At 56.3% G+C, this 57,671-nt stretch carries 44 protein-coding genes (1 of these 44 running past the window's edge); 24 read left to right on the top strand and 20 right to left on the bottom strand.

Translation table 11 applies throughout. The features are described 5' to 3' along the window. The 3 genes in view from AB3U87_RS16530 to AB3U87_RS16520 are tightly spaced (at most 11 nt apart) and all read left to right on the top strand, a layout consistent with a single transcriptional unit that may run on beyond the window. Nucleotides 1-1,527: the 3' portion of a molybdopterin cofactor-binding domain-containing protein gene (locus tag AB3U87_RS16530; RefSeq protein WP_370734957.1), read on the top strand. Its footprint begins 1,692 nt before the window's first position; the window shows 1,527 of its 3,219 coding nt (coding positions 1,693-3,219); the start codon falls outside the window, past its left edge; its stop codon occupies nucleotides 1,525-1,527. An 11-nt stretch (nucleotides 1,528-1,538) separates the two neighbouring features. After that, complete coding sequence (locus AB3U87_RS16525) at nucleotides 1,539-2,000, top strand: (2Fe-2S)-binding protein (RefSeq protein ID WP_394149784.1); 462 nt, start codon at nucleotides 1,539-1,541, stop codon at nucleotides 1,998-2,000. Nucleotides 2,001-2,007: 7 nt separating this feature from the next. Beyond that, nucleotides 2,008-2,574 (top strand): nucleotidyltransferase family protein, encoded by a 567-nt coding sequence (locus AB3U87_RS16520; RefSeq protein WP_253457428.1) that lies wholly within the window; start codon nucleotides 2,008-2,010, stop codon nucleotides 2,572-2,574. A 3-nt stretch (nucleotides 2,575-2,577) separates the two neighbouring features. Here the strand turns inward: AB3U87_RS16520 and AB3U87_RS16515 are convergent, their stop codons facing one another. Next, complete coding sequence (locus tag AB3U87_RS16515) at nucleotides 2,578-4,362, bottom strand: sigma 54-interacting transcriptional regulator (RefSeq protein ID WP_301730933.1); 1,785 nt, start codon at nucleotides 4,360-4,362, stop codon at nucleotides 2,578-2,580. A 355-nt stretch (nucleotides 4,363-4,717) separates the two neighbouring features. On the opposite strand from AB3U87_RS16515, the gene ygeW reads away from it, so the two are divergent. From ygeW to arcC, 5 genes are read left to right on the top strand one after another with little or no spacing between them, the layout of a single operon-like run. Beyond that, on the top strand, nucleotides 4,718-5,908 hold the full coding sequence (ygeW, locus tag AB3U87_RS16510; RefSeq protein ID WP_394149781.1) for a knotted carbamoyltransferase YgeW: 1,191 nt from the start codon (nucleotides 4,718-4,720) through the stop codon (nucleotides 5,906-5,908). Nucleotides 5,909-5,951: 43 nt separating this feature from the next. After that, the gene (locus AB3U87_RS16505; RefSeq protein ID WP_301251891.1) at nucleotides 5,952-7,148 is read left to right on the top strand and encodes a diaminopropionate ammonia-lyase; all 1,197 of its coding nucleotides are present in this window, start codon (nucleotides 5,952-5,954) and stop codon (nucleotides 7,146-7,148) included. Nucleotides 7,149-7,164: 16 nt separating this feature from the next. Continuing rightward, nucleotides 7,165-8,376 carry a YgeY family selenium metabolism-linked hydrolase gene (locus tag AB3U87_RS16500; protein WP_301730936.1) on the top strand — a complete coding sequence of 404 codons (1,212 nt, stop codon included), beginning with the start codon at nucleotides 7,165-7,167 and terminating at the stop codon, nucleotides 8,374-8,376. A gap of 29 nt (nucleotides 8,377-8,405) precedes the next feature. Then, on the top strand, nucleotides 8,406-9,794 hold the full coding sequence (hydA, locus tag AB3U87_RS16495; protein ID WP_394149779.1) for a dihydropyrimidinase: 1,389 nt from the start codon (nucleotides 8,406-8,408) through the stop codon (nucleotides 9,792-9,794). Further along, on the top strand, nucleotides 9,791-10,723 hold the full coding sequence (gene arcC, locus AB3U87_RS16490; RefSeq protein ID WP_253457411.1) for a carbamate kinase: 933 nt from the start codon (nucleotides 9,791-9,793) through the stop codon (nucleotides 10,721-10,723). Before hydA ends, arcC begins: the two co-directional genes overlap by 4 nt. On the opposite strand, the gene AB3U87_RS16485 is transcribed toward arcC, so the two are convergent. Continuing rightward, nucleotides 10,634-10,987, bottom strand: a complete 354-nt coding sequence (locus tag AB3U87_RS16485) for an XdhC family protein (RefSeq protein ID WP_394149777.1) — start codon at nucleotides 10,985-10,987, stop codon at nucleotides 10,634-10,636. The genes arcC and AB3U87_RS16485 overlap by 90 nt on opposite strands. 337 nt (nucleotides 10,988-11,324) lie before the next feature. Between AB3U87_RS16485 and ygfK the strand changes: the two genes are divergently transcribed. The 5 genes from ygfK (at nucleotide 11,325) to AB3U87_RS16460 (ending at nucleotide 17,915) form a co-directional block, all read left to right on the top strand. Then, the gene (gene ygfK / locus AB3U87_RS16480) at nucleotides 11,325-14,432 is read left to right on the top strand and encodes a putative selenate reductase subunit YgfK (RefSeq protein ID WP_301251894.1); all 3,108 of its coding nucleotides are present in this window, start codon (nucleotides 11,325-11,327) and stop codon (nucleotides 14,430-14,432) included. Nucleotides 14,433-14,434: 2 nt separating this feature from the next. Further along, nucleotides 14,435-15,760 carry a putative aminohydrolase SsnA gene (gene ssnA, locus AB3U87_RS16475; protein ID WP_301251895.1) on the top strand — a complete coding sequence of 442 codons (1,326 nt, stop codon included), beginning with the start codon at nucleotides 14,435-14,437 and terminating at the stop codon, nucleotides 15,758-15,760. A 58-nt stretch (nucleotides 15,761-15,818) separates the two neighbouring features. Beyond that, nucleotides 15,819-15,974 (top strand): hypothetical protein, encoded by a 156-nt coding sequence (locus AB3U87_RS16470; RefSeq protein ID WP_253457399.1) that lies wholly within the window; start codon nucleotides 15,819-15,821, stop codon nucleotides 15,972-15,974. Nucleotides 15,975-16,122: 148 nt separating this feature from the next. Further along, a complete protein-coding gene (locus tag AB3U87_RS16465; protein WP_253457395.1) occupies nucleotides 16,123-17,454 on the top strand; it encodes a nucleobase:cation symporter-2 family protein in 1,332 nt (443 codons plus the stop codon). A 236-nt stretch (nucleotides 17,455-17,690) separates the two neighbouring features. Then, entirely contained in the window at nucleotides 17,691-17,915 is a 225-nt protein-coding gene (locus AB3U87_RS16460) for a hypothetical protein (RefSeq protein ID WP_394149774.1), read from the top strand. Nucleotides 17,916-17,976: 61 nt separating this feature from the next. Here the strand turns inward: AB3U87_RS16460 and iolB are convergent, their stop codons facing one another. Then, nucleotides 17,977-18,798, bottom strand: a complete 822-nt coding sequence (gene iolB, locus AB3U87_RS16455; RefSeq protein WP_253457391.1) for a 5-deoxy-glucuronate isomerase — start codon at nucleotides 18,796-18,798, stop codon at nucleotides 17,977-17,979. A gap of 18 nt (nucleotides 18,799-18,816) precedes the next feature. Continuing rightward, on the bottom strand, nucleotides 18,817-20,322 hold the full coding sequence (locus tag AB3U87_RS16450; protein ID WP_301730941.1) for a CoA-acylating methylmalonate-semialdehyde dehydrogenase: 1,506 nt from the start codon (nucleotides 20,320-20,322) through the stop codon (nucleotides 18,817-18,819). A gap of 545 nt (nucleotides 20,323-20,867) precedes the next feature. On the opposite strand from AB3U87_RS16450, the gene AB3U87_RS16445 reads away from it, so the two are divergent. Next, nucleotides 20,868-21,683 carry a TIM barrel protein gene (locus AB3U87_RS16445; protein ID WP_253457385.1) on the top strand — a complete coding sequence of 272 codons (816 nt, stop codon included), beginning with the start codon at nucleotides 20,868-20,870 and terminating at the stop codon, nucleotides 21,681-21,683. A gap of 306 nt (nucleotides 21,684-21,989) precedes the next feature. Here AB3U87_RS16445 and AB3U87_RS16440 read toward each other — a convergent pair whose 3' ends face one another. Next, nucleotides 21,990-23,186, bottom strand: coding sequence for an MFS transporter (locus AB3U87_RS16440; protein WP_253457382.1), 1,197 nt, complete (start codon nucleotides 23,184-23,186; stop codon nucleotides 21,990-21,992). Between the two features lie 247 nt (nucleotides 23,187-23,433). Here AB3U87_RS16440 and AB3U87_RS16435 point away from each other — a divergent pair, with 247 nt between their 5' ends. Further along, complete coding sequence (locus AB3U87_RS16435; RefSeq protein WP_253457379.1) at nucleotides 23,434-24,495, top strand: AI-2E family transporter; 1,062 nt, start codon at nucleotides 23,434-23,436, stop codon at nucleotides 24,493-24,495. Nucleotides 24,496-24,498: 3 nt separating this feature from the next. Here AB3U87_RS16435 and AB3U87_RS16430 read toward each other — a convergent pair whose 3' ends face one another. Together AB3U87_RS16430 and AB3U87_RS16425 are read right to left on the bottom strand one after the other, a co-directional pair. Continuing rightward, a complete protein-coding gene (locus tag AB3U87_RS16430) occupies nucleotides 24,499-25,443 on the bottom strand; it encodes an ABC transporter substrate-binding protein (protein WP_369896127.1) in 945 nt (314 codons plus the stop codon). 9 nt (nucleotides 25,444-25,452) lie between these two features. Further along, nucleotides 25,453-26,217: a class II aldolase/adducin family protein gene (locus tag AB3U87_RS16425; protein WP_369896126.1), complete on the bottom strand. Its 765-nt coding sequence runs from the start codon at nucleotides 26,215-26,217 to the stop codon at nucleotides 25,453-25,455. A gap of 204 nt (nucleotides 26,218-26,421) precedes the next feature. Between AB3U87_RS16425 and AB3U87_RS16420 the strand changes: the two genes are divergently transcribed. After that, entirely contained in the window at nucleotides 26,422-27,990 is a 1,569-nt protein-coding gene (locus AB3U87_RS16420) for an EAL domain-containing protein (protein WP_394149770.1), read from the top strand. A gap of 58 nt (nucleotides 27,991-28,048) precedes the next feature. On the opposite strand, the gene AB3U87_RS16415 is transcribed toward AB3U87_RS16420, so the two are convergent. Continuing rightward, a complete protein-coding gene (locus AB3U87_RS16415; protein WP_301253340.1) occupies nucleotides 28,049-28,522 on the bottom strand; it encodes a hypothetical protein in 474 nt (157 codons plus the stop codon). A gap of 418 nt (nucleotides 28,523-28,940) precedes the next feature. On the opposite strand from AB3U87_RS16415, the gene proP reads away from it, so the two are divergent. Beyond that, nucleotides 28,941-30,446, top strand: a complete 1,506-nt coding sequence (gene proP, locus AB3U87_RS16410; protein WP_253457366.1) for a glycine betaine/L-proline transporter ProP — start codon at nucleotides 28,941-28,943, stop codon at nucleotides 30,444-30,446. Nucleotides 30,447-30,504: 58 nt separating this feature from the next. On the opposite strand, the gene AB3U87_RS16405 is transcribed toward proP, so the two are convergent. The 3 genes from AB3U87_RS16405 to AB3U87_RS16395 form a co-directional block, all read right to left on the bottom strand. Next, nucleotides 30,505-31,611, bottom strand: a complete 1,107-nt coding sequence (locus tag AB3U87_RS16405) for an ABC transporter substrate-binding protein (protein ID WP_253457363.1) — start codon at nucleotides 31,609-31,611, stop codon at nucleotides 30,505-30,507. A gap of 17 nt (nucleotides 31,612-31,628) precedes the next feature. After that, on the bottom strand, nucleotides 31,629-33,761 hold the full coding sequence (locus AB3U87_RS16400) for a TonB-dependent siderophore receptor (protein WP_394149767.1): 2,133 nt from the start codon (nucleotides 33,759-33,761) through the stop codon (nucleotides 31,629-31,631). Nucleotides 33,762-33,890: 129 nt separating this feature from the next. Further along, entirely contained in the window at nucleotides 33,891-37,376 is a 3,486-nt protein-coding gene (locus AB3U87_RS16395) for an autotransporter outer membrane beta-barrel domain-containing protein (protein WP_394149765.1), read from the bottom strand. A gap of 396 nt (nucleotides 37,377-37,772) precedes the next feature. Here AB3U87_RS16395 and AB3U87_RS16390 point away from each other — a divergent pair, with 396 nt between their 5' ends. Then, nucleotides 37,773-38,027: a hypothetical protein gene (locus AB3U87_RS16390; RefSeq protein WP_301730949.1), complete on the top strand. Its 255-nt coding sequence runs from the start codon at nucleotides 37,773-37,775 to the stop codon at nucleotides 38,025-38,027. 22 nt (nucleotides 38,028-38,049) lie between these two features. On the opposite strand, the gene AB3U87_RS16385 is transcribed toward AB3U87_RS16390, so the two are convergent. After that, on the bottom strand, nucleotides 38,050-39,231 hold the full coding sequence (locus AB3U87_RS16385) for a BaiN/RdsA family NAD(P)/FAD-dependent oxidoreductase (RefSeq protein ID WP_253457354.1): 1,182 nt from the start codon (nucleotides 39,229-39,231) through the stop codon (nucleotides 38,050-38,052). Nucleotides 39,232-39,474: 243 nt separating this feature from the next. Here AB3U87_RS16385 and pitA point away from each other — a divergent pair, with 243 nt between their 5' ends. Beyond that, nucleotides 39,475-40,977 carry an inorganic phosphate transporter PitA gene (gene pitA, locus AB3U87_RS16380; RefSeq protein WP_253457351.1) on the top strand — a complete coding sequence of 501 codons (1,503 nt, stop codon included), beginning with the start codon at nucleotides 39,475-39,477 and terminating at the stop codon, nucleotides 40,975-40,977. A 53-nt stretch (nucleotides 40,978-41,030) separates the two neighbouring features. Here pitA and uspB read toward each other — a convergent pair whose 3' ends face one another. Next, a complete protein-coding gene (uspB, locus tag AB3U87_RS16375; RefSeq protein WP_125289981.1) occupies nucleotides 41,031-41,366 on the bottom strand; it encodes a universal stress protein UspB in 336 nt (111 codons plus the stop codon). A 375-nt stretch (nucleotides 41,367-41,741) separates the two neighbouring features. Between uspB and uspA the strand changes: the two genes are divergently transcribed. Continuing rightward, the gene (gene uspA, locus AB3U87_RS16370; RefSeq protein WP_125289982.1) at nucleotides 41,742-42,179 is read left to right on the top strand and encodes a universal stress protein UspA; all 438 of its coding nucleotides are present in this window, start codon (nucleotides 41,742-41,744) and stop codon (nucleotides 42,177-42,179) included. Between the two features lie 63 nt (nucleotides 42,180-42,242). Here uspA and rsmJ read toward each other — a convergent pair whose 3' ends face one another. Both rsmJ and prlC read right to left on the bottom strand, forming a co-directional pair. Beyond that, complete coding sequence (gene rsmJ, locus AB3U87_RS16365; protein WP_253457348.1) at nucleotides 42,243-43,001, bottom strand: 16S rRNA (guanine(1516)-N(2))-methyltransferase RsmJ; 759 nt, start codon at nucleotides 42,999-43,001, stop codon at nucleotides 42,243-42,245. Beyond that, nucleotides 42,998-45,046 (bottom strand): oligopeptidase A, encoded by a 2,049-nt coding sequence (gene prlC / locus AB3U87_RS16360; RefSeq protein ID WP_301253344.1) that lies wholly within the window; start codon nucleotides 45,044-45,046, stop codon nucleotides 42,998-43,000. Before prlC ends, rsmJ begins: the two co-directional genes overlap by 4 nt. A 181-nt stretch (nucleotides 45,047-45,227) precedes the next feature. Here prlC and AB3U87_RS16355 point away from each other — a divergent pair, with 181 nt between their 5' ends. After that, nucleotides 45,228-46,052, top strand: coding sequence for a CPBP family intramembrane glutamic endopeptidase (locus AB3U87_RS16355; protein ID WP_394149760.1), 825 nt, complete (start codon nucleotides 45,228-45,230; stop codon nucleotides 46,050-46,052). Between the two features lie 91 nt (nucleotides 46,053-46,143). Next, nucleotides 46,144-46,986: a 23S rRNA (adenine(2030)-N(6))-methyltransferase RlmJ gene (locus tag AB3U87_RS16350; RefSeq protein WP_253457340.1), complete on the top strand. Its 843-nt coding sequence runs from the start codon at nucleotides 46,144-46,146 to the stop codon at nucleotides 46,984-46,986. A gap of 38 nt (nucleotides 46,987-47,024) precedes the next feature. Here AB3U87_RS16350 and rnz read toward each other — a convergent pair whose 3' ends face one another. Then, a complete protein-coding gene (gene rnz, locus AB3U87_RS16345) occupies nucleotides 47,025-47,939 on the bottom strand; it encodes a ribonuclease Z (RefSeq protein WP_394149758.1) in 915 nt (304 codons plus the stop codon). Nucleotides 47,940-48,116: 177 nt separating this feature from the next. On the opposite strand from rnz, the gene gorA reads away from it, so the two are divergent. Next, nucleotides 48,117-49,469 (top strand): glutathione-disulfide reductase, encoded by a 1,353-nt coding sequence (gene gorA / locus AB3U87_RS16340; RefSeq protein WP_253457335.1) that lies wholly within the window; start codon nucleotides 48,117-48,119, stop codon nucleotides 49,467-49,469. Nucleotides 49,470-49,511: 42 nt separating this feature from the next. On the opposite strand, the gene AB3U87_RS16335 is transcribed toward gorA, so the two are convergent. Together AB3U87_RS16335 and AB3U87_RS16330 are read right to left on the bottom strand one after the other, a co-directional pair. Further along, nucleotides 49,512-51,602, bottom strand: a complete 2,091-nt coding sequence (locus AB3U87_RS16335) for a hypothetical protein (protein ID WP_394149755.1) — start codon at nucleotides 51,600-51,602, stop codon at nucleotides 49,512-49,514. Nucleotides 51,603-51,896: 294 nt separating this feature from the next. Beyond that, entirely contained in the window at nucleotides 51,897-54,071 is a 2,175-nt protein-coding gene (locus AB3U87_RS16330) for a TonB-dependent siderophore receptor (protein WP_301289648.1), read from the bottom strand. A gap of 298 nt (nucleotides 54,072-54,369) precedes the next feature. Between AB3U87_RS16330 and AB3U87_RS16325 the strand changes: the two genes are divergently transcribed. After that, nucleotides 54,370-55,191 (top strand): alpha/beta fold hydrolase, encoded by an 822-nt coding sequence (locus tag AB3U87_RS16325; protein WP_301253350.1) that lies wholly within the window; start codon nucleotides 54,370-54,372, stop codon nucleotides 55,189-55,191. A 39-nt stretch (nucleotides 55,192-55,230) separates the two neighbouring features. Here the strand turns inward: AB3U87_RS16325 and birA are convergent, their stop codons facing one another. Both birA and murB read right to left on the bottom strand, forming a co-directional pair. Then, nucleotides 55,231-56,196 (bottom strand): bifunctional biotin--[acetyl-CoA-carboxylase] ligase/biotin operon repressor BirA, encoded by a 966-nt coding sequence (gene birA / locus AB3U87_RS16320; RefSeq protein ID WP_253457326.1) that lies wholly within the window; start codon nucleotides 56,194-56,196, stop codon nucleotides 55,231-55,233. Next, nucleotides 56,193-57,230 (bottom strand): UDP-N-acetylmuramate dehydrogenase, encoded by a 1,038-nt coding sequence (gene murB / locus AB3U87_RS16315; RefSeq protein WP_394149752.1) that lies wholly within the window; start codon nucleotides 57,228-57,230, stop codon nucleotides 56,193-56,195. Before murB ends, birA begins: the two co-directional genes overlap by 4 nt. Between the last annotated feature and the right edge of the window lie 441 nt (nucleotides 57,231-57,671).

Below are 57,671 nucleotides of genomic sequence, written 5' to 3'. Positions count from 1 at the left end.
AACGGCACCGTATTTCACCGCCGACAACCCTCTAAGCGACTGCCGTTCCGGCAGGTCGTTGACGTGACCAAAGCTGCCGGTGCCAATCTTTCGGCTTACGGCTGGCACGTCGCGCCGGCTATCCACTGGGACGAAGAAAAAGGAAGCGGCAGCCCCTACTTTACCTGGGTTTACGGCTGTCAGGTCGCCGATATCGCACTGGATACCCGCACCGGAAAAATTACGTTCAACAACGCCACGGCCGTGCATGACGTCGGCAAAGTGATCAACAAAGTCGGCTTTGAAGGGCAGGTCTACGGCGGTCTGGTTCAGGGCATGATCGGCTACGCCATGCTGGAAGAGTTCAATACAGAGCAAGGCGAGGTTAAGTCTGAGAACTTTGATACCTATCTGCTGCCCACGATTAAAGACGTGCCGAATATCGACATCGTCGCGGTAGAAAACCATGACAAGGCTGGCCCCTATGGCGCCAAAGTTATTGGCGAACCCGTGCTGGAGCTTGGCGGCGCGGCGCTAAATAACGCCGTGAGCTTCGCGCTTGGACGTCGCAACTATACGCTGCCGCTGACGCTGGAGCAGGTTCGCCTGGGCTACGCGTTGAAAAAACCGGTCCGCCAGAGCGAGCTGCAGGCTGAATCGGGCGGTAAAAAACAGGTTTTACGGCTGAATACGCTACAAATTTACCGGCCGGACACGTTGGATGACGCGCTACGGGCGCTGGCCGACGGCCAGGCCAGGCCGATTGCAGGCGGAACGGATGTGCTGGTACAGGCGCGGCTTAGTACGGTGCCGCTGCCGCTGGTGGATATTTCAGGTTTGAAGGAACTACAGCGTATCGCCCTCTGCGATGAGGGCGTGACCATTGGGGCTGGCGTTTGCTTTAGTGATTTGACGGCTGACCAGCGGCTTCAGGAGCACTATCCGCTATTAATTACCGCCTGCAACACCATTGGTTCACTACAGCTCCGTAATCGGGCGACGCTGGGTGGCAATATCGTTAATGCCGCGCCCTGCGCAGACTCCGTACCGCCGCTGATTATCTATGACGCTATCGTCGTGCTGCAGAGCCAGCAGGCGCAGCGCCGCATGCCGCTGTCGGACTTTATTACCGCAGGCTATCGTACCCGGCTACAGCCTGGCGAGTTGCTGACCGCGGTGATACTGCCCGCGCCCTATCGCGATCCTGGCCTTGAGCAACGCTATCTACAGCTGGGTCGTCGCAATGCGCTGAACATTACCCGTCAGAGCTTTACCGGCCAGTTTACCTTCAATCATGCGGGGATGCTGGTTCGCTGTCGTCTGGTAGATGGCGCGTTGTTGAGTAAACCTCAACGCTTGATTGCGGTAGAGAAAGTTCTGACCGGACAGGCGTTGACGGTCGCACAGATAGAGGCGGGTGCCAGCGCGCTGGAAGCCCTGCTAATGGCGGCGATAGGCAACCGTTGGTCCGCCGCGTACAAGGTGCCGGTAGCGTTAGATATGCTGCGTCAAATGTTGCAGGAAGCCCGTGAAGCCGGGACAAAATAAGGAGCAAAAAAATGAACAGGATCGGGCTGACAGTAAACGGGGTTCAGGTTGAGAAAACGGTTGAGGATAATCGCCGCCTGCTTGATTTTTTACGGGAAGATTTACAGCTGACCGGCACCAAAGAGGGCTGCTCGGTAGGCGAGTGCGGCGCCTGTACGGTGATCATGGACGGTAAGGCTGTTTGTTCATGCCTGGTGCTGGCGGCGCAGTGCGATGGTGCGACGGTCAGCACTATTGAAGCACTACACCAGGATGAAACCGGTAGAAAACTGCAGCAGGAATTTGTGCGCCACGGCGGCGTGCAGTGTGGCTTTTGCACGCCGGGCGTACTGATGAGCACCAAAGCGCTGCTGGATAAAAACCCTCGCCCGAGCGACCAGCAGATTGCAGAAGCGCTGGAGGGAAATCTTTGCCGCTGTACCGGTTACAAGCCAATTATTAAATCAATTAAGGCGGTGTTGAAGACGGAGTAAAGCCATTATGAAGGAATGTATTATGCTGGCGGCCGGACGCTCATCGCGTATGGGATGTTGGAAAATGCTGCTGCCATGGCAGGATACGACGGTGCTGGACAGTGCCATCCGCAATGCGCTGGCGTTCTGCGACAGAGTTATCCTGGTAACAGGCTATCGTGCTGAAGAGCTTCATCAGCGTTACGCCCATTGGCCTGCCGTGGATGTTTGCCACAACGCCGGTTACCAGGCAGGGATGTTCTCTTCGGTACGCTGCGGTGCCGCCGTGCTTTCCGGCGGGCGCTTTTTCGTTGTACCCGGAGATATGCCCGCGATTGATCCGACCATCTATGCACAGCTGTGGCGGCATCAAAGTCTCTGCTGCCAACTGCCCTGCTACGCGGGCAAAAATGGGCATCCGGTGCTGCTGCCTGCCGGGATGGCGGCGCGAATAACCGCAGCGCCTGAACAAAGTACGCTGCGCAAGCTGATTCAGGAATATGGCTGCATCAGCGTACCGATCGATAGCCCAACCGTTCACTGGGATTTAGACACGCCCGCACAGTATCAGCAACGCCTTAGCAACGCCTGCTGAAGCTCAGGCCTGCAGGCCATATTTTTTTATTTTCCGATACAGCGTCGCTACGCCAATGCCCAGCTCTTCCGCTATCTGCTTCTTATTACGGGTGCGCTGCAGCGCTTCTTCTATCAGACTTTTTTCTACTGATTTCAGCTTTGCCCCTTCCTCTTCCTCTTTTTCGACCGGGCCGCAAACCGTTTTCGGCGGGTACGCCATCAACGGCACAGAACGAATTGTGGTATGGAACAGCGGAGGCAGTAAGGCGCCGTCTATTATCTCCCCTTCAGGAACGATATTGACCAGATACTCCACCAGATTGCTTAACTCGCGCACGTTGCCTGGCCACAGATAGCGTTGTAACAGCTCTATCGCTTCCCGGCTGATACCCGGATAGGCGCAGCCGATGCGCTGCGAGTGATGATTAAGAAAATAGTGCATCAAAAGTTCGATATCCCCTTCGCGATCGCGCAGCGGCGGCACCTCCAGCGGAATAACGTTCAGGCGATAGTAGAGATCCTCCCGGAACTTTCCCTCCTCAATAAATTGCCGCAGGTTTTGATGCGTAGCGGAAATAATTCGAATATCGACAGACACAGGGCGGCTTGCGCCAACGGGCAGCACCTCGCGGTTTTCTATCGCCCGCAGTAAACGAGCCTGCAGGCTCAGCGGCATATCGCCAATTTCATCCAGAAACAGCGTGCCGCCATTGGCTGACTGGATCAGCCCCGCCCGTCCGCCGGGCGCCGCGCCGGTAAAAGCGCCTTTTACATAGCCGAACAGCTCGCTTTCCAGCAGGTTTTCAGGAATGGCCGCACAGTTTATCGCCACAAACGGCCTGTCGTGCCTTTTGCTGAGCCTGTGGATAGCCCGCGCCACCACCTCTTTTCCGGTGCCGCTTTCCCCCAGTATCATCACGCTGGAAGGGCTGGAGGCGATGCGCATAATCAGCCGTTTCAGTTTGTGGATTGCTTTGGATTTTCCTACCAGCCGTTCAATGCCGGGCGGCTCGTTTTCAGTCAGCAAAGAAGCAGCCAGCGCGTCCTGATGAAAAGCCATTAAAAAGAGTTTTTGCTGACCGATATGATGTAGCTGCCCCGTCAACAGCATCTGCTGGTCGCCCATAATCACGCGGTGCTGGGCATGACCGTGAGCCGCTTTCCGCTGACGGCTGAGCGGCTCAATAGCCAGGGATCTTCCCGTTAAACTTTCGTGAGTGGCATCCAGCTGGCTGAGCGCACGATCGTTAACGGCTTTCACTTTACCGTCCCGATCCAGCAGGATCACCCCTTGATCCATACTGCCTAACAGCGTGTGCCAGACGGCATCGCTTTGCGTTTGCCGTGGCTGAGCGCTGGCGAGATTAGCCACCAGCAGTCGGGAAACGTGCCGCATATACTGCACAAACATATCCGCGTTATCGCTGAGTTTTCGGTGCTGCTCATTATTGACGGCAATAAGGCTGATGACGCCCAGACAACGGTGAGGGGCCAGGATAGGTACGCCGATAAAAGCTCGCTCTTTGCAAAACTGTCGGTGCTGACAGGCTTTGCATAGGGGGTTGTACCGCGAGTCGACGACAACCATTTCCTTTTGCGTTTCGATGACGTTTCTGAGCAGATGGTTATTGCTTTCCGGACTATGTCCGAAGCGATAACTGTAAGGGCCGGTGCCGGCAATGCGAATGAGGTGGCGATCGACAACCTCCACTTCCATTTCCAGCACGTTAGCCAGCAGGCTGCTGAAATTCAGAATGGTCGGCTGTATGGCCATCAGACCAGAGGGTAACGATGGAGCTTCATCCATGACGTGCATCCTTTTGTTCACAATCCCTTCTCTCATCCTGGAGAGTCATGTGCTGAATCTCATTTTGAGAGAAACAGCAGGCTTTATCATTTTGAGCGCTGAGAATCCAACGATCGCGTAACACCATACTCCGTCATGCCCTTGGCTGTCATGCCCGTTACCCTGCTCAAGCCCTCTTCATTAACCACATCGTTTTAAAATTGCTACATATCTCGCAAATTCGGTGACAGATCACGTTTTTCTGCCACCGATAGCCGCGTCTCCCACTCCTGGCACAGAAGTTGATTACAGCGGTCAGGCTTCCTGCCATGTCGTTAGCGGCAGGGATAACGTATCGCTATAAGGAATCGCTTAAATGGAAGAGACAGGCGCACTGCTACGGGCCATCGGCCAGAGGAAAACTGGCCTGGCCAGTAAAGATTTTTTGCTTACCTGGGAGCAAACCCGCGAAGAACTTGAGCAAGTGCTGGATATTGCTCAGGTGATGAAAATCATGCGTGAGAAAAACATCGATACCCGGATTTTTAATAGTGGGCTCGGTATTTCGGTTTTCCGCGACAACTCCACCCGTACGCGTTTTTCCTACGCCTCGGCGCTGAATCTGCTGGGGCTGACGCAACAAGATTTGGACGAGGGCAAATCGCAGATCGCGCATGGCGAAACGGTACGTGAAACCGCCAATATGATCTCCTTTTGCGCGGATGCGATCGGCATTCGCGACGACATGTATCTGGGCGCGGGTAACGCCTATATGCGGGAAGTCGGTGCAGCGCTGGATGAGGGCTTTAGCCAGGGCGTTCTGCCCCAGCGACCTGCCCTGGTCAATCTGCAATGCGATATCGATCACCCCACGCAGTCCATGGCGGATTTGGCCTGGCTTAAAGAACATTTCGGCGGGCTGGACCAGTTGAAAGGCAAAAAAATCGCCATGACCTGGGCCTATTCGCCCAGCTACGGCAAACCGCTTTCGGTACCTCAGGGCATTATTGGATTGATGAGCCGTTTTGGTATGGAAGTCACGCTGGCGCATCCCGAGGGCTACGACCTTATCCCCGACGTGCTGGAAGTGGCCCAGCGCAACGCCAAAGCGTCCGGCGGCAGCTTCCGTCAGGTCAGCACGATGGAAGAGGCGTTCCGCGACGCCGATATCGTCTATCCAAAATCCTGGGCGCCCTGGCAAGTGATGCAGCAAAGAACCATGCTGCTGCGCAATCAGGATACCGCCGGACTAAAAGCCCTTGAGCAGCATTGTCTGCAACAAAATGCGCGTCATCAGCAGTGGCACTGTACGGAAGAGATGATGAAGCTGACCCGCGACGGCAGCGCGCTCTATATGCACTGTCTGCCCGCCGACATCACCGACGTTTCCTGCGAGGCGGGCGAGGTCGCCGCCAGCGTTTTTGAGCGCTATCGCATTGCCACCTATAAAGAGGCCAGCTGGAAACCGTGGATCATTGCCAGCATGATCCTGGCCCGAAAATTTGCCGATCCCGCTGCCGTGCTGACCCGCCGCCTCCAGGAAGCGCAGCCAAGGATTAAATGCTGAAAAAACCACGGTTCCCGATCACTTTTTTGAGGAAAGGTCAGCTATGTCCAGCTTCGAGTTAAAAATGGTTATTGAAGACAACGCGGCATATGCGCCTGAACGGTCCGACCTGTTCAACCGCCGCACCGCCAGGGCCGCACGGGCTTTTCACAGCAAGCTGCCGGGCTATCGTCCGACTCCGCTGCTCTCTTTGCCCGCTCTGGCCGCCGCGCTCGGCGTTGAACAAATCCTGGTTAAGGATGAGTCGCAACGCTTTGGTCTGAACGCTTTCAAAATGCTTGGCGGCGCATGGGCTATTGCCCGCCTGCTCTGCAAAGAAACCGGCAGCGATATTAACGAATTTTCCTTTGCCGCCTTTCGTCAGCAGCAGCGCGTACCCATGACGTTTGCCACCACCACAGATGGCAACCACGGGCGCGGCGTTGCCTGGGCGGCGCGCCAGCTGGGACAACATGCCGTTATCTATATGCCTAAAGGCTCCTCGCCCGCCCGCGTCAAACATATTACCGACCTGGGCGCCGAGTGCATCGTTACCCAAATGAACTACGACGACACGGTGCGTCTGACCATGCGCAATGCCGAAAAGCAGGGCTGGAAAGTCGTGCAGGACACCGCCTGGGAAGGCTATCGCGAGGTACCCACCTGGATTATGCAGGGCTACGCCACGCTGGCGGATGAAGCCGTAGAGCAAATGCAGGCGCTGGGCACTTCGCCGACCCACGTTTTTTTGCAGGCGGGCGTGGGAGCAATGGCTGCTGGCGTGCTCGGCTATTTGTGCGACGTATACGAGGCCGCCAGCCTGCATGCCGTGGTCGTAGAGCCGGACAAAGCCGACTGTCTCTTTCGTTCCGCCAAACGGGGCGAAATGGTCAACGTGGGCGGCGAGATGAATACCATTATGGCCGGGCTGGCCTGCGGCGAGCCCAATCCGCTTGGCTGGCCGCTATTGCGCGGCTGCGCCCGGCAGTTTATCTCCTGCGAAGATCGCGTCGCCGCTTTGGGGATGCGCGTGCTGGGTAATCCGCTGGGCGACGATCCACGCATTATATCCGGCGAATCGGGCGCGGTCAGCGCAGGCGTGCTGGCTGCCGTTCTGCATCATCCTCAGTCGCAGGCGCTAAAAGAAAAACTCAGGCTTACCCCGGCTTCGCGCGTGCTGCTGCTCAGCACCGAAGGCGACACCGATCCTCAGCACTACCGGGAAGTGGTGTGGGAAGGAAAAGACGGCATTACCGCTTAATTAACAGGAGTTAACCATGAAATCCGTTCCGTTCGACGATATTCTTGCTCTGGCAAATAAATACCAGCCGGAAATGACGCGTTTTCTGCGTGAGATGATCGCCATTCCCAGCGAAAGCTGCGATGAAAAGCTTGTGGTCGCGCGCATACGTCAGGAGATGGAAAAAGTAGGGTTCGATAAAATCGAGATCGATCCCATGGGAAATATTTTGGGCTATATCGGCCACGGCCCACGCCTGCTGGCGATGGACGCCCATATCGACACGGTGGGCATCGGCAATCGCAAAAACTGGCGTTTCGATCCTTACGAAGGCATGGAGGATAACGAGCTGATCGGCGGGCGTGGATCCTCGGATCAGGAAGGCGGCATGGCGGCAATGGTTTACGCAGCAAAGATCATCAAGGATCTCCGGCTGGAAGACGACTACACGCTGCTGATTACCGGAACGGTTCAGGAAGAGGACTGTGACGGCCTTTGTTGGCAATATCTTATTGAGCAGATGAATATCCGGCCCGAATTTGTCATCAGTACGGAGCCTACCGACTGTCAAATCTATCGCGGACACCGTGGCCGCATGGAAATACGGGTAGAGGTACAGGGCGTCAGCTGCCACGGCTCTGCGCCGGAACGCGGCGATAACGCGATTTTCAAAATGGCGCCCATCCTGACCGAGCTGCAGGCGCTGTCCGGCAAGCTGGGCAATGACGAATTCCTGGGTAAAGGCACGTTGACCGTTTCGGAAATCTTTTTCACCTCGCCCAGCCGCTGTGCCGTCGCAGACAGCTGCGCCATTTCCATCGATCGTCGTCTCACCTGGGGCGAAACATGGGAAAACGCGCTGGAGGAGATCCGCGCTCTGCCTGCCGTTAAGTCGGCTAAGGCAGAAGTCTCGCTTTATACCTACGAGCGCCCTTCCTGGACGGGGCTGGTCTACCCAACCGACTGCTACTTTCCTACCTGGAAAGTGGAGCCTGACCACATCACCGTCAAAACGCTTAGCGCGGCCTATCGGGGCCTGTTTAAACGCGAGCCGGTGGTGGATAAGTGGACCTTTTCCACCAACGGCGTTTCCATTATGGGCCGTCATGGCATTCCCGTTATCGGCTTTGGGCCAGGTAAAGAGCCAGAAGCCCACGCGCCGAATGAAAAAACCTGGAAAGCGCATCTGGTCACCTGCGCCGCACTCTATGCCGCCACGCCTTTGACCTGGCTACAGCAGCAGGCCTGACGGCAACCGGCGTCGACAGGAGGACGGGGATGAAAACGTTACTGAAGGGAGGCACCCTGGTAGATGACGCCGGGGAATACCGTCAGGATCTGCTGATCATGCAGGGGAAAATCGTTCGTCGCGCGCCGCAAATCGAGGCGGACGAAACCATGAACATTATCGACGCTCGTGAGCTACTGGTAATGCCGGGCGGTGTGGATGTGCATACCCATTTTAATATCGACGTCGGCATCGCGCAGAGCTGCGACGACTTTTTTGCCGGTACGCGCGCCGCAGCCTGCGGCGGTACCACCACTATTGTCGATCATATGGGCTTTGGCCCGCCAGGCTGCACGCTGCACCACCAGCTGGAGAAATATCATCGCGACGCGGTCGAGGCAGTTATCGATTACAGTTTTCACGGCGTGATCCAGCATGTGACGCCTCAAATTCTGGAGGAGATCGTGCCGATGGCGCAGCATGAGGGGATCAGCAGCTTCAAATTTTATCTGACCTACGATTATATGCTGCATGATGAAGATGTCCTGAACGTGCTGCAGCGCCTTAACGAAGCGGGTGCGCTGGCCACGGTGCACCCGGAGAACGATGCGGCCATACGCTGGCGGCGACAACAGTTTAAGCAACAGGGGAAAACGGCGCCCGTCTGGCACGCTCACAGCCGTCCGCTGGCCTGCGAAGCGGAGGCGATCGCGCGCGCTATCAACCTGGCCAGGCTGGCGGACAATGCGCCTTTATATATCGTTCATCTCTCCAACGGCCTCGGGCTGGATTATGTCCGTATGGCGCGCGCCAGCGGCCAGCCGGTATGGGCAGAAACCTGCCCCCAGTATCTGCTGCTGGACATCAACCGCTACCTGCGGCCTGACGGGCTGAAATACATCCTCAGCCCGCCGCTGCGGCCATGCAGCGAGCGGGATAAATTATGGGTTGGTATCGCCAACGGCGCGATTGATACCCTGGCTACCGACCACTGCAATTTTCCTTACCGGCAACGCCAACAGATGGCGGCCAACGATTTTACCCGCTGCCCCAACGGCCTGCCGGGCGTAGAGAATCGCCTGGCCCTGCTTTTTTCCGAAGGCGTGATGAAAGGGCGTATCAGCCGTTCACGCTTTGTTTCGCTAACCAGCACGATGCCCGCAAAACTGTTTGGTCTGTGGCCGGAAAAAGGCAGCCTACAGCCCGGCGCGGATGCCGATCTGGTGCTTTTCGATCCCCGACGTCAGCAGATTATCCACCATGCCGATCTGCATGATAACGGCGACTATACGCCCTATGAAGGCTTCTGCTGTCAGGGCTGGCCGGTTATGACCCTTTCACGTGGAACAGTGGTCTGTCGGGAAGGCCGCTTTACCGGTCAGGCAGGACACGGCCGCTTTATTTCTCGCAAGCCATTTGTAACAGGGAGTCACCTATGAAAAAGAGGATAGTACTGGCGCTGGGCGGCAACGCGCTTGGCGCGGGGCTGATGGAGCAGATGCAGGCCGTGCAGAATACGGCGGAAACCATTGTGGCGTTGATAGCCGAAGGCCACGAGCTGGTGATCACCCACGGCAACGGCCCACAGGTAGGGATGATCCATCAGGCCTTTGAAGCGGCGGCCCACACGGCGGCGCATTCTCCGGTATTGCCGATGTCGGTATGTGTGGCGCTTAGTCAGGGATATATCGGTTACGATCTGCAAAACGCGCTGCGGGAAGCGCTGCTTAATCAGAACATGGATAAAAACGTGGTATCGCTGATCACGCAGGTGCGCGTGGACGCGCGCGATCCCGCTTTCACTCATCCCGACAAGCCGATCGGCTCTTTTCTGTCAGAAGAGGAGGCGCGCAAGCTGAAATCAACAGGGATGCTGCTGATGGAGGATGCCGGGCGCGGCTGGCGACGAGTGGTTGCCTCGCCCAAACCGTTGGAGATCGTCGAAGCGCGCGCGGTAAAAACCCTGCTGGAAGCCGGTCAGATTGTGATTACCGCTGGCGGCGGCGGCATCCCGGTGGTCGCCCAGGGAAATCATCTACAGGGCGCAAATGCCGTTATTGATAAGGATCTTGCCAGCGCGGTGCTGGCTCAGGATATCGATGCGGATATGCTGATTATTCTGACCGCGGTCGAAAAAGTTGCTATCGATTTCCGTAAGCCGACGGAGCGCTGGCTGGACACGCTGACGCCGCAGGAAGCTTTGCACCATATTACTGATAATCAGTTCGCGCCAGGCTCGATGCTGCCGAAAGTCGAAGCGGCCGTCGCGTTTGCCGAATCAAAGCCTGGCCGTCAGGCCCTGATTACGCTGCTTTCTAAAGCCAGAGAAGGGATTGTTGGCCAGACCGGCACGCTTATTCAACAGTAGCGGCAGAGCGCGCATCGGCGGCTGTTTCAGGCCTGCCCTGCCGCCGATGCGTCGGATCGGCGCGGCCACAATGCTTACCGCTATCTCTTCCGGCGCCAGATGTTCAATCATTCCCCCTCCAATCGTCCCGTCCGTTTTGCCCTGTTCTCGCACCAGCATGATGGCTACGTGACGCGGTGCAGAGCCGCGACTCTCGACGACATGTAATAGCGCAAAAGCGCGGTTTTCCTTCCCCAGACGGCTGGCTATAGCAGACAGGCTCACCTCCTTCTCCTGAATGTGGATCTTTTAGTCTGCTCCGCTGTGCCGCTTTTTTCAGCGCGACGGGCAACCGGCCAGGGCAAGCCTTCTCATAATGAGAGCTTACGTTCTTATATTGCGAAGATTTCCCCATGTCGCGCCAGGCCTGGCCATTCTGGATGCTACTCATTCTCACTACCTGCTTTTCTACGGGCAGGCAGACGATGATTTTGCGAATAGTGTCACGAAACCTGCATGAAAAGACATCGCTAAACGCCTCTGGCTCACTTGTTGCTACGCACTGACAAAACTGCATTTGTTTACACGAGCGGCATCGCTCAGCAGCATTAAGGAGCTACTTATGGGTGACATCATGCGTCCCATCCCTTTCGATGAACTTTTGATGCGAACCTGCGCGGAATATCAAGAGAATCGTTCGATTTTCGGCATCCCGGAAACGGAATTTTATCAACGGGATCCGCGTCGCCAAATCGCTTTGTTTGGCGAAAGCTGCGACACGCCTGTCGGCCCGGCCGCCGGGCCGCATACGCAGCTGGCGCAAAATATCATCGTGTCCTGGCTGACCGGCGGCAGTTTTATCGAGTTGAAAACCGTGCAGATCCTGGACAGGCTGGAGCTTGAAAAACCCTGTATTGATGCCAGCGACGAAGCTTTTAACACCGAGTGGTCCACCGAATTTACGCTGAAGAAGGCCTGGGACGAATACCTGAAGGCCTGGTTTATCCTGCACCTGCTGGAAACGATTTATACGCCACGGCGCGACGGCGCAAAACGCTCTTTTATTTTTAATATGAGCGTCGGCTACGACCTGCAGGGCATAAAGCAGCCCGCTATGCAGACCTTTATCAATGAGATGCTGGACGCCGCTCAGAATGAGAAATTCGCGCTTTATCAACAAAAGCTGCAGCGCTTTATTACTCAGGGCGACTGGCAGCTGCTGCAAAAAGCCCAGCCCGCCGATTTACAGGCGTTGCCCGCACGCATTTCCAGCCGCATGGTCAACAGCGTGACGCTTTCCACCATGCATGGCTGCCCGCCTGACGAAATCGAGTCTATTTGTCGCTATATGCTGACAGAGAAGCAGCTGCACACCTTTGTTAAGCTGAATCCCACGCTGCTGGGATATCAGCGCGTGCGTCAGATCCTCGATAACAATGGTTTTGACTATATCGAGTTGAACGAGGCGTCTTTCAGCCACGATCTGCCGCTTGGGCAAGCATTGGGAATGCTTGAAAGATTAATGGCGCTGGGGCGGGAAAAACAGCGGACTTTCGGTGTAAAACTGACCAATACGCTGGGCGCCCGTAACCATAAGCATCGCCTGCCGGGCGAAGAGATGTATATGTCGGGGCGCGCCCTCTATCCGCTATCGATTAACGTTGCGGCGCTGCTTTCAACCCATTTCGCCGGCAGGCTGCCCATCTCCTATTCGGGCGGTGCCAGCCAGTACAATATCGCCGATATTTTCGCGACTGGCATCCAACCGATCACCCTTGCTACCGACCTGCTCAAGCCCGGCGGCTATCTGCGGCTGAAGACCTGCGCGCAAATCCTGGAAAACAGTCAGGGCTGGGAACGCCAGTGCATCGATGTTGCCGGGCTGCAAAAGCTGGCTGATGATGCCCTGTCCGCCCAATGGGCGCAAAAGTCATGGAAATCTCGCGAGCAGATAGACGTAGGCGGCCCGCTGCCGCTGACGGATTGCTATGTCGCGCCCTGCGTCACCGCCTGCGCTATTCATCAGGATATTCCGGAATACCTGCGGCTGGCGGGAGAAGGCCGTTATGTCGAGGCACTGGATCTTATCTATCAACGCAATGCGCTACCGGCCATTACGGGCCATATTTGCGACCATCAGTGTCAGAACAACTGCACCCGACTGGATTACGACAATGCGCTGAATATTCGGCGTATCAAAAAAATTGTGCTGGAAAAAGGCTGGGAGACCTATCGTCAACGCTGGCACAAACCGGCAGGCTCGGGCGATAAACACCCCGTTGCGATCCTGGGTGCCGGCCCGGCAGGGCTTGCCGCCGCCTTTTTTCTGGCGCGGGCGGGCCATCCGGTTACGCTGTTTGAGCGGGAAGCCACGCCAGGCGGCATCGTGCAGCATATCGTGCCGCGTTTTCGCATTCCGGCGCACCTGATTGAGCAGGACATTCAGTTTATTGCCGACCACGGCGTGAGGTTCGTTTTCAACTGTGACCCTCATCTGACGCTTGAGCAGCTTCGTCAGCAGGGCTTCCGCTGGATCTGCATAGGTATTGGCGCGAGAAAAAGCAACGCGCTGTCGCTGGCAGGCGGCAATCCGCACGTGTTCGACGCCTTTGGCTTTTTGCAGCAATTTAACCAGCAGCGAGTCGATCCGGCTATTCAGGGCGATGTGGCGGTAGTCGGCGCGGGCAATACGGCAATGGACTGCGCCAGGGCCGCGCTGAAGGTGCCAGCCGTGCGATCGGTAACGCTGCTTTATCGTCGGGAAGAGCGGGATATGCCCGCCTGGCCGGAAGAGATAGCGGAAGCCAGGCAGGATGGCGTGCAGTTTATGACGTTGGTGAATCCGGAAACTTTTACGCCTGACGGAGGCCTGACGCTGCGAGTGATGCAGCCCGGCGAGCCTGACTCACAGGGGCGCCGTCGTCCGTTAGCCACATCACAAACGCTGAACCAACGCTTTGACGCCCTGATAGCCGCTACCGGAGAAAAACCGGACGGCGAAATACTCCGGCAAATCGGCCTGCCGCTCTCCGCTTCCGGGCAGGTTGACGTTGACCCGCATACGCTGGAAACCAGCCTGCCGAACGTTTTTTTAATCGGCGACGTACAGAGCGGCCCCGCTTCGGTCGTGGCCGCAATTGGCGACGCCCGTAAAGCGACCCGCACTATCCTCCAGCGGGAAAATATCCACTGCGACGACGAGCACAAGCGCTGGCTGAACAGCAATCCCCTCACCATTTATCAGCGACGCGGCATTGTTGCCGTACGGCAGATTGATGCAGACGACCAGGAAGCTTTTGCCAGGCAGGAAGCGGCCCGATGCCTGGAATGCAACTACGTCTGTGCGCGCTGCGTTGATGTCTGTCCAAACCGTGCCAACGTCGCGCTTGCCGTGCCGGGTTTCAGCAGTCGTCAACAGATCCTGCATCTGGATGCGCTTTGCAACGAATGCGGCAACTGCGCACAGTTCTGCCCGTGGCGGGGCAAACCTTATCAGGACAAGATTACCCTGTTCAGTCGTCAGGATGATTTTGACAACAGCAGCAACCCCGGATTTTTGTTGGATAAGCAGAGCGTGCGGCTACGCCTGAACAACCGTGTCTGGCAGCTAAACGTTGACGACCGGGGCGAAATCACGGAAGCGCTGCCTGAAGACTTAAAGACAATGGCCCGCATCATCAGCTACACGCGTCAGCAGCATTCTTATCTGCTGAGCAGAGTGGAGGAATAACCATGCTGCTGCTAAAAAACTGCACCCTAATAAATTTCAATCCCGCCCGGGTTGTCGAAAACGGTGATATCGCCATCGATGGCGAAAAAATTATTGCCGTCGGCGGCGATTTGTCGGCGGATTATCCTCATGCGCAATGCAAATATCTGCACGGCAAACTGGTTATGCCAGGGCTGGTCTGTGCGCATAATCATTTTTACTCCGGCCTCTCGCGGGGGATCATGGCGCCGATAGCGCCCTGCCCGGACTTTATCTCTACGTTAAAAAACCTCTGGTGGCGGCTGGATCGCGCACTGGATGAAGAGTCGCTCTATTACAGCGGCCTGATCTGTTCGCTGGAGGCCATCCGCCACGGCTGCACTGCGGTTATCGATCATCATGCTTCGCCAAATCTTATCAAAGGATCGCTGGCGATCCTGCGGCGCGGCTTTATTGAAGCCGGACTGCGCGGCATGACCTGTTTTGAAACCACGGATCGCAACGGCGGCCTGAAGGAGCTGGAAGCAGGCATCGCGGAAAATATCGATTTTGCCCGGCTGATTGACGCCCGGCGAAACGATAGCCTGGAAGAGCGCCTGGTGGAATGCCATATCGGCGCGCACGCTCCCTTCACCGTGCCGGACAGCGGCCTGACGATGCTGGCCGAAGCGAAGCAGGAAACGGGGCGCGGCCTGCATATCCACGTAGCGGAAGATCGTTACGATGTTTCACACAGTCACGACAGATACGGCATGGATCCTATTGCCCGCCTTGATAAATTCGGCCTGCTGGATGAGAAAACGCTTATCGCCCATGGACTCTGGCTCTCGGCCGATGAGATTGCGTTGCTGAACCAGCGTAGCGCCTGCCTGGCGCACAATGCGCGATCCAACATGAACAATCATGTCGGCTACAACCATCATCTGGCTGATTACCAGCTGGCGGCGCTTGGCACCGACGGTATCGGTGCCGACATGTTTGAGGAGCTGAAATTCGCTTATTTCAAACACCGGGACGCGGGCGGCCCGCTCTGGCCTGACAGCTTTTTGCGCATGTTGCATAACGGCAATATTTTGCTGGAGCGTAATTTTGCCCAACCTTTTGGTCAGCTGGCGGCGGGCTATACCGCCGATTTGACCATCTGCGACTACGTTTCACCGACGCCGTTGCAGGCGGAAAATCTCGCCGGGCATCTGGCTTTTGGACTTAACAGCGCGGCGGTGCACAGCGTCATTATCGCCGGCCGGCTGGTCTATGAAGATCGTCAGTTCCCCTCCGACATTGCACCGCTCTATGCGCGGGCGCGCAAAGCCGCAGCCAGGCTGTGGCAAAACATGGCAAAGCTGTAGATCTGTACGCCTTCGAATCGTAGCCGGGTGCGTTCCCGGCCGTAAGGGAGATACATTAATGAACGCTTCTGTCGCTCGTCCTGAACCGCTTCCGGTTTCTGCGCCGCCTGTCGATCGGGTATTGCCCGCCGGACACCCGACCCTCTTTGGCCTGGAGCATGTGCTGGTATGCCGTGCCGCTGGCCATCGGCACGGCGTCTGGCATAGCCGGTAAACGGATTATCGTGCCGTCCGGCTGCGCTTTGGTGGTCTGTCGCTTTGCCACCTCGCTGCCGCCGCAGCATTTCTTCCGCAGGCAGTGTGAAATCGCGGCCTGCAAGGCAGACAGTAACGGGGCTACTCCCCGATAAAGGACAACTGTTATGAGCATCGATCGCGTCAGGCCAGAAGATACACTTTATCCGGTAGGCAAATCCTTTGTCTGGGGATTGCAGCACGTATTGACGATGTATGGCGGCATTATCGCGCCGCCGCTGATTATCGGCTCGGCAGCGGGGCTGCATGCTGCCGAACTGGGCATGCTGGTCACGGCTGCGCTGTTTGTCAGCGGCTGTGCCACCTTATTGCAGGCGCTGGGCGTGCCCTTCTTTGGCTCCCGTTTGCCGCTGGTACAGGGCGTCTCTTTTGCGGGCGTGGCGACCATGATGGCGCTGGTGGCGGGAGACGGTGGCTTACCGGTAGTGTTTGGCGCAGTAATAGCCTCGTCGCTGATTGGCCTGCTGATTGCGCCGCTGTTTGCTCATGTCATCCGCTTCTTCCCTCCCGTCGTTACCGGGACGGTGATTACGGTCATCGGTCTGTCGCTGATGCCGGTTGCCGCCCGCTGGGCGATGGGTGGCGATGCCGACGCGCCGGAATGGGGATCGCCAGGCAATATCGGGCTGGCCGCGCTGACCTTAGGTCTGGTGCTGCTTTTTCATCGCGTGGGTAATGCCGCGATGAAAAGACTGGCCGTTCTGGCGGCAATAGTTCTGGGCACGCTGTTTGCCTTTGTCAGCGGCAAAGCGCATTTTACTGATGTCCTGCACGGCGAGATGATAGCGCTACCGGGTATCCTCAGCTTTGGGCTGCCGGTTTTTAACGTAGCGGCCATTCTGTCCATGACGCTTATCGTGCTGGTTCTGCTGACGGAAACCACTGCCGGACTGATCGCTATTGGCGAGATTATCGACACGGAGGTCGACGGCAAACGTATCGCCAGCGGTCTGCGGGCGGATATGTTAGCCAGCGCGCTCGCGCCGCTGTTTAACTCCTTTCCACAAAGCGCATTTGCACAGAACATTGGTCTTGTTGCCATTACCGGCATCAAAAGCCGCTATGTAGTGGCGGCGGGCGGCATTATCCTGGTGCTGCTTGGCTGTCTGCCCGTGCTGGGTCGGATAGTCGCAGCCGTTCCGGCTCCGGTACTGGGCGGTGCGGGCGTGGTACTGTTTGGTACCGTGGGGGCATCCGGTATTCGTACGCTGGCAAAAGTCGATTATAAAGACACGATGAATTTGGTAGTGGTAGCAACGGCTATTGCGTTTGGCATGATCCCCATTGTGATGCCCACGTTTTACGATTGCTTCCCGGATTGGATCAGAACGATTTTCCACTCCGGCATTAGCGCCGCCTGCGTGGTTGCCGTGCTGCTGAATATTGTGTTTAACACCATCAAAGGAACGCCAGACGTGCAGGAAAGTCAGTCCGGCTGAAAAATTCGTACAGCTAAAACCGGGTAGCAATTAACCTGAGGCCGCTATTTCTGGCATCTTATCCAGAGAGCAGCCAGCTGCAGAGGCTGGCTTCAGGAAAGAATAAATATTAGCCCCTGCGTATCGCCATGCTGTCAAAGTTGTGACGCAGTATTTTGATACCGATAGCCTGTGCCGACATATTTATATTCATTATCCCTGACCGACACGGCTCAAACACGACCAGGAGCGACTGAGTGCGTGACCCGTACCGGCAAGCCATATCGTTTAGCGGAAAAACGGTCAAAACGGTCAAAACGGTCAAAACGGTCAAAACGGTCAAAACAGTCAGGATGGCCAGAACAGTCAGAAAGGTCAGAATGGTCAGAAAGGTCAGAAAGGTCAGAAAGGTCAGAAAGGTCAGAAAGGTCAGAAAGGTCAGGCTTGATGATTACGCCAGCAAGCACAACAGGAAAAGGTAAAATAGCCGGAAGCCACGGTGAAAAGATAAAACGGGTGGCGAGCGGCCACCCGAAAGGGTTCTTAACCTTCTTTACGCGGGTAATCTTCGCTGTTTACCCAGGCATGATCTTTTTCCCAGCTGAATTTCCACAGGCGAACCGGCCCGGCCATTACGTTCAGGTAATAATTGTCGTAACCGGCGATAGTCGCCACCGGATGGTAGCCTCGCGGCACCATTACCACATCGTGGTTATAGGCCGCCATGCACTCATCCAGCGAGCGGTCGTCGGTATAGACTCGCTGCATCGCAAAGCCCTGTTCCGGATTAAAACGGTGGTAATAGGTTTCCTCCAGATAGGTTTCGGTTTCTGAATCCTCCCTGTCGTGCTTATGGCTGGGATAAGAACTGGTATCGCCCTCGTCGGTATAAACCTCGACCACCAGCAGGCTGTCAGCGGGCTGGTCATCCGGCAGAATATTATGCACCAGCCGTTTATTGCGCCCTTTGCCGCGCCTCTCCACGCCCACGTCACCAGGCGCAATCAGGCGTGCCGGCAGGTTACCCTTGCCAGGCGCGCGACAGACCGCCAGTTCCAGATCGGAATCGGCCCGAACCTCTACCCGATCGTTATGCGGCACGTAAACGGAGTAAGGCGGCGTGCGTTCAAAAGGCGACATGCGTCTGCCGATATCCGGAAACTCTGCGTCGCGGGTTTTTACCGACGCCAGCCCGGCCACCAGCACCAGGCACAGCTCCTGACTGCCGCTTTCCAGCTGCAGGGTCTGGCCCTTTTTCAGCTGCCAGGCCTCGAAGCCGACATAGCGCCAGTTTGCGCTTTCCGGCGTAATCTGCTGGATACGTCCCTGCGCATCCGGACGTTGTGCTTTGGACAGCAATGACATGGTGCTCCTCCTTATGCGTTAGCCCAGCGTTGGCATACTAAATTCAGAAACGGTCTTTTGTCCGCTCGGCCAACGAACGGTCGCGGTTTTCATTCGGGTGTAGAAACGCACGCCGTCCGGCCCATGAACGTTCAGCGCACCAAACACGGAACGCTTCCAGCCGCCGAAGCTGTGGAATGCCATCGGTACGGGAACCGGTACGTTAACGCCTACCATGCCCGCCTGCACCTCGCGTACAAAGTCGCGACCTGTATGACCGTTACTGGTAAAGATCGCGCTGCCGTTGCCGAACTCATGGCTGTTAACCAGTTTTAGCGCCGTCTCGTAATCCGGCGCGCGCATGATGCTCAGCACCGGGCCAAAAATCTCTTCGCGCCAGATAACCATATCGGCAGTGACGTTATCAAAAAGCGTTCCGCCTACGTAGTAACCTTCCGCATGGCCCGGCACCTGGAAATTACGCCCATCGACAACCAGTTTCGCGCCTTCCTCTACCCCTTTGTCGATATAACCCAGCACTTTTTTCTGGTGTGCGGCGGAAACTACCGGCCCCATTTCGTTTTCTTCACTGCCTTTCTGCATGCCAGGCCCGACGCGCAGAGCTTTGACCAGCGGCGTCAGCGCGGCAATCAGCTTATCGGCCGTATCATCGCCCACCGCGACCACTACCGGCAGCGCCATGCAGCGTTCGCCCGCAGAACCAAAGGCACCGCCCATAATGGCATTGACCGTGGCGTCTAAATCCGCGTCCGGCATGACAATCGCATGGTTTTTGGCCGCGCCGAAGGCCTGCACGCGCTTGCCATGTGCGCTTGCGGTTTTATAAATATGTTCCGCCACGCCCGAAGAGCCAACAAAGCTGACGGCCTGAACACGCGGATCGGTATAAAGCTGTTCAGCATCTTCATTGGAACAGTGGATAACGTTAAAGACGCCATCCGGCAGGCCGGCTTCCGTCAGCAGTTCAGCCATACGCACGGAGGCGGAGGGATCCAGCGCCGGCGGCTTAAGCACAAAGGTGTTGCCGCAGGCCAGCGCGATAGGGAACATCCACAGCGGCACCATCGCCGGGAAGTTGAAAGGCGTAATGCCGGCGACGACGCCCAGCGGCTGCATCAGCGAATAGCTGTCCACGCCTGTCGCGACGTCCGCCGAATTTTCGCCTTTGATCAAATGAGGAATACCGCAGGCAAACTCCACGACTTCCATACCGCGCGTCAGTTCTCCCAGCGCGTCTGACCAGACTTTACCGTGCTCGCTAACGATTAGCGCAGCCAGCTCGTCGCGATGCTGCTCCATCAGGGCCTTGAAATTAAACAGGACGCGGGCGCGGCGCAGCGGCGATGTGCGGGACCAGCCTTCAAAGGCGTTGTGCGCGACTTCGATGGCGTGAGCGACCTCTTGTGCCGTGCTTTGCGTCACCTCACGCACCGGTTTGCCGGTCGCCGGATCGTAAACCGGAATTGTTTCGTTACTGGCGCTCAAAGACGTTTTTCCGCCGATAAAGTTTCCTGTAATAGTCATGTTCTGGCCTCTTAAATGGTGGTATTCCCTGTGGGCGGTTGCCTTTTAGCGGACGGCCCAACCGGACAACTCCCGAATGCGTGCAAAGACACTATTATATTGGAATAAATTTTTCAAATATTCCACTTTAGAAAATCTGTTTTTAGCGGCATAGATCGCATTTTTCTTTTTGCGCTGCCAGCTGATTTTATGCTGCGTCAGCGCGGAGCGTTAAAATAAAGAATCCAGTTCTGATGGGGGCCAGGAGCTTTAATAGAGGCTTTTTTCCTCGCGCATTCATTTGATTTCACTTGCTCCGGAAGGAGCGGGATTTCATGTATAAAGCCTGCTCAAAACGAAATTTTGCGAGGAAGATCTAAAAATTTAAGTTTCATCATTCCCCACTAATGAAATAAATGTTCTTCTGTTACACAACGTTCGACAGGTCGCGGTACAGGCTGAAAGTTCAGGTTATCGGGGCTGGTCTGATTGCTGATGGTGCAGGCCAGGCAAAGCCCTTGCCAACAGTCCGACATTTATCTCTTTTACTTTGCAGGAGCTGCAAGATGGCGATTGATCCAACCCGTATCTGTATTAACCGTAAAATTGCTCCCGGCCTTGGCATTGAGCAATTTTTCAAACTGGTTCACGGGCTCGGTCTGAATAAGGTTGAGCTGCGCAACGATATGTCCAGCGGCAAGGTGACGGACAATCTGAGCCACGAAGAGGTGCGCGAGCTGGCGCAGCGATACGGTCTGGAAATTGTTACCATCAACGCTGTCTATCCTTTCAACCAGGTGGACGAAGCCCTGCTGGCAAAAACGGAAGCGCTGCTGAAGGACGCCAGGGGCGTAGGCGCAAAAGCGCTGGTGCTCTGTCCGTTAAATGACGGTACGCCAATTTCTGCGGAAGAAACTATCAGCGCGCTGAAAAAACTGGCGCCGCTGTTTGAGCAATATGGCATTGAAGGCCTGGTTGAGCCTCTCGGCTTTCCGATCAGTTCATTGCGTTCCGCCGTCCACGCCCAGGCGCTAATCCGCGATGCCAACGTGCCTTTCCGCCTGTTAGTGGATACCTTCCACCATCATCTGTACGAAAAGGCGGAAGCGGAATTTGAAAGCGGGATCGATATCGACAATATTGGCCTGGTCCACCTTTCGGGCGTCGAGGATACAAGGCCAACGGCGGAACTGACCGACGAAGAACGCATTATGCTGAGTGAAGGTGACCTGCTGAGAAGCGTGGCTCAGGTACAGCGCCTGGAACGCATGGGGTATCGGGGCGTGTACGCGCTGGAACCTTTTTCTTCTGTTATGGAAAACTGGCGCGCTGCGGATATTGAGCGGGAAATCCGTCAAAGCATTCAGCTGTTGCAGGCATAAAATTTTTTAGCGCGCGGCCCGGTGCTGTGGCTGCGCTCTGCCCCTGATTCCCTCTCTTTTATCTGTGTCGTATCTTGCGGTCTGATGGCCGCCCTTTTTTAGCGCTTTTGCGGTATCAACAGCTTTCCCACGCAGCACGCGGCGTCGACAGCTTTCCGCGTGACGAGCGTTATCAACAACCTTCCCGCGCAACATGCATCATCGACAGCCACTCAACGCCGCGCCCTGGCGCCTGATCAAAAAGTCTTTTGCATAATATTTACAATGTTCAACCGTATCTGGCGCCCTGCGCAACGGAAATGCTGCTCAGGCGCTTTCCGCTGTTGCATGACGGGCCTTCAACGTCAGCAACATCGCCAGACAGACCAGCAGCGCGCTAACCAGATAAATAACCGGGACGCCGGCATAGCTCATTACCAGCCCGGCCAGCGGCCCGGTGATGCCCAGCGCAAGATCCATAAAGGCCGTATAGGTTGCCAACGCGCTGCCCTGATTCTGCGCGGGCACGGCCTTCACCGCCACCACGCCAATCGCCGGGAAAACCAGCGAGAAGCCGGCACCGGTCAGCAGCGCGCCCAGCTTTGCCATCCACGGATCCGCCGCACCCCAGACCAGAAATAAACCGACGGCTTCTACAGCAAAGCAGACCGCCGCCACCATCAGTCCACCGTGCCGGTTAATGGCGTTGGGAAACAGCAGGCGCGTACCGACAAAAGCGCCGCTGAACAGCGTCAGCGCCCAGGCCGCGCCGTCCCAGCCTTTGTCCTGGTAGAAGAGCGTAATAAAGGTAGCGATCACGCCAAAGCCGGCGGATCCCATCGCCAAAAGGGTACCGAAGCGCCAGATCTTGCCCAGCACGGCGCGAAAAGGCAGCGGTCTGCCCTTGCTGCTTTTGACGGCAGGTCGTGGCAGCGCCATCAGCACCGCCAGCAGCGCGATAGCCGTTACCACGCCGGCCAGCAACAGCAGGCCGCCCCAGCGATAAATGCCCACGCCCAGCGGCGCGCCAATCGCCATCGCGCCATAGGTGAAAATGCCGTTCCAGGAAATTACGCGTCCTATATGAAGCGATCCCACTACGCCGACGCCCCAAAGCGTGGAGCCGGTTCCGGCAAAACTTTGCCCTATGCCAAGCACGATCCGGCCAAAGCAAAGCAAAAGCAGGCTAACCATCGGGAGCGTTGCGGTTAACGCGGCAAGCGCATAGCACAGCCCGCTGATCAGACAGCCGCAAAGCCCAGCCACCACGACTCTTTTCGGGCCCAGCAGGTCGGCAAAGCGCCCCGCGTGCGGACGACTGACCAGCGTGGCGAAATATTGCAGGCTTACCACTAATCCAGCCCAAAATGCGCTGTAGCCCATCACATCGTGGACATAGCCAGGCAGCACTGCCAGCGGCAGGCCAATAGTCAGATAAGCGGCGAAATTGAAAATCACAACGGAAATGATGCGCAGATTCAGACGTAAAGCGCCCGGAGCCTCCGGGGCGGGTTGTTCAGGCATAGCGAAGAATATCCTGTCCGAAATGACATGAATAATAACTATAACCTGATTTCCCGGCCCGCAGGCGGCCAGTGCATAAATTATGCGGCACGCTATTTTTAACACGGCCTGCAGCCAGACCAGCTATTGCTGACGTATCCTGCTCTGCGTTGAACAAAATATCCCGGTTCTGAGACCTTTCCTGAAATCAGAAGCCTGCCGGAAAACAGTCGCTACACTTAATCACAAAAAGCCTGAAGGAGAAGGAATGAACGCACCACAGCAGGAGAAGATGGGGCAGAATATGCTGCTAAAAATGGCGACGCTGGTCGTGGTTTTAGCCGGCATCAAGGCGGCATCGGCTATCCTGGTTCCCTTTTTACTGGCCCTGTTTCTGGCCATTATTTTAAACCCGCTGGTTACCATCCTGATGCGGCGCGGCGTCCGGCGCGGTATGGCTATCAGCCTGGTGATCGCGGCGGTGCTGGTTGCATTCGGGCTGCTGGTGGCGATGATTGCCGGTTCGGCGGATGAGTTCTCTACCGTTTATCCGCAGCTTCAGCAGCAAATGACGCAAAGGCTGGCGCAGCTTCAACATATTGCCGCGCCTTTTCATATTAATCTTTCTACCAACAGCCTGGCGGCGCGGCTCGATCCCAACGCCATTATGGGCATGGCGACGCTGATCCTCAGCCAGTTTTCCGGCGCGCTGACCAACCTGGTGCTGCTGATTATGACAGTGGTGTTTATGCTGTTTGAAGTGCATCACCTGCCCTACAAGCTGCGTTTCGCGCTGATCAATCCTAAAATTCGCATCGCCGGGCTGCATAAAGCGCTGAAAGGCGTTACCCATTACCTGGCGCTGAAAACGCTGATTAGCCTGATTACCGGGTTTTCCGTCTGGCTGGTGCTGATGCTGCTGGATGTGCAGTTCGCGCTAATGTGGGGCGTAGTGGCGTTCGTTTTAAACTATATTCCCAATATCGGCCCTATTATTGCCGGTATTCCGCCCACGCTACAGGCGCTGCTGCTAAACGGCGTGTATGAAGCGGCATTGGTCGCAGCGCTTTTCAGCGCGATCCATATGGTGTTTGGCAATATGCTGGAGCCGCGCGTGATGGGAAAAGGGCTGGGGCTTTCCAGCCTGGTTGTGTTCCTGTCGCTGATTTTCTGGGGCTGGCTGCTGGGGCCGGTAGGAATGCTGCTCTCCGTACCGCTCACCAGCGTGTGTAAAATCCTGATGGAAACCACGCCGGGCGGCAGCAAACTGGCGATCCTGCTGGGCAACGGCAGACCGCCGAGGACGGCAAAACCCAAACTGCAAAAATAGTCGTCAGCGCGCGTCAAAGACGCTGGTATCGGTTATTGCCCGCACCTCAACCTTGTTGGGCAAGATAGCCAGCGAGGAGAAGAGATCGGCAACCTGCTGAACTTTAGCGATATCCTCTGCCGTAACCGGCCGTATGCCATGAGAAATACGGCCGGTAATGCCTTTCGACACTTCCGGCGGCAGACGAGTCAGCGACGAATAAACCTTATTATACTCAACCGGATGCGCTATCCCCCAGGCGCGAGCCTGCGCCAGCCGGCGCGCGAAATCGGCGATAGCCAACCGCTTTTGCGGATCTTTTAGCGAGCTGCCGGTAGCGGTGACAAACGAGAGCGAGGTGGTCAACCCTTTGCTGTCGCGCAGCAGCCGCGCGCCGTGCTGTTCAGCAATGCCCAGATAGGGATCGAAAGTGGCCCAGGCGGCAATTTGGCCGGAATTAAAGGCGGCGCTGGCGTCGGTCGGCAGAACAAAGCGTACGGAAACCGCCGTTTGCGGCACTCCGGCCTCTTCCAGCGCTTCATAGAGCAAATGCTGCGAGATGCTGCCGCGCGCGGAGGAGACCACCACCGTTTTTCCGGCCAGATCCCTCACGCTGTGCAGCGGTGAATCAGCGGGTACTATCAGCCCATTGCTCGCGCTGTCGCCCACGTTGGTGGCGATAATTTTCAGATCGACGCCGCCCGAGGCCGCCATCAGCACCGGCAGGTCGCCCGCGTAAGAGGTATCCACTGCGCCAGCCCGCTGGGCTTCAAACAGCGGCGCGGCGCCCTGAAAGTTGGCCCAGCGGTAGTCATAAGGCGCGTCTTTCATTACGCCGGAAGCCTCCACCAGCGACCGTAGATTCCGCGCCTGGTCGCCCAGTACCAGCGTCACTTTTTCCGCTTTTGCCGCACTGGCTATCAGGCTTATGCCCAGCAGCAGCGCCAGCGCGCTTTTTCCCGCTTTCATCTTTTTTCCTTAAAGCGCGTTACGCGCCAGCTGACGAATATAGGCATCCCAGTGCAGCAGATACTTTTTATTTTTTATGCCGTTATCAAAAACCCGCGCGGCTTTTTCGGCCACGCTGTCGGGCACAATGCTCAGCTCTGCGCCGCCAGACTGGGCCGCCAGCTGCGCCACGCACGCTCTTTCCAGGTAATAAAGGTTGTAGAAGGCCTCTTCCAGATTTTCACCGCAGGTCAGCAGGCCATGATTACGCAGGATCAGCGCGTTCAGATCGCCCAGGTCGGTGACGATACGCTGCTGTTCATCCAGATCCAGCGCGATGCCTTCGTAATCGTGATAGGCCAGCCTGCGGTAAAAACGCATACTGTGCTGCGAAATCATCAGCAGACCGTTTTTCTGCGCCGCCACGCCAATGCCCGCCGCCGTATGGGTATGCAGCACGGCGTGCGTGTGCGGGCGGGCGCGGTGAATAGCGCTGTGGATAACGTAGCCAGCCGGGTTGATGCCTGAGCCGACAGGATCGTCAATGATTTCGCCGTCCAGATCGACTTTCACCAGCGTTTCCGGCGCAATTTCGTCGAAGGTTTGTCCGTAAGCGTTGATCAGGAAATGCGGCTTGTCGCCCGGCACCCGCAGCGAAAAGTGGGTGTAGATATGATCGGTCCAGCGCAGCCGCGCGGCCAGCTGGTAACACTGGGCCAGTTTGACGCGAGCCTGCCACTCCGCGTCGGTAATTCGCGCGCGAAGCGATTCGGCGGAATGCAGTGCGCCACTCATAAAATCCTCCTGAATACAGCGTGATGGAAGCCCGAAGCCGGGCCAGGGCATCCTGACACAGAAGAAACGTATGGCGGAAACGATCAATCTGAGAATAAATTGCATAAAATTAGCTAAGCGACGGCGCACCTGATTTTTTTTTCCGCGCCATGCTACCTTTACCTTTTCAGGCGGCGCAGGGATGCCGCTAACAGAGGACAATGAATGGATCGGCCGAAAAGAAGCAGTGAAAAAAGAGGCGTGCTGCTGGCGGTCGCTGGCATAGTGCCGCTGCTCCTTTGTCTGATCTTTACTTTTATCGACGCCAGACAGATCGTTAAGCGCCAGCAGGCGGCGACGGCGGGTATGCTGCTGGCGCATGCCGAAGCAATCGGCGACCGGGCCTGGGATACCCTTGACGAACTTCAGGCGTTTCCGAAAAGACCCTGCGAAGAGATCAATGACGAGCTGAGAAAGTATGCGGCGCTGTCCCCCTATTTTCGCTCAATAGGCGTTATGCGTGAGGGTCGCATAACCTGCTCTTCCGCATTCGGCGGGATACATAACGCTATCGCTACCGTTATTCAGCGTCAGCCGCCGACGGATCGAAAAGCGAAGTGGATGCTTTCGTTAAGCCAAACCTGGGCGGTGAGAGACAGGCCCGCCGTGATTTTTATGCACGATACGCCCGCGCATTCCGGCGCTTTTGTGATCGTTGACGGCCAGTATTTGCTGGATGTGATGAGCGCGGTCGGCAAAAGCCAGCATAACAGTATCCGGCTACAGTTCGGTGGCGGCTTCGCCTTGCGCAGCGGCGCAAACGGCAATCAGCCGTCGGGACTGCTCCAGCCCGTGACGCTCAGCGAACGTTCCAGCCGCTACCCTATCGGCGTCGAGGTGACCTCGCCCGCCAGCGATATTGCCTTTACCTGGCGTCAGGGTCTGTTTACCTTCGTGCCGATGGCGCTGATCCTGTCGCTGCTGTTGATGACCGTGACCAACAACTGGCTGAAGCGTAAACTTTCTCCCCGCGACCAGCTGCGGAAAGCCATACTGCATCGCGAATTCTCCGTTAATTATCAGCCTGTTTATCATATGGTTACAGGTAAAGCCAGCGGCGCTGAAGTGCTGATGCGCTGGCAGCGGCCCGACGGCCACTGGGTAAGGCCAGATATGTTTATCACCGCGGCGGAAGCGGAAGAGATGATCATACCTTTGACCCGCCATCTGATGGAGCTGGTGCTGGAGGATGCCAAACAGTGGAGCCTGCCGCCGGATTTCCGTCTGGCGCTTAACGTGGCCGCCGCGCACGTCCAGCACGACGATTTTGTCGAGGATATCCGCTATTTTGCTCGTGGCATGGCGATACATCGACCGGATATCACGCTGGAACTGACCGAGCGCAGCCTGCTTTCCGACGGAGAAGACGTTGTGCAAAAGCTCCAGCTGCTGCGTAATGAAGGTATTCATATCGCCATTGATGACTTTGGCACCGGCCACTGCTCGCTCTCTTATCTGCAAACCTTCCCGCTGGATTACCTGAAAATCGACCGCGGCTTCGTCAATGCCATCGAATCAACCACGGGCGAAGCGCCGGTGCTGGACGCCATCATCACGCTAAGCCACAAGCTGGGGCTGAAGATTGTGGCGGAGGGCGTAGAAAACGCCACTCAGCTTCATTATTTGCAGGCGCGCGGAGTAGTATTTATTCAGGGATATTATTACGCCCGCCCAATGGACAACCGGCTATTTATGTCCTGGATGCAGCAGGAAGGTCAACGCCCGCTGGTTTAAATAGTCGGATACAGGCTGAATTAACGCCGACGGCGAAAAAGCGTAACGATTTTCAATTTCATTTACGTAGCTTTAGCGCCGCCCGCAATGCAATCCTGACGGCGTCGTCTTCGGGGAACGTTTTTTGTTCGCTATGGGTTATCCCTGCCTCTTCGTACCGGGCTTTCGTCCGTTCATTAATCCTGGCCAGCATTGTGATAATTTGCGACGAAACCTGCTGGTGCTCCTGATATATATCCCAATAGCTTTTTCGCTGATATTTCAGGAAGCGATACTTTAATATAAACCTAATGTTATCAATACATTGAATAAATTTCATTCGCATCAAGCCTGGCCACTTAGCCATTAGCAAAGCGCGTTCTTCAGACCCTGTTTTGTCTGTAATTTCTCCACTCTCAGGCTTTATCTGTTTTTGTGAATAAACCCTACCGTTATTAAGGAGAAAAGTTTGCTGAGGCCGGAAGAATTTTAAATTAGCTTCTGTGCTTTCCAGCCAATAGTTTTTAAAATGAACGTGTTTTTTATTATTCATTACCCCCCCGCAAGACTGCGAACGGCAGTATTACCGATCGAGCCAGCAGGCGCAATACTAATATTGGCAGGTAGCCTGACTTAATCTCATTATAAAAAAGTGGGCAATGTCTTCTTATTCCCCCTCACCTGGCTGGCCTTCGCCGTGAATTTTTCTGGCGTTTTCGGCTGCGTCGAGGGCGCGGTTGCGTCCGTTAACCGCTGGTTACACAATCTAATTTCAGGTAGAAATTATGTTACACAGCGCAGAAACGATATACTGAAAGCAGACGGATATTTGTTAACGAACGAACAAATTTGCTACTTATCTCCGTCGACAGGGCGAAAGCCCGTACGCTATTCGCTCTGCTTTCCCGCTGCGGCGGCGCGAGCGGAGCGGAAGATTTTTCCGGGAAACAGTCAATTACAGGGTGCTTTATATGAAGCTACGTAGGAAGCGTGTTAAGCCGATTGGCTTAAAAGACGTAACGATCATTGATGATGCCAGGTTACGCAAAGCCATTACCGCAGCGTCGCTCGGTAACGCTATGGAGTGGTTTGACTTTGGGGTATACGGCTTTGTCGCCTATGCGCTGGGCCAGGTATTTTTCCCCGGCGCCGACCCTGGCGTGCAGATGATTGCCGCGCTGGCGACCTTCTCCGTTCCTTTCCTGATCCGCCCGCTTGGCGGCCTGTTCTTTGGCGCGCTGGGCGATAAGTATGGTCGTCAGAAAATCCTTTCCATTACCATTGTCATTATGTCGGTCAGTACTTTCTGTATCGGCCTGATACCTTCTCATGCCTCTATCGGCATCTGGGCGCCCATCCTGCTGCTGCTGTGTAAAATGGCGCAGGGCTTCTCGGTAGGCGGCGAATATACCGGTGCCTCTATTTTTGTGGCCGAATACTCGCCTGACCGCAAGCGCGGCTTTATGGGCAGCTGGCTGGACTTCGGTTCTATCGTCGGCTTTGTGACAGGCGCAGGCCTGGTGGTGCTGATTTCTACCGTGGTCGGCGAAGCGAATTTCCTTGACTGGGGCTGGCGTATTCCGTTCTTCGTGGCGCTGCCGCTGGGCCTGATCGGCATCTATCTGCGTAACGCGCTGGAAGAAACGCCTGCGTTCCAGCAGCACGTTGAGAAACTGGAACAGGGCGATCGCGAAGGTCTGGCCGACGGCCCGAAAGTGTCGTTTAAGGACATCGCTACCAAACACTGGAAAAGCCTGCTGGCCTGTATCGGTCTGGTGCTGTCTACCAACGTCACCTACTACATGCTGCTGACCTATATGCCCAGCTACCTGTCGCATAACCTTCACTACTCCGAAGATCACGGCGTAATGATTATTATCGCGATTATGATTGGTATGCTGTTCGTGCAGCCGGTTATGGGCCTGATGAGCGATAAGTTCGGCCGTCGCCCGTTTGTGATTATCGGCAGTATTGCGCTGCTGCTGCTGGCGATCCCGTGCTTTATGCTGATTAACAGTAACGTGATGGGCCTGATTTTCGCCGGTCTGCTGCTGCTGGCGGTGATCCTGAACTGCTTTACGGGCGTAATGGCTTCGTCGCTGCCGGCGATGTTCCCTACCCATATTCGCTACAGCGCGCTGGCCAGCGCCTTCAATATATCTATTCTGGTAGCGGGCCTGACGCCAACGCTGGCGGCGTGGCTGGTGGAGTACACCGCCAACCTGTATATGCCAGCCTACTATCTGATGGTGGTAGCGGTTGTGGGGCTGATTACCGGTATCATGATGAAGGAAACGGCCAATATGCCGCTGCGTGGTGCAACGCCTGCCGCCTCTGATATTGCCGAGGCAAGAGAGCTGTTGCAGGAGCATCACGACAATATCGAGAGCAAGATCGAAGATATTAGCGAGCAGATCGCCGAGCTGGAAGAGAAGCGTAAGCATCTGATTAACCAGCATCCCCGCATTAACGAGTAAGCCTACAGGTTTGCATTAGCAAGTCAGTTTAAAAGCCCGCAGCCGCGGGCTTTTTCTTTCACCTTCCGCTTTTTTCGCCGCTTGTCCAGTAGGTTCCGGTTTCCGGCAGCGGCAAAAATTCCTCGTTCATTTCACGCAGCGTGTCGGCCGGTTCCAGATCGTGGAACAGCTGCGGATGCAGCGTTTTAGCAATAACCTCGACCGCCAGCAGATGCCACGGGCTCAGATAAAAATTGTGCCACACGGCTAAGGTTCGGCCCTGACGAATGGCCGCCAGCTGGGCGATAACCCGCTCGCTCGCCAGCGCCTGCGAAAAACTTTGCTTTGCCGTGGCCGGCGCGACCTGCGGGCCAAGCTGTAGCCGATGCGGCTGCTGCGCATCGCCCAGGCCGGTTGCCAGAAAGAAATCGGGACGGGCAGCCAGCACCGCCTCCGCGCTTAGCTGACCAAATACGCTGCTAAACTGACCGGCCGCAATATTGTCGCCGCCCGCATACGCCAGCAGATCGGCCAGATTGCCGTGTCCCACCGTGGTACAGCACACTTCCCGCCGCCCTATATGCAGTTGCAGCATCACGCGTGGCCTGACTGGAGCCGCCTGACGCAGCCGGTCATGAATTAGCGCCATATGCCGTTGATAGAAGGCGATAAAGCGCTGCGCTTTCTGCTGGTCACCCAGCGCCTCACCCAAAATTTTCAGGCTCGGTACGGTATTTTTCAGCGGATCTACCCGCGTATCGACGTAGATAACCGGAATGGCCGCCGCGTCCAGCTGCATCAGCGTGCTGTCCTGCGCCGCAGGCTTTTTGGCGTAAAGCGGCAGGATCACCAAATCCGGCCGCAGCGCGATGATTTTTTCCACGCTGAGCTGGCCCGGATTAGCACCGCCAATCAGGGGAATTTTTTTGATGGCGGGGAAAGCGGCGCTGTAGCGTGCCCAGGTCTGCCGATCGTAATGCGGCAGATCGCCAGGCCAGCCCGCCACGCGCCGCAGCGGGTTGCCCTGTTCCACCAGCGCCAGCGTATAGAGCAGCCGTCCTTCGCCCAGTACGATGCGCTGCGGATTGTCCGGCACCGTGACCTTGCGCTGCAAAATATCGGTAAGCATTTTTGCCTGCGGCGCGCTGCAGGCTAACAGCAGCAGCAGGATAGGCCATTTTTTCATGAGGTTTCCCATTACGATCAGAAATCAACGGACGCGGAAACCACGATTTCACGCGGGGCGCCTTCGCTAACACGCAGGTTGCCGCCGCTGGATCCGTAATACGCTTTATCAAACAGGTTGTTGACGTTGATCTTCAGCTGAGTATGTTTGCCCACCAGCTTGCTGTCCCAGGCGGCGAAAGCGTCCGCCACCGTATAGTCCGGCATCGTGAAGCTGTTTTCCGGGTCGCCCGCGCGGGAACCGACGTAGCGCCCGCCGCCACCGACGCGCACCTCGCCCGGTAGCCAGGAGAAACGCATGGCGTGCGTCAGGTAGAGACTGCCGCTGTTGGTTGGCGCGTTGACCAGCCGATTGCCCTCGTTAGCCGGATTAACGTCATCCTCAACGATTTCCGTTTTATCGTGGCTATAGGTGGCTATCATGTTCCAGTCCGGCGCCAGCTCACCGTTGATCTCCACCTCCGCGCCGGTAGAGCGCGCCTCAGGAATGTTGCGCGTACTGCCGTTGATTAACACCGACATATCCTTCTCGTCAATGCGATACAGCGCCAGCGTGGCGGACACAGCGGGCAACATTTGCCACTTTGCGCCCACTTCATAAGTCGTGCCTTTTTCCGTCGAGGCGACGTTGCCGTCGTCATCGGTTTGCGTTGAAGGGGTAAACGATTTGCTGTAGCTGCCGTAGAGTGAAAGATCGGGCCGCGCCTTATACACCAGCCCTGCCTGCGGCAGAAAAGCATCGCCGCGATCGTTGAGCGTGCTCTGCGGATCGGCCCAGCCGCTGCTGGCGGTTTGGGTGTAGCGCTGATAGCGGGCGCCCGCTACCGCTATCCATTTATCGGTCAGATGGATACTGTCTTTGGCAAACAGCGAACGGCTGTAAAGGTTGGTGCGCAGATTGCTCTGCGCATCGGCCACCGTGCTGGCGTTGATCGGCGGCTCTTCGCCATAGATCGGATCGTACATGTTGAAGGTTTTTGACACTTTGCCGCGATAGGACCAGGCCTTGTAGGTTTCATTCTGCTCGTAGTCAACGCCCAGCATAATATCGTGCTGCATGCCCCAAATCTGCGGGCTGCCGCCTATGTCCCAGGCAAGATAAGTGGTCTGGTGATTGAAGCCGCGGTTCGCGTCCGCGCGGCGAGAGACAATGCCGGTGGCGGCGTTGACCGCCGTAGCGCGGACTTCGTTACTGTCGTAGCGACGCTGCATCCAGGCGTAGTTGAGATGGGTTTCCCAGGTTTCATCCAGGCTGTAGGCGTAGCTGATATTCAGGCGCTTGTTTTTCCCCCAGGCGTGGTTGGCACTGTCGTCCAGACGCTGGTTATAGGGGATATTTACCGGTTTTTTATTGATAAACGCGGTGCCGCGATCGACCGGAATATCAAACTTATATTCGGTATAGCTGATGTTGAAAGTGGCTTTTTCGCCATACCAGCTCAGCGATGGCGACAGCAGCGTATGTTCATTAGCGCCAAAATTACGCCAGTAATCCTCGCGCTGGCGCTCGGCAATCAGGCGAAAGGCAAAGCCGTCGCCCAGCGGCCCGGTGATGTCCACGCTGCCCGCGCCGCCGCCGACGCTGGTGGTTTCGCCGGCAAGATGCGTGTGCCATTCATACTGCGGCTTTTTGCTGACCAGGTTGATAATGCCGCCAGGATTCTGAATGCCGTACAGCAGCGAGGCCGAGCCTTTCAGCACTTCCACATGATCGATGGTGCTGTCCATCGACAGCCCCTGGTTGCTGCGTACGCCGTCGATAAAGATCGAGCCGTCGGAGTTGCTGCCGAAGCCGCGCTTGACGAAGCCGTCCTCAATCGCGCCCAGCGTATTGCCCTGGCTGACGCCGCTGACGAACTTCATGGCGTCGTTCACGCTTTTCACCTGGTAATCTTTTATCACCTGCGGCGTAACCACGCTGACGGACTGCGGCGTTTCATTTCGCGGCAGCGGCATTTTGCTGGCCGCGCTCGCGGTATCCTGGCTGTAGCTGCCTGGCTCGCCGGTGCCGTCGGCGGTTACGGTCAGCGTCGGCTCTTTTGCGGTGCCCGCTGCCAGCGCGGCCGTGCTGAACAGTAAGCCAGGTAACAGCAGGGGAATTTTCCCGGTAAAATGCCCAACGGCAAAAGGAAGAGCGAAAGGTGTTTTCATCAATAAGCGCGCAGGTAGAGTTATAATTGCTGCGGATGATAATAATTTTCATTACCGTTAGCAATTTCAAAAAGCCGTCTGGCGCAACAAAAAAGGGCCCGCAGGCCCTTTCAGCAACCGCTGAAGCGGTCAGAACTTGTAACGTATTCCCATGTTGCCGGTATAGCCTTCCGTACCCGGCCCAAAGCTGTGGGCATATTTTACCTGAGCATACACGCTGAAGTGCGGATTGAGCTGGCTGCTGACACCGGCGCCCGCCTGCCAGTAGCCACGACGTACGTCCGGCCGCATCGTTTCGTTATTCATATCAACGCCCGGCGTGTGGCCCAGAAACTGCACCACGTCTGCCTGTAGGTAAGGCTTCAGCACGGGATTATCGTAATAGAACCGCAGACCTTCGCGCAGCCGGGCGACCATCAGGTTCTGATCCTTCAGCTTAACGCCGCTGGAATAGGTCTGGCTGATGTTCATGTACTGGCCCATCGCCTGTAGCTGGGGTTCCAGCCTGAACCGGTCGCCTAAAGTCAGCGGGATACCGGTTTCCACCGAGGCGACGACGCCGTAGCTGTCCATTTTGGCGCGGGTCAGGCTGGAGAACTCGTTGCTGTAGCGCGTGAGCTGCACAACGTTATCCAGATAAGCGCCGCTGTCGTTCCATGCCGTCAGATAGCCGCCGATGCCGTAAGCGTTGGTGGTCACTTTACCCACGTCAACGGAGAGTTCCGACCTCAGGCTGCGCGCGGTATCTTTATTGTTACTGCGCTGATGGCCAAGCGTCATCATCGGGCCAGCCGTCAGATGCCAGCCGTCGGCAAACTGACGCGTGACGACATCGCCGCCCAGCTGGACGAAAGTGGTATTCACGTTGAAAGCAAAGCGTCCGGCTGCATACCTGTCGTGACGGCCTGAGACTCGCGCCCAGGCCGTGCCGCCCTGGTAAGCGCCGAGGCGTTCGTGCCAGGTACCGATGGTGTCAAATCCGTAGGTCGAATTCAGATAAGGCGCGATAAGGTAACCTGCTGTTTCCGGGCGGTAAGCAATAACTTCCGGCTCTGGCGCCGCCGCGTCATTACCTGTTTCGTCGCTCTTATCCGTATCCGGCTCAACAACCTCATCCGTATCCGGCACATCAGGAATAATGGGATCCTCATCAATCTCTGCGGCGTCATCCGGTGGCGGAACGGGCGTCAGCGAAGATTGCAGGTACCAGTCCTTGTCACCGATTTTATTCAGGAAGTACTGATAATTACCGGCCACCACGGCGTTTTTCTGATCAAAGGTCGCGGCATCAGCATCGCCTTCCACGCGCACCAGCAGAATACCGCTGTGGGTCAGCGCGCCCGTGCCGCCTTTGTTGTTGACGCTGACATCATAGCTGCCCGAAGCGTTGCCGTTTACCAGCAGCCTGTCGCTGGGTGAATCGTCGCCGCCCAATTGGGTATTAAACGCAAACGAACCGGAGCCGGCCAGATCGCCTTTCACGGCGAGCGAGCTGAAGCCCGAAGCGTTGTTGAACACCACCGAGCCGCCGTCCATCGTCAGCGTGTTCAGGTTGGAATCGGCCGTTACCAGCCAGCTGCTGGCGCTGTTGAGGATTAGCTGATTAACGTTTTGCGTCGCCCCGCTCAGCGTGGAGCCGTCGTTCAGCGTCAGGTTAACGAGGCTATCGTCGCTGACGATAACATCGCCCAGCAGCTGCGAGGCGCCGTTCGCCGTCACGTTCACCGTCGAAAGAAAAACCTCGCCTTTGTCATTAACGTTTGCGCCAGCGCTGAGCGCCGTGCCGTTGCCGCCATAGACAAGGCTACCGTTGCTGAGCGTCAGATCCAGCGCGGAGCCTTTAACCAGCACGCCGCTTCCCGCTTCGCTACGCAGCGTTGTGTTATTCAGCGTGACTGCGCTGCTCAGGGTATCGGAATAGATGTTCGCGTACAGCCCGGCCGCCTGCGGTCCTTTTGATGCTGTAGCCGTTCCCGTATTGGCGATGGTGCTGTCGGTCATTTCTATATTGCCAAGGTTGGCAATTAAACCAAACGCGTTGTTCCCGGAAGCGGTAACGGCGACGTTAGCGGCGGTAACGGTTGCCGCACTTCCGGCATAGATGCCCCCGGTGCCTTCGCCGGTAGTGACAATTTCGCCGCCGGTAATAGTAACCACGCTGCTGGCGGTAGCGGCAACGCCATGCGCCTCTTTACCGCTGGTGGTAATGGCTGGATTGACCAGCGTTGCGGTGCTGTTTGTCATAGCCAGGATGCCATAAGCACTGTCGCCAGAAGTATTTATCTGCGTGTCGTGCAACGTTAATTTGCCGGAGCGAATAAGATAGGTGCCAACTGAAAACTCGCCGGCCGTAGTGATAGCGCTATTAGTCAGCGTCAATACGCCAGCGTCAGAGGCGACTGCGCCATACGCCTGGGTGTTACTTGTCGTTATGTTGCTGTTGTTAAGGTCTATTATGGCTCCCTGGGCAGTCCTCACGCCGTAGCCCTGTTCGCCAGAGGTATTAACCGTTATCCCGTCGCCCGTGACGTTTCCTGCATAGGAATAGCTTACCGTGGCATAAAGACCGTAGCTCCCACTACCTGAGGTAAGTAGCGTAGCGTCAGTCAGATTAACTTTGCCACCCGCCATAATCCCATGGGAACTGCCGCCGTGGGTGAGGATATTAACGCCGGTGGCGTCCAGTATAGTGCTGCTGAGCGGCATATAAATGCCGTGGGACTTGACCTTAGAGGTTTGAAACGTGCCGCCGTTAATGGTAGCGCTATCGCCCTGCCCGCTTATTTCAAGGGCGTTATGCGCATGATTGTTATCATTCACTGTTGTCGTGATATCAACGTTATTTAGGGTTGCATGACCGCCCAATGTACGGATGCCGACATAGGCCGCATTGATAGTGCTGTCGTTTAAGATCAACGTGCTGTTTGTACCGTTGCCGATCTCAATAGCCGAAAAGTATTCAGAAGCGGTATCGATAGTGATATTGGTGCCGGTAACATGGCCTCTGCGCGCAAAAATAGCCTGAATGGCTTTGTCACCGGTCAGCGTGAAATGGATATTATTTAGCGTGGCGTTGCCATACACGCCTTCATGTGCATAGACTTCAATGCCGGCAACAGGACTAGTAATAGTTAGTCCATCAGCTTTCAGCACCCCGCCCGATACTTCGATAGCGCCGTCAATTGTGTTAGTCGTAAGCGTAGAATTAATAATAGTAACATCACTGTTTTTGGCCCGGATCCCGCGGCTTTGACTGCCCAGTGTAGCGATCGTGCTGTCGGTGATGGTCAGCGTGCCAGAATCAGCATAGATCGCCGTGGAGTTTTCTTCGCTGGTTGATAACGTCACGCCATTCAGATTCAGGCTGCCCTGTTCGGTTACCCTGGCCCCTCTCGTCCCGGCGTGCGAAGTAGTAAAAGTCAGGCCGCTGTTGGTAGTAAGCTGGCTGCCCGCACCCGATACCACCAGCGGGACATCGTTTTGTTCCACAGAGGAATAATCGGAAGTAACCTGTAGCGTGGATCCATCGGTGACAACCCACGGCGAAGCCGCCGCAGCGTAAAGTGGTAAAGACAGCATAATACCGGGGATAAAAGGCCTTAATATCATAGCCATAATGCTTCCTTTCGTTAATATCCATAATAACTATAAATACATCTACCGTATCTGAGGGAGCGCGCTGTCTGCCGGAGAGGGTTTATATAAAAAGGCTGAAAGTAAAAATGGAAATATAGCAATGCTTCCTGCGCCATAATGCCAGCAGATCCGGTCATCCATGGGGTTATATTAGTTGATCCTATTAACAGCAAGAAGGCTTTTTTTTAAAAAATATTTTATATAATCAGAAGTGTTACTCAATACTGCAACAGGAAACAATGGAAATTAACCTAAAAAGGCATGCTTGTTATGGAGTGAAAACTCCAGTAAGCATCTTAATGACGGACTTAATATAGCCGCGTGAGCGGCAACGTTATTTTATTTATGGTATCGCAGACCAGGCCTGTTTAAGGCATGCCTTTCCCGAAAAAATTACATTACCTGATAACACAGTGTTGTTATTTAAAAGAAGACAGCAGGAAAGTAAAAAGGGAAATAGCCAGTCCTGCTGTTTTACATTTTTTAAAATTTATCACCCTTTTTCCAGGCGGTAAGCGTGATATTAAGCCGAATAAAGGGGCTGCCAGCCGCGCGCCGCTATCCCTCTGGCCGACTATGTCCGTTAATCAGGCTGCGCTGCTTGTGGCAACAGCCGCCCGGCCTGAGTAACAGAGACTGGCCGGGAGGTCATTTACAACGCCTGCGCGCATGCCCAGGCGGAACTCCAGGCCCACTGGAAATTGTAGCCGCCAAGCCAGCCGGTAACATCCACCACTTCCCCAATAAAATAGAGGCCCGGCACGTCCCGCGCCTCCATCGTTTTTGACGAGAGCGCGTCGGTATCGACGCCGCCCAGCGTCACTTCGGCAGTGCGGTAACCTTCCGTACCGTTGGGCTGCACGCGCCAGCCGTGCAGCGTTTCTGCCAGCTCTGCCTGCTGTCGGCCGTTCAGCTGTTTCAGGGTACATTCCGGCACCATGCCCAATAGCTGCAGGCATTCCACCAGCCGGCGAGGCAGTACTTTAGCCAATGTATTTTTCAGGCTTTGATTCGGATGGATTTCGCGCTCTTCGCTGAGTAAAGCATTGAGATCGCTTTCCGGTGAGAGGTTGATGGTGACGAATTCGCCAGGCTGCCAGTAGCTGGAAAGCTGGAGCACCGCCGGGCCGGAAAGCCCGCGATGGGTAAACAGCAGCGCCTCTTTGAACACGGTGCCGTCTTCCGCCGTCATTACGGCAGGCACGGCGACGCCGGAAAGCGTTTGCAGCTGCTCAAGCAGCGGTTTGTGTAGCGTAAACGGAACCAGTCCCGCCCGCGTGGGAAATACCTTCAGGCCGAACTGTTCGGCAATTTTATAGCCGAAAGGCGAAGCGCCCAGGCCGGGCATGGAAAGCCCGCCGGAAGCGATAACCAGCCTGTCGGCCTGCACTACGCTGCCGTTCAGCTCCAGCGTATAGCCGTTGTCGCGCGTGACCTTTAGCACTTCGCTGCGCAGCCGCAGCGTCACCTGACCGGTTTCACACTCTTTCAACAACAGATCCACGATTTGCTGAGCGGAGTCGTCACAAAAGAGCTGGCCCAGCGTTTTTTCATGCCACTGAATGCCGTGCCGATTAACCAGGTCGATAAAATCCCACTGCGTATAGCGCGCCAGCGCAGATTTACAAAAATGGGGATTATGCGACAGATAGGCCGCAGGCTCGGTATAAAGGTTGGTGAAATTACAGCGGCCGCCGCCCGACATCAGGATTTTGCGTCCCGCTTTTTTGCCGTTATCCAGCACCAGCACGCGCTTGCCTCGCTGCCCTGCCTGGGCGGCGCAAAACAGGCCAGCCGCACCCGCACCGATAATGATAACGTCAAATTTTTCCACACTGCTCTCCGGCCTGCTGCTTAAAAAACGCTGATTGTAATGACAAGGCGCGCTTCCCGCCAGCGTCACAAAAGCGTCATGCGCGACCGCGTTTATAACTGAATGATTTTCATACGCTTCAGGGCCGCTATTTACTCCGCCTGACGCATTAATGTCAAAAAAAGTCTATATTTCACTTTCCCCAGGCGCGGTTTCTCGCTGATAATGCGCCGCGTTCATGTCCTCCAAAATGGCGTAACGCTTATGCTACATCTGTTTGCTGGTCTTGATTACCATACCGGCCTGTTACTCGTCCTTGCCCTGCTCTTTGTTTTGTTCTACGAAGCCATTAACGGCTTTCACGACACGGCAAACGCGGTGGCTACCGTTATCTATACCCGAGCAATGCGATCGCAACTGGCGGTGGTCATGGCCGGCGTATTTAACTTCTTTGGCGTACTGCTGGGCGGGCTAAGCGTTGCTTATGCCATCGTTCATCTGCTACCCACCGATCTGCTGCTTAACGTCGGGTCGGCTCACGGTCTGGCCATGGTCTTTTCCATGCTGCTGGCCGCTATCATCTGGAATCTCGGCACCTGGTATTTCGGCCTGCCTGCTTCCAGCTCCCATACCCTCATCGGGGCCATTATCGGCATTGGCCTGACCAACGCACTGCTGACCGGCACGTCGGTCGTTGATGCGCTGAACATCCCAAAAATGATCGGCATTTTCCTGTCGCTGGTTATCTCTCCGATTGTCGGCCTGGTGCTGGCTGGCGGCATGGTGTTTATTCTGCGCCGCTGCTGGAGCGGCAATAAAAAGCGCCGCCGTATTCATATGACGCCTGCGGAACGCGAAAAGATCGACGGCAAGAAAAAGCCGCCGTTCTGGACCCGTATCGCCCTGATCGTCTCGGCTATCGGCGTGAGTTACTCTCACGGCGCTAACGACGGTCAGAAAGGCATTGGCCTGATTATGCTGGTGCTGATTGGCGTGGCGCCTGCGGGCTTTGTCGTCAATATGAACGCCTCCGGCTATGACATCACGCGCACGCGCGATGCGGTCAATCATCTGGAGCAGTATTACCGGCAGCACGGCGATTCGCTGACGCAGATGGTGCAGATGGCGCCGCCTGCGCTGCCGACGCCGGAAGAGAATCCGGGTAGCCCGAAAGAGTTTCACTGCGATGTTTCGCGCGTGATGCCTGCTATCGAGCGCACCCAGAGCCTGCTGAATAACCTGCAAAGCTACGACGCGTTAAACGTCGAGCAGCGTGGCCAGCTGCGTCGCCTGTTGATGTGTATCTCGGATACCGCCGATAAAACGGCCAAGCTGAAAAGCGTTTCTGCTGAAGATCAGCGTTTCCTCGGCAAGCTGAAAGGCGACATGCTGAATACCGTGGAATACGCACCGGTCTGGATCATTATCGCCGTTGCCCTGGCGCTGTCGCTGGGCACCATGGTGGGCTGGCGCCGCGTCGCCACCACTATCGGCGAGAAGATCGGTAAGAAAGGCATGACCTACGCTCAGGGGATGTCCGCACAGATGACTGCGGCGGTTTCTATCGGTGTGGCCAGCTACACCGGGATGCCTGTTTCAACGACCCACGTGCTCTCCTCTTCCGTTGCCGGCACCATGCTGGTAGACGGCGGCGGCGTGCAGGGCCGCACGATTAAAAACATTCTGCTGGCCTGGGTCTTTACCCTGCCGGTATCCATCGTGCTGTCGGGTAGCCTTTACTGGCTGGCGCTGAAGCTGGTGCCGTAATCCAGCGAAAAGTAAGCTCAGGGCGGGGAAATTTCCCCGCCTTTTTTTATGCCTCAATGCCAGATAAGCAGGCCGATCAGGCTGATAAAAACCAGTCCGCACAGCGCGCTGGTCAGCAGAAACTGGCCGCGTACCCGTTCACAGCGGCGAATAAATTCTTCGTCGTGATGGTCGCGGTAGCGCTGCATCCAGATATAGCGTACCAGCCGCACCTGTTTGCCGGGCTGGCCGTGAGAGGTAAAAAAGCCCGCGCCGTCAACGTACTGATAAAGCAAAGGATCGCAGCCGCGAAGCACCACCAGCAGCGCGCGCAGGGAAGAAAAGTAACGCGCCATATTTACCAGACAAACCACGCAAAGAGCCCAAAAAAGTGCAATCGTGCTAATCATGCTCCCCTCCACGACGATACTCTGCCAGCCGCCGTCATGATGCTTAAACAGAGTGTAGCCAACCCCAGGACCGGGCTATGGTAACGGCAACGTTGCCGTCCAGCGTTTTTATTCTCTTCTTCAGTTTAGGAGATGGAAGGAAATTTTTTCCAGCATGCGCGAGTCTGGAGATAAAAAGAGGCGCAGATTCATTTTGATCCCGCTCGCAAAGGTGAGGCGCTGACCGGGATTTGTTAACATTTTTCGCTATACTGTAAAGATAAAAAACGCGTCGCGACAGGCGCGGGGAACCCTGCCACATCGCATTAATTCAATGTGTTATGATGCCAGACTGCCTGCATGTATGCAGCCGCACCGAATGGAAGGAGTAGCATTATGTCTTACAAACACATTCTGATTGCCGTGGATCTTTCACCAGAAAGTAAACTGCTGGTGGCAAAAGCGGTATCTATGGCCCGCCCTTACGACGCCAAAGTGTCGCTGATCCACGTTGACGTTAATTACTCCGATCTCTATACCGGCCTGATCGACGTAAACCTGGGCGATATGCAAAAAAGGATTTCCGAAGAAACCCACTCCGCGCTTTCCGATATTTCAAACAGCGCTGGCTACCCGATTTCCGAAACCCTTAGCGGCAGCGGCGATTTGGGTCAGGTACTGGTGGACGCCATCAAGCGTTACGATGTGGATCTGGTGGTTTGCGGCCATCATCAGGATTTCTGGAGCAAGCTGATGTCCTCGGCCCGCCAGCTGATTAATACCGTGCATATCGATATGCTGATTGTGCCGCTGCGCGATGAAGAAGAGGATTAAGGTTTCTTTATCGTGCGATAAGCCGCTTCCGCTGGTTCAGGGGAAGCGGCTTTTTACTGCCTGCTACTGCCCGGTGTTCAGCGGCGGATAGATATCAAAACGGTGGCTTTTGGTGACCACGGCGGACTGCGTGGCGACGCCTGCCAGCGGCGGCGCATAGTCGGGCCGCTTGACCACCACGCGTTTTTTCGCCAGCCGTCGCGCCGGTTCCAGTAGCCCGTCGGCATCGTCATCCGCGCCTACCAGCGTCTGAAACACGCGCATCTCTTTCTTCACCAGCGCGCTTTTTTGCCGGTGCGGATACATGGGATCGAGATAAACCACGTCCGGCTTTTCGCCGATCGCTGCCAGCGCCTCCAGGCTGGAAGCGTGCACCAGCGTCAGGCGCTCCCGTAACCAGCCGCCGATTTCCGCGTTGCGGTAGCCGCGCTGCAGGCCGTCGTCCAGCAGTGCAGCGACCACGGGATGCCTTTCCAGCATCTGCACGCGGCAGCCCAGCGAGGCGAGGACAAAGGCGTCTCGTCCCAGTCCCGCCGTGGCGTCAGTCACCACCGGCAGATAGCTGCCCTTGACGCCGACCGCTTTCGCGACGGCTTCGCCGCGCCCGCCGCCAAAGCGACGCCGATGCGCCATCGCGCCGTCGACAAAGTCCACAAAAATGCCGCCCAGCTTCGGCTCATCGCGTTTGCGCAGCTCCAGACGGGCGTCGGTCATCACCAGCGCCATCGGCGCGTCTTCGTCGTGCTCTAACTGCCAGCGTGCGGCCAAAACAGATAAGGCGCCGTCTCCGGCGCCCGTTTCGTCAATCAGGCAGATCTTCACTCAGCAGGTTCCTGAATGCCGTAGTGCGCCAGCATCGCGTCCAGCTGCGGCTCGCGGCCACGGAAGCGTTTGAACAGCGCCATCGGCTCTTCGGAACCCCCGCGCGTCAGGATATTGTCCAGGAAAGACTGGCCCGTTTCGCGGTTGAAAATGCCCTCTTCTTCAAATCGCGAATAGGCATCCGCCGCCAGCACGTCCGCCCACAGATAGCTGTAGTAACCCGCCGCGTAGCCGCCAGCGAAAATATGGCTGAAGGCGTGCGGGAAGCGGCCCCATGACGGGGCTGGCACCACGGCCACCAGCTTTTTAATCTCTTTCAGCATCTCCAGGATCTGCGCGCCCTTCGCCGGATCGAACTCGGCGTGCAGGCGGAAGTCGAACAGGCCGAACTCCAGCTGGCGCAGGATAAACAGCGCGGCCTGGTAGTTTTTCGCCGCCAGCATTTTGTCCAGCAGCGCCTGAGGCAGCGGCTCGCCGGTTTCATAGTGGCCGGAAATAAAGGCCAGCGCCTCCGGCTCCCAGCACCAGTTTTCCATAAACTGGCTTGGCAGCTCTACCGCATCCCACGGCACGCCGCTGATACCGGAAACCCCCGGGGTGTCGATACGGGTCAGCATGTGGTGCAGGCCGTGACCAAACTCGTGGAACAGCGTGGTGACTTCATCATGGGTAAAGAGCGCCGGCTTGCCGTTCAGCGGGCGGTTGAAGTTACAGGTCAGATAGGCGACCGGTTTTTGCAGGCTGCCGTCGGCACGACGCATCTGGCCGACGCAATCGTCCATCCACGCGCCGCCGCGTTTGTTTTCACGCGCGTAAAGATCCAGATAGAAGCTGCCGCGCAGCTCGCCACTCTCGTCGAACAAATCGAAGAAGCGCACGTCAGGGTGGTAAACATCCACATCTTTACGCTCTTTAGCGGTAATGCCGTAGATACGCTTAACGACTTCGAACAGGCCGTTGACGGCGCGCTCTTCCGGGAAGTAAGGACGCAGCTGCTCGTCGCTGATGGCGTACAGGTGCTGCTTCTGTTTTTCACCGTAGTAGGTCAGATCCCACGGGTTCAGCTCGTCGATCCCGTGCTCTTTTTTCGCGAAGGCGCGCAGCTGCTCCAGCTCTTTTTCCGCCTGCGGACGGGCGCGCTTCGCCAGATCGGTCAGGAAGTCGGTGACCTGCGCCGGGTTCTCGGCCATTTTGGTCGCAAGGGATTTTTCGGCATAGGAAGAGAAGCCCAGCAGCTGCGCCAGCTCATGACGCAGCGCCAGCGTTTCCGCCATCACTTCGCTGTTATCCCACTTCCCGGCGTTCGGCCCCTGATCGGAGGCGCGGGTGGAGTAGGCGCGATACATCTCTTCGCGCAGCGCCTGGTTGTCGCAGTAGGTCATAACCGGCAGATAGCTTGGAATATCCAGCGTCAGCAGCCAGCCTTCCTGCTCTTTGGCTTCCGCCTGCGCTTTGGCCGCGGCCAGCGCGCTTTCCGGCATTCCGGCCAGCTCGCTTTCGTCGGTAATCAGCTTGCTCCAGCCCATTGTGGCGTCGAGCACGTTGTTGCTGTAGGTCGAACCAAGCTCGGACAGGCGAGCGGCGATTTCACCGTAGCGCTTCTGCTTCTCTTTCGACAGGCCGATGCCGGACAGTTCGAAATCGCGCAGCGCGTTATCTACCGCTTTTTTCTGCGGCGCGCTCAGCGCGTCAAAGCTGTTTTCTTTCAGGTTGCGGTAAGCCTGGTACAGGCCTTCGTGCTGACCCACCCAGGTGCTGTATTCCGACAGCAGCGGCAGCGTTTGCTCATAGGCCTGACGCAGCTCCGGGCTGTTTTTGACCGAGTTCAGATGGCTGACCGGCGAGAACAGGCGGCTCAGGCGATCGTCGGCTTCTGACAGCGGCTGCACCAGGTTATCCCAGGTATAAGGCGCGCCTTGGGCGACAGCCTTTTCCACCGCCGCACGGCACTCTTCCAGCGCGGTCGTTACGGCTGGCACCACGTGTTCTGGCTTAATAGCGGAAAAAGGCGGAAGCGTAAAAGAAGTCAGCAACGGATTGGTCATAGCGCAGTCCTTGTTATCGATGTATGGGGCGCGTTGCCGCGCGCGATTAAGCTAACATGAGGTTAAGTGTAGCGAAAATCAATGGGGCACCGGCGGGCTTAAAAAAGGCAATTGCCTGCAAAGCGCAGCGGGAGCATACTTTTTCCGCAATTTATTCTGTTGACTCACAGGGAGCGTCTTTATGTGGTACTGCCTTGCCGCATCGTTGTTCTTTCTGCCTTTTTACCGGCGCGTTTCGCTGGGCCTGCTGGCTGTCTCGCTGATCGTGGGCGTCAGCAATCATACCGTGCAGCTACCGGCGCTTGGCGCGCTGGCGGCAATGGGCGCCGTCGCCTTTTTTTGTTACAGGCAGCAGGCGCGAAACGCTTTGGGCGCGGTTGGAGAAGCCTTGCTGTTTCTGAGCGCGGTTGCGCTGATGCTGCACCTTGTGCCGGGCTTTAATAATTTGCGCATTGTTTCCGGCGTGCAGGTTGGGCCAGAGAGCGCGCCTTTTACCTTCTATTACAACTTTGACAAGGCGCTGATCCCCTTTGTGCTGCTGGGCTGCCTGCCAACGCTGCTGAAACGTCCGGCCGCGCCGCCCGCTAACCGGCTGTGGTGGCTGGTTTTGCTGCTCTCTATGCCCACGCTGCTGCTGATCGCCACGCTGGCTGGCGGCCTGCGAGTGGAGCTGCATCAGCCGGCCTGGCTCGGCGCTTTTATGCTGGCTAACCTGTTTTTTGTTTCGCTGGCCGAAGAAGCGCTGTTTCGCGGCTACGTGCAGCAGCGCCTGAGCCAGCGGCTCGGCAACGTGTGGGCGCTGCTGATTACGGCCGTGCTGTTCGGCCTGGTACATTACCCAGGCGGGCCGATGCTGGTCTTTTTTGCCGCGCTGGCCGGCGTGATTTACGGCCTGGCCTGGCTGTGGAGCGGACGCGTCTGGGTTTCCACGCTGGTGCATTTTGCTTTTAATCTGTTGCAGCTGCTGTTTTTTACCTATCCCTTCTGGCTGCATCAGCCCGGATAGCGCATTTTTTCCGCCAGACGGTTATACTGGGCAGGAATCGTGCCGCTCGTGCGGCACACTTGCTTTTTTCCCACCGGACAAATCCCACGACATGCTGAGTTATCGCCACAGTTTTCACGCCGGCAACCACGCCGACGTTCTCAAACATACCGTTCAGAGCCTGATCATTAACGCGCTTAACGAGAAGGATAAACCCTACCTCTATCTCGATACTCACGCGGGCGCCGGACGCTATCAGCTGGGCAGCGAACATGCCGAACGGACCGGAGAGTATCTGGAAGGGATTGCCCGAATCTGGCAGCAGGACGACGTGCCGGAAGAGCTGGAAAGCTACCTTTCCTGTGTGAAAGCGCTTAATCCTAACGGCAGGCTGCGTTTTTATCCCGGCTCGCCATTGATTGCGCGCCATCTGCTGCGCCCTTACGACAAGCTGAACCTGACCGAGCTGCATCCCAGCGACTATCCGCTGCTGCGCAATGAGTTTCAGAAAGACGAGCGCGCGCGGACGGAAAAAGCGGACGGCTACCAGCAGCTGAAATCCAAACTGCCGCCGCCGTCGCGTCGCGGTCTGGTGCTGATCGATCCGCCTTACGAAATCAAAACGGATTACCAGGCGGTAGTGAAAAGCATTCAGGAAGGCCACAAGCGCTTCGGCACCGGCGTGTTCGCCCTGTGGTATCCGGTGGTACTGCGCCAGCAGATCAAACGTATGTTTGCCGAGCTGGAAGCGACGGGCATTCGCCGCATTCTGCAAATCGAACTGGCGGTACTGCCGGACAGCGATCGCCGTGGCATGACCGCATCGGGCATGATCGTGATTAACCCGCCGTGGAAGCTGGAGCAGCAGATGAAAAACGTGCTGCCGTGGCTGCATAAGCAGCTGGTGCCAACGGGCACCGGTCATACCAAAGTCAGCTGGATCGTACCGGAATAAGCCCGGCCTGCCGGTCGGGCGCTGCCCGACCGCGTTAGCTATAGCGGAAACAGCGCAAAATCGTGCGCCATGTCGGTAGCCGGAAAAATCGCCCGACACTCCGCCAGCAGTCGTTCCGCATCCTCACGCAGATAGCGCGAGCTGAGATGGGTAATAATCAGCTTTTTCGCCCGCGCGTCCTTTGCCATGGTGGCCGCCTGCACCGTTGACGAATGGCCGCGACCGTTGGCTTTCTCCTCCATGGCGGCTTCCAGCGTCGCTTCATGCACCACGACGTCAGCCTCAGCCGCCAGCGCGCTTGCCGCCGCCGTGGGCGCCGTGTCGCCGAAAATCGCCAGCGTCCGCCCTTTGATCGCCGGGCCAAGATAGCGGCTGCCGTCCACTACGCGCCCATCCTCCATCGTGACCGTTTTGCCCAGCTTGAGCTGTTGGAACAGCCGTCCGGGCTTGATGCCGTCCGCCAGCAGCCGTTCCGCGTCCAGCGTGCCGGGCCTGTCATGTTCTTCGATGCGAAAGCCGTAGCACTCCACCGGATGCGTCAGCGGAAAGGCCGTGACGCGGAAATGCTCGTCGCTGAAAATCTCTCCGGCGCCGATTTCCACAATCTCCAGCGGAAAAGTCAGCCACGAGCCGCTCAGGCTGAGGGACATCTCCACAAAGGTTTTGATGCCTGGCGGCCCGTAGAGCGTGATCCCCTCGCTGATGCCGTTCATCGAGCGGCTGGTCAGCAGACCCGGCAGGCCGAAAATATGATCGCCGTGCAGGTGAGTGATAAAAATCTTTTCCAGTTTGCCGGGCTTGACCGCGCTGCGCAGGATCTGATGCTGCGTTCCTTCGCCGCAGTCAAACAGCCAGCTGCCGCTGCGTACGCCCTGTAAATTTAAAGCGATGCTGGTAACGTTGCGCTGGCGGCTTGGCGTCCCCGCGCCGGTACCTAAAAAAAGCAGTTCCATTCCGTCTCTCTTTGCCGGTTTTTAAATCAAAAATAGCGATTTACGTCACGCTTTATGCCGTTTATCCGCGCTTCTGACGCGCCCGCCCTATCACAATCATAGACGCAAACTTTGCGGCATTTGGCCGTCAGGCGTTACACTAGTGCCAATTAATTCGACCCTTATGGAACTCTTTCGATGACCAGACATTATGACTACCTTGCTATCGGCGGCGGCAGCGGCGGCATCGCTTCCATTAATCGTGCGGCCATGTATGGACAAAAATGCGCGCTGATCGAGGCGAAAGACCTTGGCGGCACCTGCGTGAACGTCGGCTGCGTGCCAAAAAAAGTGATGTGGCACGCCGCGCAGATCGCCGAAGCGATTCATCAGTATGGCCCTGACTACGGCTTTAATACCACCGTCAACAGCTTTGACTGGGCGACGCTGGTTAAGAACCGTAGCGCCTATATCGACCGTATTCATACCTCGTACGATAACGTGCTGGGCAAAAATAACGTAGACGTCATCAAAGGGTTCGCTCGTTTTGTCGACGCCCATACGGTGGAAGTGAACGGTGAGAAGATCACGGCGGATCATATTCTGATCGCGACCGGCGGCCGTCCAGTCCATCCGTCTATTCCGGGTGCGGAATACGGTATCGATTCTGACGGTTTCTTTGACCTGGACGCGCTGCCAAAACGCACTGCCGTGGTCGGCGCTGGCTATATCGCCGTTGAAATCGCAGGCGTGGTTAACGCGTTAGGCTCTGAAACTCACCTGTTCGTGCGTAAACACGCGCCGCTGCGTACCTTCGATCCGCTGATTGTGGATACGCTGGTGGAAGTGATGAACGCGGAAGGCCCGACGCTGCATACCGAATCGATTCCGAAAGCGGTGATTAAAAACGCTGACGGCAGCCTGACGCTGCAGCTGGAAAACGGCAAAGAGCAGACCGTAGACTGTCTGGTCTGGGCCATCGGTCGTGAACCCGCTACCGACAACCTGAATCTGGGCGTGACCGGCGTTGAGCTGAACGAGAAAGGCTATATCAACGTTGATAAGTATCAGAACACCAACGTGAAAGGCATCTACGCCGTGGGCGACAACACCGGTGCCGTCGAGCTGACGCCGGTAGCCGTAGCCGCCGGTCGTCGTCTTTCCGAACGCCTGTTTAACAACAAGCCGGACGAGCATCTGGATTACAGCAACGTGCCGACCGTGGTCTTCAGCCATCCGCCTATCGGCACCGTGGGCCTGAGCGAGCCGCAGGCGCGCGAGCAGTATGGCGATGACGAAGTGAAGGTCTATAAATCCGCCTTTACCGCTATGTATACCGCCGTAACGCAGCACCGCCAGCCGTGCCGCATGAAGCTGGTTTGCGTGGGCAAAGATGAGAAGATCGTCGGCATCCACGGCATTGGCTACGGCATGGATGAAATGCTGCAGGGCTTCGCGGTGGCGCTGAAAATGGGCGCGACCAAGAAAGACTTCGACAATACCGTGGCTATCCACCCAACCGGCTCGGAAGAGTTTGTCACCATGCGCTAACGGCGCATCCCATAAAAAAAGGCCGGCCTTCGCTGGCCTTTTTTATTGCCCGTTTGCCAGCGCCTTTAACGAGCAGCTGTTGATAAAACGCGGCAGGGTGTCCGCAGGCAAATAGCGCAGCTGCCCGTTTTCCGCCTTTAACAACGCCTGAAAAGACATGGCCGGAAACCCGTTAAAAACCATTGTCAGCGCCATCACCGGGCCGTCAGCAAGCTGCCGTTCCGAAACAATCGGCTGGCTCATCCGCCAGCGACGGGCCAGATCGGATTTAACGACGTTAAGCTGCCAGGCAGGGTTTTGCGTCTCCAGCGTCGGGTTATAGCGCCCATAGCGGATGCGATAAGCACGCTGCCTTAGCGAGCTGGCCTCCGGGGACTGAAGCTGCTTATCCAGGCTAATTTCGCAGCGCAGCTGGTAGCTGTTGGCAAAACGGTTTTTTCCGTCGGCTTCGGTAAGCAGCGATGTCATCACGAAATCGATCGCCAGCGTATCGGTTATAACCGCTGTCGGACGGGTATTCTCATTCTGCCAGCGATCCGGCGCGACGCGGGTCAGGATCATCAGCGGCGCCTCCTGCGTGCTCAGGCGGGCCATAATCGGCGGCAGGCTGATGTAGCCGTTAGGCACGGGTACGGGCACGCTGAGCGCCTGCGGTACCGGATCCGGCCTGGCGCCGTTTAGCGGTAGCCGCCAGATTTTGACCAGCGGCGGATGGTTTGCCGGTTTTCCGCTCTCTACCCGCCGCAGATCGGCTGCCGACCACGCCAGCGCCAGCAGCGCCGTGCCCTGCGCTTTACCCAACCGAACCGACGATAGCGGCTCATCCGTCTCTGCGGCATTTAAAAAGAAGCGCTGGAGCTCTCCCGTGTGGCCGTTGCCCAGCCTCTGCCGCGCTACCGCCACGCGCGTGGCGTAATCTTCCCCGCTGTCATCGCGAATAAACTGCCTGCCGTCTGCCGAAACCCCTACGCCGCGAGCAAAAACTAGCGCATGAGTGATATGGCCGACGTCGTCCCGTTCAAACAGCATATCGTGTGACAGGAAGCGATACTGATTGTGGACGGAGGTTGACGGGCCGTTCAGCGCGTAATCGGTCATGGGCTTTCTGACATCGCCCGGCATAAACGCGTTCTGCTCGATTTTTACCGTGGTTTTGTTGCTGCTCAGTACGCCGCGATGGGTCAACGAAACCAGCACCGGCTGGTTATCAATAACGGCCAGCTTATTGATTGAGGCGTCGGCATCCTGCGAACAGGCATCCTGAACACAGCCGGGAAAGCTCAGCGCATGGCTCGACTTCTGCGGCGTTTCCTGCCGGGCGATGGCAAACGGGATCAGGTGAACGCTGGTATCGCTATAGGAGTTACGAGCCAGGGAAACCAGCGGCGGCAGCGCGGCATCTTCACCTGAGGGCCTGTCCGTTACTATCGGCGGCGTGACCACCAGCACGCCGGGAAAAGGCAGCGCGCTGACGCGGCTGCTTTCCGGCGGCGTCGCCAGCACGCGCATTTTCACGGTGTTGCGCCGAAAGTAGAAGGTGCGAACGCCAAAATCCCGCCCCGGATCGCTGACGGTTTCCTGGGGTACGGCGCGTCCTACAATGTAATCGTCGGCCCTGGCCGGCTGCGGATCGTACTCAAACCAGGTCGAGCTTCTTCTGCTGTGAAAAGAGCCTGCTCCGCCCAGCGTTACGCCCAGCAGCACTTCTTTCGCCTCGTGTTCGCAAGCCGCGTACGCCGACAGCGGATCCTGAGAGTTTCCCTGCCGGTTGATCTGTCGGCATAAACGATAGGCGGACTGCTGGAGCTGGCTGTCGCAGTCCGCCTGGGTATAACCGTAGGTCGCATAGCCATGGCGGTAACAGAGGTCGTGCATCACGCAGGCCTGACGAAAGCGCAGAGAAATAGCCGACCCGTCTTCCGCAGGACTGAAAGCAATTTTTTCCATCAGTTTCGGGATGGAGCAGTTCAGCCCCGTGCCCTGGCCGCCCAGAATCGCTTCCGTAGCCAGCGAAGCGCGGTAGGTGGTAAAGGTGGAAGGCGCTTCCGTCTCTTCCGGCTGCGCCAGATCCGGAAAAACTTTTTCAGCGGCCATGCCGCTAAATAAACGGCAGACGATAAGCGTCAGGGCCAATAATATGAAGCATCCTGCCAGTAAAGTTAGCCAGCGATGGGAACGAATAAATGCTTTTAGCCTGGCCATAGTGGACGCCCCTTGTTAAGTCTGCCGCTGCGTTGGTAGTAAGGCGATTAGGGCCTTTTTCTGAGGATATTGAAGGGAGTATAGGCACGCTTATATTTACGCAGGGAACGACCTGCAGGGGAAAAGGTAATTTCAAAATAAAAAACGAATGTGGCGGCCGCGTACGCGATCAATCACCAGCGGCGAAGGGAAATAAAAGCCAGCCGGGGCTGGCTTTATCCGTGCTTAAAACGAAAGCGTAACGCCCGCGTACCAGGCGCGGCCAGGCTCGTTATAGGTCGAAGCCCCTTCGTTTTCACGATAAATACGCTTGTCGAACAGGTTGTTGATGCCCGCTTTCAGCTGTACATCCTTTATTACGGCATAGTTCACGCCAACGCCCACGATAGAGTAAGGCGCAACTTCTTTATCGGAAAGTGAACCATTTTCGGTATTACTTTCAGCGTATTGACGAGGTTTTTGCTTGCCGTAGAACGTCCAGTTCAGGTTGGTAGAAAGCTTGCTGGTCACCTTATAATCCAGCATCGTATTAATGGTGTATTCAGGAATAATCGACAGCGGATTGCCGGTGTCTTTATTTTCCGAAGTGATCATATAGGTCGCATTGGTACGCCATTCCAGCATTTCTTCGATCAACGGAATAGTCAGGTTACCTTCCAGTCCTTCCACCAGCGCCTTGCCGCCGTTTTCCCAGCGCAGAACATGATAACCATCCGAAGCTATGCCAATAAAATCCGTGCCGGAGACGATTTTATTTTTGTAGTCGTTACGGAAATAGGTAATGCCTGCCGCATAGCCCGCGTTAGCAAACTCCAGACCAACCTCTTTATTGATGCTGATTTCCGGATCCAGATCGTCGTTGCCCATCAAATAACATTTGCTGTCGATCCCGATCGGGCAGCCGTTGCCCCGCGTTTTCAGCAAATAGCCTTCGCTGGACTGATAGAGGTTAGGCGCTTTAAATACACGCGCGATACCGGCTTTCAGCTTGAAGTGTTCACCTAATGCCTGAGAAGCATTGAGGCTGGGGCTGTAGTTAGCGCCAAACTTGCTGTGATAGTCAACGCGTAAACCGGGGATCAGGTTGGTGCCGACGACCGGCTCAATGTTATCTTCCAGATAAAACGCGCTCATCTCCGCGCTGTTTTTAGCGCTGCGGTTGTCCGTGATGCCGCTGCCCGACACGCCGCTGGCATTGGTAGCGCGCATCGAAGCGGGGTCGTTCAGCACTTCGCGGTTCCACTCTGCTCCCAGCGTCAGCGTTTGCTCCAGCCATTTTTCCAACGGGATAGTTGCTTCGCCGCTGGTGCGGTAATTTTGCAGACGGCTGGTGTCATAAGTCTCGCTGTCGATCATTCCCTCTACGCGACCTGTCGTGCCTTCATGCAGACGGGTATTGTTGGTTTTCTCGTAGTAGAAACCGACTTTTGACTGCCCCCAGTCCCAGACGCCATTGTGCGTAACGCCATAGGTCTGACGATACATGCGGTTGGTTTCCTGGCCGTACAGCGTCGGCACCAGATCGCTGATATTGCCGTTGCTGTGCTGCGTATCGCCCGCATAGATATTGCCCTGGCGGCTGTAGCCCACATCGAAATCGACAATTTGCGTCGGCGTCATTTTCCAGGAGAGCTGCGCGTTAATATCTTTGTTGCGTACCCCTTCCCGACCCGCCGCGTGGCTACCGTTTTCTGCGGTATTGATATCGTAAGCATCGGCGTCGGTTTTATTGATATTGCCATACAGCCGCGCGGTCAGCGCTTCGCCCGCCAGCGGGCCGCTCAGGCTGAAGTTGGCGCGTCTGGTGGCGCCTTCCTTGTCGTTTTCCGGCTGGCTGGTAAACAGCGACAGTGAACCGTGCCAGTCGTTGGTGGGGCGTTTGGTGATGATATTGATCACGCCGCCCGCCGCGCCGGAGCCGTAGCGCGCCGCCGCTGGCCCGCGCAGTACTTCTATACGCTCGACCATCTCTGCCGGCACCCAGTTGCTGTCGCCGCGCGTATCGCGTTCCCCACGCCAGCTGTAGCGCACAGAATTGCGCGACCTCGTCGGTATGCCGTCAATCAGGATCAGCGTGTTTTCCGGCCCCATGCCGCGAATATCGATTTGTCGATTGTTACCGCGGCTGCCTGTGGCGCTGTTGCCGGTCAGGTTTACGCCGGGCATCTTGCGGATAATGTCGGAAAGATCGTTAACGGGCGGCTCTTTGGCAATATCTTCCGCAGTAATGACAGAAACGCCCGGCTGCTGTTTTAGCTGCTCTTCAGCAGAGCGGGTCACCACCATTTCCGCCTCGTCATCTTTGACTGCTTCTGTTTCAGCCGTCCAGGCCGGGCCGCTTGCAAAGCAGGCGATAACCATCGCCAACGGCTTGATTTTAAAACTCTTTGTATCAACCATTAATCATATCCCTGATTATTCATCATGATTTAGTAAATGCGCATGATAACGATAACTATTCTCTTTTGAATAATAAAGGATGAACTTCACAATTTACTTTTCCTTGCAAAGCAGCGGGTAAAACAGGTTTTGATGGCAGGGGCGTCACTGCCAGCAGCAGTAGTCAGACTACGCGTTATCTAAGCCAGGCGGATCTCCATCATTATTTCATCGCTTGTTAAATATTTTGCTTTCTCTTTCTGGCGTAATTGAGGCTAAGGTTAACGAGTCAACCCAACCATAAGCTGAGGAAACACGCATGAGCACGTTCAGGACGCAGGATGGTACGCAGATTTATTACAAAGACTGGGGCAAGGGTAAGCCGGTTCTGTTCAGTCACGGCTGGCCGCTGGATGCCGATATGTGGGACAGCCAGATGAATTTTCTGGCCGAACGCGGCTACCGCGTTATTGCCTTCGACCGTCGTGGTTTTGGCCGTTCCGATCAGCCATGGGAAGGGTATAACTATGACACTTTCGCATCCGATATTAATGACCTAATCGAACATCTCGATCTGCACGATATTACGCTGGTCGGCTTCTCGATGGGCGGCGGCGACGTGACCCGCTATATTGGCCGCTATGGCACCGAACGTGTTAGCGCCCTGGCGCTGCTGGGTGCGGTTACGCCGATTTTTATCAAAACCGATGACCATCCGGAAGGCGTGGACAAATCTGTCTTTGACGATATCAAGGCAGGATTACGTAAGGATCGCGCGCAGTTTATCAGCGATTTCGCCACGCCCTTTTACGGCCTCAACAAGGGAATGACGGTATCGGAAGGCGTAAAAACGCAGACGCTGAATATCGCGCTGCTGGCTTCGCTGAAGGGCACTATCGACTGCGTGACCGCTTTCTCAGAAACCGATTTCCGCCCGGACGTGAAGAAGATCGACGTGCCGACGCTGGTTATTCACGGCAGCAGCGACCAGGTCGTGCCTTTTGAGGCAACCGGCAAGCTGGCCGCCGAAACCATCACGGGCGCGCAGCTAAAAATTTACGACGGCGCGCCGCATGGCTTCGCCGTTACGCATCAGCAGCAGCTTAACGAGGATCTGCTGGCTTTCCTGCAAGCCCGTTAACGCTTTCACGAGAGGACGATAAGGGGCTACGGCCCCTTTTTATTTATCCTGTGGACGCAAAGAGATTTCGCCGCCAACCCAGGATTTGCGTATGCCATCCTGCTCCAGGATCAAGCCGCCCTGCTGATCGATGCCTCTGGCGATGCCCGGTATCTCGCGGTCGCCTATTAGCAGCTTCACCGGCCGGTTCAGGAAATTATCCAGCTTACTCCAGCGCTCAATAAAAGGCGCCAGGCCTTCACGCTCAAAAAGCTGAAGGGATCCGCGCATATTATTGACCAGGCTGGCAGCCAGCTTGTTTCTGTCTATGGTAACACCCGCTTCCTCCAGGTTAATCCACGCCTGATTAACTACGCTCGCATCCGGCGAGCGCATCGCCAGGTTTATGCCTGTGCCGATCACGATATTCGCCGCATCGCCCGCTTTTCCCGTTAATTCCACGAGAATGCCGGCGAGTTTACGATCGTTCAGGTAAAGATCGTTCGGCCATTTTACCCTGACATCGCTTGCGCCCAGCGCCTGTAAGACTTCCGCCGTCACAATGCCGATAACCAGACTTAACCCCATCGCAGCCAGCGGGCCTTGCTCCAGCCGCCAGTACATAGAGAGATATAGGTTGGAGCCGAAGGGAGAAAACCACTGACGCCCACGACGACCGCGACCCGCCTGTTGATATTCCGCCACGCAGGCATCGCCGGATTGCAGCGTAGCCATTCTGTCCAGCAAATACTGATTGGTGGAATCGATCACCGGGATCACCGCCAGGCCGCCCTGATCCAGCTGTGAGAGGATTGTTTCTTCATTCAGCAGCTGGATCGGGCCTGACAGGCTATAGCCCTTACCGGTTACGGTAAAAACATCAATGCCCCACTCTTTGAGCGTCTGAATATGTTTGTTAATGGCGGCACGGCTCATGCCCAGCCGCTCGCCCAGCTGTTCGCCGGAATGAAATTCGCCGTCGGCCAGAATGGCGACAAGTTTTAACGGAACGGTTTGATCTTTCATGCAATGACTCCGACGGCATCCTGCTCGCCTTCGGCGCCGATAAAGCGCACTTCAGGTTCGAGCCATACATTGAATTTCTGTCCAACACGCTGACGAACTTCATGCGCCAGCGCCACAATATCGTCACTGGTCGCCCGATCCTTATTGATCAAGACCAGCGCCTGATGCTGATGAACCGCCGCGCCACCTACCGTATAGCCTTTAAGATCGCAGCGATCGATCAGCCAGCCCGCAGCCAACTTTACGCTGCCGTCAGCCTGCGGATAGCGCGGCATATCTGGCCAGTCTGCCGCAATAGCGGCCGCCTGTTCCGCAGCGATCACCGGATTTTTAAAAAAACTGCCGGCATTGCCCGTTTCGGCAGGATTGGGCAGCTTGCTGCTGCGCATCGCACATACCGAGTCGAAAATCTGCTGTGGCGTGACCGTAGCTGAAGAAAGCCTGCTTAAATCGCCGTAGGTGATGACAGGTGACCACTGCTTTTGCAGGATCAGACCAACGGCGATAATGGCGTAGCCGCATTGATATTGGTGTTTGAAGATACTGTCACGGTAGCCGAACTGGCAGTCCTGCGCAGAAAGGCGGCTAACCTGACCATCAGACAGATGCAGAATATCGACATACTCGCAGACGTTTTTTAACTCGACGCCATAGGCGCCGATATTCTGAATAGGTGCCGATCCCGTACAGCCGGGGATCATCGCCATGTTTTCCAGCCCTGGCAGCGCATTTTCCAGCGTGTACTGAACCAGCTGATGCCAGTTTTCTCCGGCGCCTACATGCAGATGCCAGGCTTCCGCGCTCTCTTTTACCGTTATGCCTTTGATACGATTGACGATGGCGGTACCGTTAAAGTCCTTTAAAAACAGGATATTGCTGCCTTCGCCTATTAACAGTGCCGGTCGCTGCTGGCGCTGGCTTTCCTGCCAGGCGGCGCTTAACGCTTCTGCCGTGGCAGCAATAACGATATTTTGTGCAGAGACATCAAGATTAAATGTATTGAAAGGTTGTAAAGAGTGCTGCTGGCTGGACATGAGACGGCCTTAACAAATTTATCTGCCCGTAGTTTACCCGATTTCAGAGTGGAAGCGTGGAAGGATTTACTGCGAAATGGCGCTTACGCCAGGATGAGCAGGCTCAAAAAACTGCTGCGCACGCAGAAAAATAATGACGGAAAAAAGCTTTTTTGGCTCTACTTTCGCATATTTCTGCAGCAAAAAAAAGCGTTGAGCGGCGTTTAAGATAGTCAAAAGCTGAATAGCAAGCCTGGTGGCGGGCTGAAATCTGATGGCAGTGGGACGAGGGGGGCTTTTATGCATCTTTTATACGCATTTGGCTCGGGTGATTACGTCTGTCCTTCTGTTAGCCTGAGTATTTACGATCGATATCCAGGTTTTCCCGGCCCACAAACGCAAAAAACCCCGACCGTGAGGTCGGGGTTATCGCAATTTGATGCCTGGCAGTTCCCTACTCTC

It is taken from the genome of Erwinia plantamica (genome assembly GCF_043420595.1).
Taxonomy (GTDB): Bacteria; Pseudomonadota; Gammaproteobacteria; order Enterobacterales; family Enterobacteriaceae; genus Erwinia; species Erwinia aeris.
Note: the sequence above shows the minus strand (reverse complement) of the source record. Positions and strands in the feature narration are given on the sequence as shown.

Excerpts from the sequence above, each read along its gene's own strand:
- AB3U87_RS16465 (WP_253457395.1), top strand. The coding sequence starts at position 16,123 with ATGAGCATCGATCGCGTCAGGCCAGAAGATACACTTTATCCGGTAGGC.
- AB3U87_RS16435 (WP_253457379.1), top strand. The coding sequence starts at position 23,434 with ATGAACGCACCACAGCAGGAGAAGATGGGGCAGAATATGCTGCTAAAA.
- AB3U87_RS16390 (WP_301730949.1), top strand. The coding sequence starts at position 37,773 with ATGCCTTTCCCGAAAAAATTACATTACCTGATAACACAGTGTTGTTAT.
- AB3U87_RS16430 (WP_369896127.1), bottom strand. The coding sequence starts at position 25,443 with ATGAAAGCGGGAAAAAGCGCGCTGGCGCTGCTGCTGGGCATAAGCCTG.
- gorA (WP_253457335.1), top strand. The coding sequence starts at position 48,117 with ATGACCAGACATTATGACTACCTTGCTATCGGCGGCGGCAGCGGCGGC.
- pitA (WP_253457351.1), top strand. The coding sequence starts at position 39,475 with ATGCTACATCTGTTTGCTGGTCTTGATTACCATACCGGCCTGTTACTC.
- hydA (WP_394149779.1), top strand. The coding sequence starts at position 8,406 with ATGAAAACGTTACTGAAGGGAGGCACCCTGGTAGATGACGCCGGGGAA.
- AB3U87_RS16450 (WP_301730941.1), bottom strand. The coding sequence starts at position 20,322 with ATGACTATTACAGGAAACTTTATCGGCGGAAAAACGTCTTTGAGCGCC.
- AB3U87_RS16355 (WP_394149760.1), top strand. The coding sequence starts at position 45,228 with ATGTGGTACTGCCTTGCCGCATCGTTGTTCTTTCTGCCTTTTTACCGG.
- birA (WP_253457326.1), bottom strand. The coding sequence starts at position 56,196 with ATGAAAGATCAAACCGTTCCGTTAAAACTTGTCGCCATTCTGGCCGAC.
- AB3U87_RS16440 (WP_253457382.1), bottom strand. The coding sequence starts at position 23,186 with ATGCCTGAACAACCCGCCCCGGAGGCTCCGGGCGCTTTACGTCTGAAT.
- AB3U87_RS16520 (WP_253457428.1), top strand. The coding sequence starts at position 2,008 with ATGAAGGAATGTATTATGCTGGCGGCCGGACGCTCATCGCGTATGGGA.
- AB3U87_RS16420 (WP_394149770.1), top strand. The coding sequence starts at position 26,422 with ATGGATCGGCCGAAAAGAAGCAGTGAAAAAAGAGGCGTGCTGCTGGCG.
- arcC (WP_253457411.1), top strand. The coding sequence starts at position 9,791 with ATGAAAAAGAGGATAGTACTGGCGCTGGGCGGCAACGCGCTTGGCGCG.
- AB3U87_RS16525 (WP_394149784.1), top strand. The coding sequence starts at position 1,539 with ATGAACAGGATCGGGCTGACAGTAAACGGGGTTCAGGTTGAGAAAACG.
- murB (WP_394149752.1), bottom strand. The coding sequence starts at position 57,230 with ATGTCCAGCCAGCAGCACTCTTTACAACCTTTCAATACATTTAATCTT.
- AB3U87_RS16470 (WP_253457399.1), top strand. The coding sequence starts at position 15,819 with ATGAACGCTTCTGTCGCTCGTCCTGAACCGCTTCCGGTTTCTGCGCCG.
- AB3U87_RS16325 (WP_301253350.1), top strand. The coding sequence starts at position 54,370 with ATGAGCACGTTCAGGACGCAGGATGGTACGCAGATTTATTACAAAGAC.
- ygfK (WP_301251894.1), top strand. The coding sequence starts at position 11,325 with ATGGGTGACATCATGCGTCCCATCCCTTTCGATGAACTTTTGATGCGA.
- AB3U87_RS16395 (WP_394149765.1), bottom strand. The coding sequence starts at position 37,376 with ATGGCTATGATATTAAGGCCTTTTATCCCCGGTATTATGCTGTCTTTA.
- rnz (WP_394149758.1), bottom strand. The coding sequence starts at position 47,939 with ATGGAACTGCTTTTTTTAGGTACCGGCGCGGGGACGCCAAGCCGCCAG.
- AB3U87_RS16405 (WP_253457363.1), bottom strand. The coding sequence starts at position 31,611 with ATGAAAAAATGGCCTATCCTGCTGCTGCTGTTAGCCTGCAGCGCGCCG.
- AB3U87_RS16505 (WP_301251891.1), top strand. The coding sequence starts at position 5,952 with ATGTCCAGCTTCGAGTTAAAAATGGTTATTGAAGACAACGCGGCATAT.
- proP (WP_253457366.1), top strand. The coding sequence starts at position 28,941 with ATGAAGCTACGTAGGAAGCGTGTTAAGCCGATTGGCTTAAAAGACGTA.
- ssnA (WP_301251895.1), top strand. The coding sequence starts at position 14,435 with ATGCTGCTGCTAAAAAACTGCACCCTAATAAATTTCAATCCCGCCCGG.
- AB3U87_RS16515 (WP_301730933.1), bottom strand. The coding sequence starts at position 4,362 with ATGGATGAAGCTCCATCGTTACCCTCTGGTCTGATGGCCATACAGCCG.
- AB3U87_RS16330 (WP_301289648.1), bottom strand. The coding sequence starts at position 54,071 with ATGGTTGATACAAAGAGTTTTAAAATCAAGCCGTTGGCGATGGTTATC.
- AB3U87_RS16500 (WP_301730936.1), top strand. The coding sequence starts at position 7,165 with ATGAAATCCGTTCCGTTCGACGATATTCTTGCTCTGGCAAATAAATAC.
- ygeW (WP_394149781.1), top strand. The coding sequence starts at position 4,718 with ATGGAAGAGACAGGCGCACTGCTACGGGCCATCGGCCAGAGGAAAACT.
- AB3U87_RS16425 (WP_369896126.1), bottom strand. The coding sequence starts at position 26,217 with ATGAGTGGCGCACTGCATTCCGCCGAATCGCTTCGCGCGCGAATTACC.
- AB3U87_RS16350 (WP_253457340.1), top strand. The coding sequence starts at position 46,144 with ATGCTGAGTTATCGCCACAGTTTTCACGCCGGCAACCACGCCGACGTT.
- uspA (WP_125289982.1), top strand. The coding sequence starts at position 41,742 with ATGTCTTACAAACACATTCTGATTGCCGTGGATCTTTCACCAGAAAGT.
- iolB (WP_253457391.1), bottom strand. The coding sequence starts at position 18,798 with ATGTCATTGCTGTCCAAAGCACAACGTCCGGATGCGCAGGGACGTATC.
- AB3U87_RS16445 (WP_253457385.1), top strand. The coding sequence starts at position 20,868 with ATGGCGATTGATCCAACCCGTATCTGTATTAACCGTAAAATTGCTCCC.
- AB3U87_RS16400 (WP_394149767.1), bottom strand. The coding sequence starts at position 33,761 with ATGAAAACACCTTTCGCTCTTCCTTTTGCCGTTGGGCATTTTACCGGG.
- uspB (WP_125289981.1), bottom strand. The coding sequence starts at position 41,366 with ATGATTAGCACGATTGCACTTTTTTGGGCTCTTTGCGTGGTTTGTCTG.
- prlC (WP_301253344.1), bottom strand. The coding sequence starts at position 45,046 with ATGACCAATCCGTTGCTGACTTCTTTTACGCTTCCGCCTTTTTCCGCT.
- AB3U87_RS16415 (WP_301253340.1), bottom strand. The coding sequence starts at position 28,522 with ATGAATAATAAAAAACACGTTCATTTTAAAAACTATTGGCTGGAAAGC.